Annotated in this window: 58 protein-coding genes (1 of these 58 only partly in view); 28 read left to right on the top strand and 30 right to left on the bottom strand. The window is 67.8% G+C overall.

Annotation, left to right across the window (positions count from 1 at the left end; all coding sequences use genetic code 11):
- The 5 genes from A37U_RS46710 to A37U_RS0133465 all read right to left on the bottom strand — a co-directional run.
- Positions 1–1,623, bottom strand: partial view of a recombinase family protein gene (locus tag A37U_RS46710; protein WP_020501033.1) — the 5' portion only. 408 nt of this gene lie to the left of the window's left edge; the window shows 1,623 of its 2,031 coding nt (coding positions 1–1,623); it begins with the start codon at positions 1,621–1,623; its stop codon lies beyond the left edge, outside the window.
- Between the two features lie 93 nt (positions 1,624–1,716).
- Positions 1,717–1,965, bottom strand: coding sequence for a hypothetical protein (locus A37U_RS0133480; protein WP_020501032.1), 249 nt, complete (start codon positions 1,963–1,965; stop codon positions 1,717–1,719).
- Between the two features lie 435 nt (positions 1,966–2,400).
- A complete protein-coding gene (locus A37U_RS50515; RefSeq protein ID WP_083934145.1) occupies positions 2,401–3,459 on the bottom strand; it encodes a DNA-methyltransferase in 1,059 nt (352 codons plus the stop codon).
- Entirely contained in the window at positions 3,456–4,232 is a 777-nt protein-coding gene (locus tag A37U_RS0133470; protein WP_020501030.1) for a TRM11 family methyltransferase, read from the bottom strand. The genes A37U_RS50515 and A37U_RS0133470 overlap by 4 nt, the downstream gene beginning before the upstream one ends.
- Positions 4,225–4,947, bottom strand: coding sequence for a hypothetical protein (locus tag A37U_RS0133465; RefSeq protein ID WP_020501029.1), 723 nt, complete (start codon positions 4,945–4,947; stop codon positions 4,225–4,227). Before A37U_RS0133465 ends, A37U_RS0133470 begins: the two co-directional genes overlap by 8 nt.
- Positions 4,948–5,582: 635 nt before the next feature.
- On the opposite strand from A37U_RS0133465, the gene A37U_RS0133455 reads away from it, so the two are divergent.
- The 10 genes from A37U_RS0133455 to A37U_RS0133405 all read left to right on the top strand — a co-directional run bounded on the left by A37U_RS0133455 (position 5,583) and on the right by A37U_RS0133405 (position 17,881).
- Positions 5,583–6,476 carry a hypothetical protein gene (locus tag A37U_RS0133455; RefSeq protein WP_020501027.1) on the top strand — a complete coding sequence of 298 codons (894 nt, stop codon included), beginning with the start codon at positions 5,583–5,585 and terminating at the stop codon, positions 6,474–6,476.
- A gap of 53 nt (positions 6,477–6,529) precedes the next feature.
- Positions 6,530–6,919 carry a pilin gene (locus A37U_RS0133450; RefSeq protein WP_240437765.1) on the top strand — a complete coding sequence of 130 codons (390 nt, stop codon included), beginning with the start codon at positions 6,530–6,532 and terminating at the stop codon, positions 6,917–6,919.
- 4 nt (positions 6,920–6,923) lie between these two features.
- On the top strand, positions 6,924–8,075 hold the full coding sequence (locus A37U_RS54160; RefSeq protein ID WP_240437764.1) for a TrbL/VirB6 family protein: 1,152 nt from the start codon (positions 6,924–6,926) through the stop codon (positions 8,073–8,075).
- Positions 8,076–9,004: 929 nt separating this feature from the next.
- Positions 9,005–10,051 carry a PrgI family protein gene (locus tag A37U_RS0133435; protein WP_020501023.1) on the top strand — a complete coding sequence of 349 codons (1,047 nt, stop codon included), beginning with the start codon at positions 9,005–9,007 and terminating at the stop codon, positions 10,049–10,051.
- Positions 10,051–11,883: a VirB4 family type IV secretion system protein gene (locus A37U_RS0133430; RefSeq protein WP_051111798.1), complete on the top strand. Its 1,833-nt coding sequence runs from the start codon at positions 10,051–10,053 to the stop codon at positions 11,881–11,883. Before A37U_RS0133435 ends, A37U_RS0133430 begins: the two co-directional genes overlap by 1 nt.
- Positions 11,884–11,907: 24 nt before the next feature.
- On the top strand, positions 11,908–12,294 hold the full coding sequence (locus A37U_RS0133425; RefSeq protein ID WP_157183189.1) for a hypothetical protein: 387 nt from the start codon (positions 11,908–11,910) through the stop codon (positions 12,292–12,294).
- A 113-nt stretch (positions 12,295–12,407) separates the two neighbouring features.
- The gene (locus A37U_RS0133420) at positions 12,408–13,229 is read left to right on the top strand and encodes a GP88 family protein (protein WP_169526981.1); all 822 of its coding nucleotides are present in this window, start codon (positions 12,408–12,410) and stop codon (positions 13,227–13,229) included.
- Positions 13,230–13,377: 148 nt separating this feature from the next.
- Positions 13,378–15,768: a type IV secretory system conjugative DNA transfer family protein gene (locus A37U_RS0133415; protein ID WP_020501019.1), complete on the top strand. Its 2,391-nt coding sequence runs from the start codon at positions 13,378–13,380 to the stop codon at positions 15,766–15,768.
- A 111-nt stretch (positions 15,769–15,879) separates the two neighbouring features.
- Positions 15,880–16,917 carry a replication-relaxation family protein gene (locus A37U_RS0133410; RefSeq protein WP_020501018.1) on the top strand — a complete coding sequence of 346 codons (1,038 nt, stop codon included), beginning with the start codon at positions 15,880–15,882 and terminating at the stop codon, positions 16,915–16,917.
- A 7-nt stretch (positions 16,918–16,924) separates the two neighbouring features.
- Positions 16,925–17,881 (top strand): C40 family peptidase, encoded by a 957-nt coding sequence (locus A37U_RS0133405; RefSeq protein WP_020501017.1) that lies wholly within the window; start codon positions 16,925–16,927, stop codon positions 17,879–17,881.
- A 31-nt stretch (positions 17,882–17,912) separates the two neighbouring features.
- Here A37U_RS0133405 and A37U_RS0133400 read toward each other — a convergent pair whose 3' ends face one another.
- The 8 genes from A37U_RS0133400 to A37U_RS0133365 form a co-directional block, all read right to left on the bottom strand.
- Positions 17,913–18,464: a hypothetical protein gene (locus A37U_RS0133400; protein WP_157183188.1), complete on the bottom strand. Its 552-nt coding sequence runs from the start codon at positions 18,462–18,464 to the stop codon at positions 17,913–17,915.
- A gap of 179 nt (positions 18,465–18,643) precedes the next feature.
- Positions 18,644–19,558 (bottom strand): N-6 DNA methylase, encoded by a 915-nt coding sequence (locus A37U_RS46705; protein ID WP_020501015.1) that lies wholly within the window; start codon positions 19,556–19,558, stop codon positions 18,644–18,646.
- A 148-nt stretch (positions 19,559–19,706) separates the two neighbouring features.
- Positions 19,707–20,474 (bottom strand): hypothetical protein, encoded by a 768-nt coding sequence (locus A37U_RS0133390; RefSeq protein WP_020501014.1) that lies wholly within the window; start codon positions 20,472–20,474, stop codon positions 19,707–19,709.
- A gap of 62 nt (positions 20,475–20,536) precedes the next feature.
- On the bottom strand, positions 20,537–20,806 hold the full coding sequence (locus A37U_RS0133385; protein WP_020501013.1) for a hypothetical protein: 270 nt from the start codon (positions 20,804–20,806) through the stop codon (positions 20,537–20,539).
- Positions 20,807–21,100: 294 nt separating this feature from the next.
- The gene (locus A37U_RS0133380) at positions 21,101–22,087 is read right to left on the bottom strand and encodes a hypothetical protein (protein ID WP_026197877.1); all 987 of its coding nucleotides are present in this window, start codon (positions 22,085–22,087) and stop codon (positions 21,101–21,103) included.
- Positions 22,088–22,191: 104 nt separating this feature from the next.
- Positions 22,192–23,433: a DNA polymerase III subunit beta gene (locus tag A37U_RS0133375; protein ID WP_020501012.1), complete on the bottom strand. Its 1,242-nt coding sequence runs from the start codon at positions 23,431–23,433 to the stop codon at positions 22,192–22,194.
- Between the two features lie 84 nt (positions 23,434–23,517).
- Positions 23,518–24,012 (bottom strand): hypothetical protein, encoded by a 495-nt coding sequence (locus A37U_RS46700; protein WP_020501011.1) that lies wholly within the window; start codon positions 24,010–24,012, stop codon positions 23,518–23,520.
- A gap of 100 nt (positions 24,013–24,112) precedes the next feature.
- A complete protein-coding gene (locus A37U_RS0133365) occupies positions 24,113–24,715 on the bottom strand; it encodes a hypothetical protein (RefSeq protein ID WP_020501010.1) in 603 nt (200 codons plus the stop codon).
- 785 nt (positions 24,716–25,500) lie between these two features.
- On the opposite strand from A37U_RS0133365, the gene A37U_RS52165 reads away from it, so the two are divergent.
- Positions 25,501–25,806 carry a hypothetical protein gene (locus A37U_RS52165; protein ID WP_020501008.1) on the top strand — a complete coding sequence of 102 codons (306 nt, stop codon included), beginning with the start codon at positions 25,501–25,503 and terminating at the stop codon, positions 25,804–25,806.
- A 178-nt stretch (positions 25,807–25,984) separates the two neighbouring features.
- Here the strand turns inward: A37U_RS52165 and A37U_RS0133350 are convergent, their stop codons facing one another.
- The 7 genes from A37U_RS0133350 to queC all read right to left on the bottom strand — a co-directional run bounded on the left by A37U_RS0133350 (position 25,985) and on the right by queC (position 31,314).
- Positions 25,985–26,578: a phosphoribosyltransferase gene (locus tag A37U_RS0133350; RefSeq protein WP_020501007.1), complete on the bottom strand. Its 594-nt coding sequence runs from the start codon at positions 26,576–26,578 to the stop codon at positions 25,985–25,987.
- On the bottom strand, positions 26,575–27,552 hold the full coding sequence (locus A37U_RS0133345; protein WP_020501006.1) for a radical SAM protein: 978 nt from the start codon (positions 27,550–27,552) through the stop codon (positions 26,575–26,577). Before A37U_RS0133345 ends, A37U_RS0133350 begins: the two co-directional genes overlap by 4 nt.
- On the bottom strand, positions 27,549–28,565 hold the full coding sequence (locus A37U_RS0133340; protein ID WP_020501005.1) for a glycosyltransferase family 2 protein: 1,017 nt from the start codon (positions 28,563–28,565) through the stop codon (positions 27,549–27,551). The genes A37U_RS0133345 and A37U_RS0133340 overlap by 4 nt, the downstream gene beginning before the upstream one ends.
- Positions 28,562–29,017 carry a DUF6884 domain-containing protein gene (locus tag A37U_RS46695; RefSeq protein WP_040589440.1) on the bottom strand — a complete coding sequence of 152 codons (456 nt, stop codon included), beginning with the start codon at positions 29,015–29,017 and terminating at the stop codon, positions 28,562–28,564. Before A37U_RS46695 ends, A37U_RS0133340 begins: the two co-directional genes overlap by 4 nt.
- Entirely contained in the window at positions 29,014–29,562 is a 549-nt protein-coding gene (locus A37U_RS0133330) for a formylglycine-generating enzyme family protein (RefSeq protein WP_020501003.1), read from the bottom strand. The genes A37U_RS46695 and A37U_RS0133330 overlap by 4 nt, the downstream gene beginning before the upstream one ends.
- A gap of 4 nt (positions 29,563–29,566) precedes the next feature.
- Positions 29,567–30,136: a reverse transcriptase domain-containing protein gene (locus A37U_RS0133325; RefSeq protein WP_240437763.1), complete on the bottom strand. Its 570-nt coding sequence runs from the start codon at positions 30,134–30,136 to the stop codon at positions 29,567–29,569.
- A 410-nt stretch (positions 30,137–30,546) separates the two neighbouring features.
- Positions 30,547–31,314: a 7-cyano-7-deazaguanine synthase QueC gene (gene queC, locus A37U_RS0133320; protein ID WP_020501001.1), complete on the bottom strand. Its 768-nt coding sequence runs from the start codon at positions 31,312–31,314 to the stop codon at positions 30,547–30,549.
- A gap of 774 nt (positions 31,315–32,088) precedes the next feature.
- Between queC and A37U_RS0133315 the strand changes: the two genes are divergently transcribed.
- The 5 genes from A37U_RS0133315 to A37U_RS46690 all read left to right on the top strand — a co-directional run bounded on the left by A37U_RS0133315 (position 32,089) and on the right by A37U_RS46690 (position 36,937).
- On the top strand, positions 32,089–33,411 hold the full coding sequence (locus A37U_RS0133315) for a helix-turn-helix domain-containing protein (RefSeq protein WP_083934164.1): 1,323 nt from the start codon (positions 32,089–32,091) through the stop codon (positions 33,409–33,411).
- Positions 33,412–33,424: 13 nt separating this feature from the next.
- Positions 33,425–34,312, top strand: coding sequence for a phosphotransferase family protein (locus tag A37U_RS0133310; protein WP_026197874.1), 888 nt, complete (start codon positions 33,425–33,427; stop codon positions 34,310–34,312).
- Between the two features lie 93 nt (positions 34,313–34,405).
- A complete protein-coding gene (locus A37U_RS0133305) occupies positions 34,406–35,584 on the top strand; it encodes a helix-turn-helix domain-containing protein (protein WP_026197873.1) in 1,179 nt (392 codons plus the stop codon).
- A gap of 16 nt (positions 35,585–35,600) precedes the next feature.
- Positions 35,601–36,332 carry a 5-formyltetrahydrofolate cyclo-ligase gene (locus tag A37U_RS0133300; RefSeq protein WP_026197872.1) on the top strand — a complete coding sequence of 244 codons (732 nt, stop codon included), beginning with the start codon at positions 35,601–35,603 and terminating at the stop codon, positions 36,330–36,332.
- Between the two features lie 8 nt (positions 36,333–36,340).
- Positions 36,341–36,937, top strand: a complete 597-nt coding sequence (locus A37U_RS46690) for an AAA family ATPase (RefSeq protein ID WP_020500996.1) — start codon at positions 36,341–36,343, stop codon at positions 36,935–36,937.
- Between the two features lie 461 nt (positions 36,938–37,398).
- Here A37U_RS46690 and A37U_RS0133290 read toward each other — a convergent pair whose 3' ends face one another.
- Entirely contained in the window at positions 37,399–37,605 is a 207-nt protein-coding gene (locus tag A37U_RS0133290; RefSeq protein WP_020500995.1) for a hypothetical protein, read from the bottom strand.
- A gap of 177 nt (positions 37,606–37,782) precedes the next feature.
- Positions 37,783–38,265 carry a hypothetical protein gene (locus tag A37U_RS52160; protein WP_157183187.1) on the bottom strand — a complete coding sequence of 161 codons (483 nt, stop codon included), beginning with the start codon at positions 38,263–38,265 and terminating at the stop codon, positions 37,783–37,785.
- 1,042 nt (positions 38,266–39,307) lie between these two features.
- Between A37U_RS52160 and A37U_RS0133275 the strand changes: the two genes are divergently transcribed.
- Genes A37U_RS0133275 through A37U_RS0133260 form a run of 4 tightly spaced genes read left to right on the top strand, consistent with a single transcriptional unit; the run spans position 39,308 to position 42,220 of the window.
- Positions 39,308–40,183, top strand: coding sequence for a helix-turn-helix domain-containing protein (locus A37U_RS0133275; RefSeq protein ID WP_020500993.1), 876 nt, complete (start codon positions 39,308–39,310; stop codon positions 40,181–40,183).
- Positions 40,180–40,575, top strand: coding sequence for a DUF397 domain-containing protein (locus A37U_RS0133270; protein WP_020500992.1), 396 nt, complete (start codon positions 40,180–40,182; stop codon positions 40,573–40,575). The genes A37U_RS0133275 and A37U_RS0133270 overlap by 4 nt, the downstream gene beginning before the upstream one ends.
- A 17-nt stretch (positions 40,576–40,592) precedes the next feature.
- Positions 40,593–41,378 (top strand): AAA family ATPase, encoded by a 786-nt coding sequence (locus tag A37U_RS0133265; RefSeq protein ID WP_020500991.1) that lies wholly within the window; start codon positions 40,593–40,595, stop codon positions 41,376–41,378.
- Positions 41,375–42,220 carry a hypothetical protein gene (locus tag A37U_RS0133260; protein WP_020500990.1) on the top strand — a complete coding sequence of 282 codons (846 nt, stop codon included), beginning with the start codon at positions 41,375–41,377 and terminating at the stop codon, positions 42,218–42,220. Before A37U_RS0133265 ends, A37U_RS0133260 begins: the two co-directional genes overlap by 4 nt.
- Here the strand turns inward: A37U_RS0133260 and A37U_RS46680 are convergent.
- The gene (locus tag A37U_RS46680) at positions 42,195–43,118 is read right to left on the bottom strand and encodes a radical SAM/SPASM domain-containing protein (protein WP_205623085.1); all 924 of its coding nucleotides are present in this window, start codon (positions 43,116–43,118) and stop codon (positions 42,195–42,197) included. The two genes, A37U_RS0133260 and A37U_RS46680, sit on opposite strands and share 26 nt — an antisense overlap.
- Positions 43,119–43,304: 186 nt before the next feature.
- Here A37U_RS46680 and A37U_RS52155 point away from each other — a divergent pair, with 186 nt between their 5' ends.
- A complete protein-coding gene (locus tag A37U_RS52155) occupies positions 43,305–43,481 on the top strand; it encodes a hypothetical protein (protein WP_157183186.1) in 177 nt (58 codons plus the stop codon).
- Between the two features lies 1 nt (position 43,482).
- Here A37U_RS52155 and A37U_RS52150 read toward each other — a convergent pair whose 3' ends face one another.
- Positions 43,483–43,650, bottom strand: coding sequence for a hypothetical protein (locus A37U_RS52150; protein ID WP_020500987.1), 168 nt, complete (start codon positions 43,648–43,650; stop codon positions 43,483–43,485).
- Between the two features lie 94 nt (positions 43,651–43,744).
- Positions 43,745–44,584: a helix-turn-helix domain-containing GNAT family N-acetyltransferase gene (locus tag A37U_RS0133240; protein ID WP_026197871.1), complete on the bottom strand. Its 840-nt coding sequence runs from the start codon at positions 44,582–44,584 to the stop codon at positions 43,745–43,747.
- Between the two features lie 101 nt (positions 44,585–44,685).
- Here A37U_RS0133240 and A37U_RS0133235 point away from each other — a divergent pair, with 101 nt between their 5' ends.
- From A37U_RS0133235 to A37U_RS48795, 4 genes are all read left to right on the top strand, one after another.
- A complete protein-coding gene (locus A37U_RS0133235; protein WP_026197870.1) occupies positions 44,686–46,020 on the top strand; it encodes an NAD(P)-binding domain-containing protein in 1,335 nt (444 codons plus the stop codon).
- 13 nt (positions 46,021–46,033) lie between these two features.
- Positions 46,034–47,248 (top strand): MFS transporter, encoded by a 1,215-nt coding sequence (locus tag A37U_RS0133230; protein ID WP_020500984.1) that lies wholly within the window; start codon positions 46,034–46,036, stop codon positions 47,246–47,248.
- Positions 47,245–48,294, top strand: coding sequence for a flavin-containing monooxygenase (locus A37U_RS0133225; protein ID WP_020500983.1), 1,050 nt, complete (start codon positions 47,245–47,247; stop codon positions 48,292–48,294). The genes A37U_RS0133230 and A37U_RS0133225 overlap by 4 nt, the downstream gene beginning before the upstream one ends.
- 49 nt (positions 48,295–48,343) lie before the next feature.
- Positions 48,344–48,826: a hypothetical protein gene (locus tag A37U_RS48795; RefSeq protein WP_020500982.1), complete on the top strand. Its 483-nt coding sequence runs from the start codon at positions 48,344–48,346 to the stop codon at positions 48,824–48,826.
- An 86-nt stretch (positions 48,827–48,912) separates the two neighbouring features.
- On the opposite strand, the gene A37U_RS0133215 is transcribed toward A37U_RS48795, so the two are convergent.
- The 5 genes from A37U_RS0133215 to arsD form a co-directional block, all read right to left on the bottom strand.
- Positions 48,913–49,983, bottom strand: coding sequence for an ArsO family NAD(P)H-dependent flavin-containing monooxygenase (locus A37U_RS0133215; RefSeq protein WP_020500981.1), 1,071 nt, complete (start codon positions 49,981–49,983; stop codon positions 48,913–48,915).
- 46 nt (positions 49,984–50,029) lie between these two features.
- Positions 50,030–50,278: a DUF2180 family protein gene (locus tag A37U_RS46670; RefSeq protein WP_020500980.1), complete on the bottom strand. Its 249-nt coding sequence runs from the start codon at positions 50,276–50,278 to the stop codon at positions 50,030–50,032.
- Between the two features lie 55 nt (positions 50,279–50,333).
- Positions 50,334–51,797: an arsenic transporter gene (locus A37U_RS0133205; protein WP_020500979.1), complete on the bottom strand. Its 1,464-nt coding sequence runs from the start codon at positions 51,795–51,797 to the stop codon at positions 50,334–50,336.
- Between the two features lie 69 nt (positions 51,798–51,866).
- On the bottom strand, positions 51,867–53,666 hold the full coding sequence (arsA, locus tag A37U_RS0133200; RefSeq protein ID WP_276143260.1) for an arsenical pump-driving ATPase: 1,800 nt from the start codon (positions 53,664–53,666) through the stop codon (positions 51,867–51,869).
- 2 nt (positions 53,667–53,668) lie between these two features.
- Positions 53,669–54,046, bottom strand: coding sequence for an arsenite efflux transporter metallochaperone ArsD (gene arsD / locus A37U_RS0133195; protein WP_026197868.1), 378 nt, complete (start codon positions 54,044–54,046; stop codon positions 53,669–53,671).
- Between the two features lie 256 nt (positions 54,047–54,302).
- Between arsD and A37U_RS0133190 the strand changes: the two genes are divergently transcribed.
- The 3 genes from A37U_RS0133190 to A37U_RS54150 form a co-directional block, all read left to right on the top strand.
- Positions 54,303–54,617, top strand: coding sequence for an ArsR/SmtB family transcription factor (locus tag A37U_RS0133190; protein WP_026197867.1), 315 nt, complete (start codon positions 54,303–54,305; stop codon positions 54,615–54,617).
- Between the two features lie 102 nt (positions 54,618–54,719).
- Positions 54,720–55,394, top strand: coding sequence for an arsenate reductase ArsC (locus tag A37U_RS54155; protein WP_020500975.1), 675 nt, complete (start codon positions 54,720–54,722; stop codon positions 55,392–55,394).
- Positions 55,391–55,865, top strand: a 475-nt coding sequence (locus A37U_RS54150) for an NAD(P)/FAD-dependent oxidoreductase (protein WP_040589439.1), incomplete at its 3' end; no start/stop codon positions are given. The genes A37U_RS54155 and A37U_RS54150, both read left to right, overlap by 4 nt.

Raw genomic sequence — 55,865 nt, 5'->3', positions numbered from 1 at the left:
TTTTGTGTTGTAGTAAGTTCCCCCAAGGTCCACCAAATTAGTCATTGTGCGAACCGCTCCTTTCGAGGCCGTTTCCGCTGGTGAGGCGGAAGCGGCCTCTTCGTTGTGCCGGGGCTGGGGGATGCGGAAGACCGGGACGAGCCGGTCTGGCCCGGTGATCTTGACCTGGGGTACTAGGGCTTCGATGAGGGCCTTGCGTTGGTTCGCGGTGCCGCCGTCGATGATCTCGTTGATGTGGTCGGCGACCTCGGTCAGCGTGGTGATGTCGGGGGCGGCGGGCTGATCGTCGATCGCGGCGGCGAGTTCCGTACGGCGGGCACGGAGCTGCTTGGTCTGCTCGCGCAGGGCGGGGAGCCGGTCGGCGACCATGTCCTCATCGAGGGTGCCGCGCTCGAACGCGGAGAGGTAGCGGTCAATCGCGGCGTTGACCTTGTTCAGTTCGGTGTCGACCGCGGCGAGTTCGGCGTGGCGGTCGGCGTGGCCTGCTTCGTGTTCTTGCTGGGCCGTGCTGATCGCATCGGTGATCAGGGTGTGTTGGTCGCGGTAGAAGCAGCCAAGTGCGTGGAGCACGGCGGCGTCGACAGCGTCGGCGTTGAGCCGTGGGGTGTCGCACTTGCTGGAGTCGTAGCGGGCGCGGGTGAAGCAGGTGTAATACCGGTAGGTTTTGCTCCGGCCGGTGGCGCGGGTGCCGAGCATGGCTTTGCTGCACTGGGGGCAGCGCATACGACCGGTGAGCATGTAGTCGTAACCGGAAGCGGCGCGGTGGGAGTGGTCTTCGCCGCGTTCGGCGAGGATGCGTTCGGCGTGCTCGAACGTTTCGCTGTCGACGAGCGGGGCGTGGCAGTCTTCGACGGTGATGCCGCGGAAGGCCAGCTCACCGATGTAGATGCGGTTGGAGAGCACCCGTAGGACTTGGTAAGCGGACCAGGTGCCGCCGTTGGTGGTGCGGTGCCCGCGTTCGTTGAGCAGGGTGGCGATGGAGCTGGAGCCGAGCCGGTCGCGGGTGTAGCTGCGGAAGATGAGTCGGACGACCGCGACTTCGTCGGCATGGGGGACGAGGCGGTGGGTGCCACTGTCGACGGTGTAGCCGAAGGGACGGCGTCCGCCCTTCCACAAACCCTTGGCGGCCTTGCGTTCCATGCCAGCGATGACGCGCTCGATGATGCTGTCGCGCTCGAACTGAGCGAACATGCCCAGCATCTGCACCAGCATCCGGCCCATCGGAGTGGAGGTGTCGAACGGCTCGGTTGCGCTGCGGAACACCACTCCGAGCTGGTCCAGCTCGTCGAGCAAGGTGACCGTGTCGCGCAGGTTCCGGGAAAACCGGTCGACCCGGTAGACCAACAGCACATCGATGAGGCCCGCGCGAGCCGCCTGCAGCGCCCGTTGTAGGTCGGGGCGGTTGGTGCTGCCACCGGAGGCGTCGTCGGAAAACCTCATCGCCACTTGCCATCCGGGCTGGGAGCCGACGTAGGAGTCCAGCCGCTCGTCTTGCACTTCGATCGAGTACGGCTGGTTCTCGTCGTCGGTGGAGCGCCGGGTGTAGATGCCCACCCGGACGGTGTCGAGGTCGTCGAGGCTGCCGGCTCTCTTCGTACGTTGTGCAGTGGCGGATCGCGCCATCGACAAACTCCCTTGTTGGACTGCGATGTGTAGCTTTCGCAACCGCCGAGGCCGGAAGGCTCGGCCTCGGCGGTTCGAGGCCGGGGCCTCGCGTCACGCAGCGTCGTCGGCTTCGTCCGGACTGTGCTGCTGTGCGTGTTTCCATTGGTTGATCAGCTCGGCCAGCGCGGTGACAGCGAGCCGGTACTGCTCGTCGGTCATGTGCGTGGTCTCGATGTGATCGATGTGAACCGTAACGCCGGCGCTGTCGGCATCGCGGGTGAACGGGACCACGGTGTTCGGTTGCTGGTCTGGGTCGTCCTTGGTTTCGTCGTGGTCGATGGGGGGTCCGTCAGCGCACATGGGCGCACCTCCGAGCCCGCGAGCCCGCTGATGAGCGGGAGGTCGCGGGTGCTGGTCGGCGGGCGTGGGCAACCGTCGACGCAGCGGACACGACCCCAGCCGGGGCACCCGCGCCTGTACCCGGCGGGGCTTGATGGGGTGCGGGCACGCGCCATGACGCGCGCTGTGGTGGCTGGGGGTGTCGGCGCGGGCGATCGGTAGGGCTTCGACTCCCCGACTGCACTGGGGCACCCGTCGGGGCCAGCGATCCACCGACCGACTGGACCCCTGGTGTCCCGGCGCAGCTAGCGCGGGGACGGTCGACGCGGGGTCCAGATTCAAGAGCTGAGAATCGTGATCCTTCGGCGAAGGTCAGTTCAGTGTCATCGATCAGCTCACGGGTCACCGCCTTTCGCGATGGCTGGATGGATTCGATGGGAGGAGGCGGCGCTCGGGTCAGGCCGCTTCGGGCAGGTCGATGCCGGCGGGCTGGCTGTCGGCCAGTCGGCGCAAGGCGATGTCGTGGTAGTCACGACGCAGGTCGATGCCTTGGTAGAAGCGTCCGAGCTGGCGGGCGGCGAGCCCGGTCGTGCCGGCACCGGAGAACGGGTCGAGGACGCGGCCGTCCTCGGGGCATCCGGCAGCGATGCAGCGCCAGGGAAGGTCGATGGGAAACGGCGCGCAGTGCGCCTCCGGCAATGGCCGAGTCGACATTGACCACACATCGCCCGGGTTCTTTCCTCGGGCTTGTGGGCGCCACGGGGATTTGACCGTGTGCGGCTTATTACCCCCGCGATGGTCTTTGCGATGAGCGGGACGTTCCTGCGAGAGAGGTTCAAGGACCCGGCTCGCGTCCACGTGGTAATCCGGCTGCTTGACCAAGAGGAAGACCATCTCATAACGCGAAGAGAACCTGTCCGTCGCGGGGTCGGGAATGCTGTTGGGCTTGTGCCAGACAATCGCGTTACGAATAATCCACCCTTGCATTTGCAGATGTAAGGCGACGCGCCACGGAATGCCCATCAAGCTCTTGTGGCGAACGACCTGACCAGACTCCTCGGGGCCGATTTCTCGGGTGCTTCCGGTGCCATTGTTGTGATAACTGTAGCCATCCCGGATATTAAGCCAGAACGTTCCTTTTGCGGTGAGGAGCCGCGCTATTTCGGCGCTTGCCTCGCCGAGCTTGTGAACGTATTCATCGATCGTTGACTCAAGGCCGTATTGCTTGTCGAGTGAAGTCGCACCGCAGCGTCGACAATGCTTCTCGGCACGGGCGCGATGACCACCAATCCCGGTTTTCTTCACAGACCGTCGCTGATGCGGTGTCGTGCCGAGCGTGTGTCGGCACCGCGGGTTTCCACCGAACCATTCGGCAGTTCCGTAATCGCGCAGACCCCACTGCGGCGGCGAGGTCACCACGCAATCCACCGATGCGCTCGGCAGCGCGGCCATCACGTCAATGGCATCGCCGACGTGCAATTCCGTCCCCGGGTCGCGGTAGTAGAGACTGCTCACTGCCCACCGCCTTTCACGGGGTGGCGCGTGGCTGGCGGAAGCTGGAAGACCAGGACATCGAGGTGCGTCGGCTGGGTGGCGCGGCAACCGTGCAGGTCGGTGCCCTCCGGGTCGTCTCCCACGCCGGTGCTCTGCCGCGGCCGGAGCTGATGACGGTGCATCGGGGCGGTCAGGGCGATGCAGTGATCGGTGGGCACCAGCCCGACCGCGTCCGCGGCCTCGTGGGTCTGTCCCGGCAAGTCCACGAGGCGTCCACGGCGCCGCCAGGGGCGGCAGGTGATCACGACGTGCCCGCCGGGCCAGACCCAGTCGGCGATCGCGTCGAGGTCTTCATACAGCCCAACCAGGACCCGGCTGGGGTCGCTTGCCAGGGTGTGGCGCAGGCCGGTCAGCACGAGGTCGACCGCGCCGGGCAGGTTGGCGGCGCGCGGGTCGTCGATGCTGTTCAGAAGGGTGGTGTAACCGGTGCTGCCGGCGAGTCGCGCGAGGTCGAGGTTGGCTTCCAGTGCGGACTCCCAGCGGGGCTGGGTAGGCAGGGCCAGGGCGTAGCGGCCGGCGCGGACAGCCTCGGCAAGCACCAGACCGGGGCCGGGGTTGGGATCGCAGACGATCTCGCCGGGGTCGGTGTAGGTCTCGATGATCCAGCGAGCGATGGCCGGGGTCAGCGCGGTGTCGGAGCGCGTGGCGCCGATGTGCCGGCCGACGATCTGCTGGCGAGGTGAGCGGTTCCCAGCGGCCCACACGCTGGCCGGGCGCACGAGGTTCTTAGGCATGACGGGGCTCCAGCGACGGGATCGAGGGGCGGAACACGCAGGCGGTGGCGTGGATGCGGCGATGAGCGCCGAGGGCGACGGCGCGCTGGCTGTGCCGGGTCGTCGGCGGCGCGGTACTCGGGGCGTCGTGCGCCAGGATCAGCCGGTCGGTCAACGTCAGGCCGACCAGTGCCGCGGCCCGCACGATGGTCCCGGGGTGCGCCGCCCGCGCCTCCAGCTTGTGATTACTGTGCGTGAGAACGATGAGGGCGCCGTCAGGAGCAAGCAGTGGCGCCCAGTCGGCCATCAGACCGGGATCGGTCGGCTGGGGCACGCAGCCGCAGACGATCACAGCGAACCGGTCCGGGTTCCGCTCGTGGGCGCGGCGGGCGGACGGGGACACGGTCGGTTCCGCGACCGACGGCTGCTCGGGTCCGGGTCCGGACTCGGACCCAGGTACGGCTCCAGTCGGGGCCTCGCCGCGGTCGAGAAGGTGATCACCGAGTGCCGGTCGGGGCAGCTCGGTGACCGCGCCGCGGGCGAGTCGCAGGACCGTCTCCGCAAGGCGGTCGCGGTGCTCGCCGCTCGCGGGTGATCCAGGCTCGGCGGCGTCGGCGAGCGCGACCCGGTCGCCGGGGTTGCTGTAGGCGGTGACGACGACGCGGACGGCGGTGGCGATCCTCTCCTCATGACCGGCGTCGGCGGCGAGGCGGCAGAACCGGACGCTTGCCGGCACGGCATCCGCAGGGCCGCGACGGCGCCCTGAGGCGTGCCGGTGAGGGCGCGCTTGCGGCGGGGACGACGCGGGCTGGATGGGCTCGTGCGAGTCGGGGGCGCTCGGGATCGGCGGTGGCGACATGACAGGCGCTCCATGATCGTCGCGGTCGGGCAAGGACATCCCTGAAGTCCGCGAAACCGGGCGCGATTGGACACGAACCCAGAGAACATCGAAGTGATTCAAGTCACAGAATCCATGACGGTCGGTAACGGCTTGGCTTGTCCGGCCGGGGCCGCTTGTTGATCTTTTCCGCCCTGGTTGCTGATCGACTTCGCGTCCGTTTGCGGGCCGGATTCGTGATCACGAACGGGGCCGTTCAAGATCGCCCCGGAAACTCGTCGAGATCAACTCTCTTGTTTCGGCGGGAACAGTCTGTCGGGTGACAGCAACGGAACAAGAGATGACTAACGCGGCAGCGCACAGCTTTGCTGGCGCCCATATTCGCGATCTCGGGTCGAGCGACTTGTTGATCTTCTTGTTCCGAGACAAGGAGATCGTTTTAAGCAGTTCTTAGTACGGAACCGTGCGCTGCGCTGTTCCGCGCCTGGCCCTCTCGGCGGCGTCGTTGACCGCCGTTCGAGAGGAGCCACGAGATGGCACGCCCCTCGGTTTCTGAGCACGCAGAGAGGCCCGCTAACCCCCTGGATGCCGCCCGCGCCGCGTTCGCGTGGCTGACCGCCGGGGACCACCCGGTGGCGGTGGACGGGCGGAAGTTCGACCACCTGCCCAACCGCGAGATCCCCGTCGACGAACTCCGCGATCTGCTGCTGCGCCGGTCCTGCCCGCGCCGAGTGTGGGACCAGGTCTGGCGGCACGTGATCACACGCGCCCGCAGCGAGGGCGGTACGTGGACGATCGTGGCCGTCGGGCTCGCCCTGCCGATGTTGACCCCCATGGCGGCCCGGCTGACCGACCGGTACGCCGGCGACCCAGCCGACATCCACTCCGAGATCGTGCAGGGCTTCCTCGACGCCCTGCAGACGATCGACCTCACCAAGCCGCGGATCACGATCCGCCTGCGGTGGGCCGCCTACCGCTCCGGGCACCGGGCGCTCACCGCAGCGCTGGACGGGCCCACGCCGAAGGCGCCCGGGTTCTTCTCCGCCGAGCCGAAGCCACCGTCGGGCCACCCGGACTTGGTCCTCGCCCGCGCGGTTCAGGTCGGAGTCCTGACCCCGACCGAGGCCGAGGTGATCTCGGAGACCCGGCTCGGCGACACCCTGCTGCACGACTGGGCCGCCCACCACAAGATCGAGTTCTGGGCCGCCTACAAGACCCGCAAGCGGGCCGAGTACCGACTCGCCGCCTGGCTGACCGAGTCCGCCGACGGCTCCGCCGAGAGCGACCCCACGGGCGAGGCGGCCACGTCGCAGACCTCGCCCGGCGCTCCGTCGGACACCCCAGGGCAGTCACAGAGCGTAGCGAAAAAAGTCGACGAGGGCCTGTCCAATGAGCCCCCGAAATCCGGACTTCAGGGCCGCGGGTGATCCCTGCCCGCTTCTCGCGCTCTTCGCCCGCTGGAAAGCCCTGGAGGTCCACGATGCGCTCGATCGCGCCCTCTGCTCGCCCCGCCGCCGGCGGTCGCACGCCGCGTCGCCGGGCCGGCCGGGTCCTTGCCGTGGCTGTGCTCGTCGCCGCCGGCTTGGTGGTCACCGCCGCCTCGGCCTCGGCCGAGACCACGCACGTGGTCGCGCTGGCCCGCTCGGTCGACGAAGTCCTGAACAACATCCGCAACTGGCTCATGGGCATTCTCGCCCTGCTCGCCACGGTCTTCCTCACGATCGGCGGGGTCCGCTACGTGCTGGCAGGCGGCGACCCCAGTGAGGTCGAGAAGGCCAAACAGTCCTTCAAGTCGGCGGGCTTCGGCTACGGCCTGGCCGCGCTGGCGCCCCTGGTGGTCGAGATCCTCAAAGGGATCGTGGGGGCCTGATCGCATGCCGGCCACCGCAACCCCCACTCCTGGGGCCGGCCACCGGTTCGGCCGCGCGTTCGCCGCGGTGGCCGCCCTGCTTGCCCTCAGCGTTCTGGCCGGCATCGCCGGCGCAGGCATGGCCTTGGCCCAGCCCGCACCCGCACCCGCACCCGCACCCACACCCTCGGCATCGGCGCCCTCACTACCGGCGCCGGTGCCGCCCCCGGCTCTGCCGTCGCCGACCCTCGACGGCTGTGCCCCGGATTCGCCGATTCCGGCGTGCCACATGACCCCGCCGGCTCCAGGACAGCCGAGCCCGACGGCACCGCAGCAGCCAGCCGCGCAGCCGCCGTGCCAGGGGCCGGGGTGCATTCCGCAGCCCATTACGCCGGCACCACCACCGCCGTCTGGTCACCAGCCGGGCCAACCTGGCGGCCAGGATTCCCAGCAGGAATCCTCGTGCGGAATCACCGACATCCCGGCCTGTGTGTCGGATGCGATCGAGTCGTTCTTCCGCGATCTGGTCACGCCCGGTTTGAACAGCCTGCTGGACCTGCTCGCGAAGTCATTGCTGGTCACGCCTCAGTTGGACCAACTGCCGGTCATGGGACAGATATGGGGCAATTCGCAGCAGATCGTCATCGCGGTCTACGCGACGCTCATCCTGGTGGCGGGCATCATCGTCATGGCCCACGAGACCTTGCAGACCCGGCACTCGATCAAGGAAATCCTTCCCCGGGTGATCGTTGGGTTCCTCGCCGCCAACCTGTCGTTGTTCTTCGGCGGCAAGGTGATCGAAATCGGTAACGCACTCTCGCGCGCAGTCCTTGGCGATCAGTTAGATCCCGAGACTGCGGCTCGCGCGATGACCGACACATTGATGCATGATCTCGACGGAGGCGGGCTTTTCGTCATCTTCATCGCGCTTGCACTCGTCGTCATGCTCGTCGCGGTTTTGCTCACCTACATCGTCCGCGTCACTCTGACCATCATTTTGCTTGCGGCTGCCCCGATCTTGCTGATGTGTCACGCGCTTCCGCAAACCGAAGGTATCGCGTTCTGGTGGTGGAAAGCATTCGCCGGGGTGATGGCCATTCAAGTTGGTCAATCGCTTGCCTTGGTTGCGGCGATCAAGCTCTTCTTTTGGCCCGGCGGCATCACTCTGTTCAACTAACAACAAGGGGGAAGTGCTGTGATTCAGTTTCTGGTCGCACTCGCCTTGTGCTACGTCCTCATCAAGATTCCGTTCTGGATTCTCGGGTCTCTGCGCGGCGGCGGAGGCCGCTCTTTGGCCGGCAGCCTCGTCCGGGGATTCATCGCCTACAAGACCTTCGGTCTCCTCGGAGGGCTGGGAAGTGGCGGCGGAAAGGCCACTCGTTCCCGTGGCGGTCAGAAATCGCCCGAGTCGCCGGACCCGTATGCCAAAACGCGGGCCACTGCCAACGGGCAGTACATGTTGCCGCTGAACGTCAAGAGAGTGCGGAAACCGACCGGGCAGCGACCGACGCCGCAACCGTCCTCACGTTCACGCTCCGCCGGGCAGGGCAAGCAGTTAGAGCTTCCGCTGGACGGCGAGTGGCCGGAGAACAAACCGCGGCTCGGCCGGGACGGGCAATACCAGCTCCCGCTGAACGTGCAGCGGCAACCCAAGCCGAAGTCGGCTCCGGAGCCTCCCCCGGAGCGGAAGCCCTCGACGGGACCGCGTGGCCGGCAGATGAAATTCCCGCTCGACGGGGAATGGCCGGAGAACAAACCACGAGTCGGCCGCGATGGGCAATACCGGCTGCCGATCGAGGCGCAGCGCGTGCGGCGACCCGCGCCACCCCCGGAGCCGCCGAAACCGACCCGGCCAGCAACGCGGGGCCGACAGACGAAGCTGCCCGCCGATGGCGAGTGGCCGGAGAACAAGCCCCGGGTGGGCCGGGACGGGCAGTACCAGCTCCCGCTGAACGTGCAGCGCACGCGGAAGCCACCCCGCAGNCAGCCNCAGGCACCGCCGCCTCCNCCGCAGCGGCCGGGGCCGCGTCAGCAGGAGTTGCCGCTGNACCTGCCGAAACTCCACCCGCNTCGACCCACNACNCGCAAGAACGGAGGTGACCACAGGTGAGCGTCCGGATTCCCGCCGACGTCGATCGCGAAGACCGCATTCTGGCAGGNTTCACCGCCCGTCAGGTCGCGGTGATGGCGGTGACCGGCCTGGTGCTCTACGGCGGCTGGCAAGCCACCCGCGCCGTGATCCCGGTGATCGCCTACGTCGCGGTCGCGCTCCCGATCGGGGTCGCGGTGTCCGTGCTGGTCGTGGTGCGGCGCGACGGCGTGACCCTGGATCGGCTGCTGCTGGCCGCGCTCCGGCAGCGTCTCCAGCCGCGGCGCCGGATCGCGTCCGGGCAGCAGTCCGCCGAGGTGCCTGAGTGGCTGTCCGGGGTGGCCCACGGGCACGAAGACGTCGCCGCGGGCGGGCTCGACCTGCCCGCCCAAGGGGTCGCCGAAGCCGGCATCGTCGATCTCGGCGACGACGGCGTGGCACTGGTGGCCGCGTGTTCGACAGTGAACTTCGCGTTGCGCACCCCGGCCGAGCAGGAAGCGTTGACCGCGGCCTTCGGCCGGTATCTGCACAGCCTCGCCGGGAGTGTGCAGATCCTAGTCCGAGCCCAGCGGCTGGACCTCTCTGGCCAGATCGTCGAGCTGCGCGAGCGTGCGGCCAGCTTGCCGCACCCGGCGTTGGAGACCGCGGCTCTCGATCATGCCGACTACCTCGCCGAGTTGGGTCGGCACGCCGAGCTGCTGCGTCGGCAGATCCTGCTGGTGATCCGGGAGCCGGTGCGCAGCGTACCGGCGGATTCGGTGATCGGCCGCGGGCCACTGCGTCGACGTCATGCAGGCGGCGAGGAGGACGTCGAGCCCACGGAGGGAGCGCGACGGGCGGCGGCCTCTCGGTTGCTCCGGCGCATGCACGAGGCCAGCGAGCTGCTGTCCCCGGCTGGCATCGAGGTCACTGCGCTGGATGCCGCGCAGGCCACCGCTGTGCTGTCGGCCGCCGCGAACCCAGACAGCCCGCTGCCGCCCTCGCCGGAGATGGCCGGCGCCGACGAAGTGATCACTACCCCGGCCGGGGCGGGCTGGGACCCCGACGAGGAGGACGACCTGTGATGTTCACCCGGAACCGCCGGACCTCCCCGCCGACATCGGCTGCCTTCACGCCCGATGCCGTTGAGGTGCACCCGCGCCACCTGCGGATCGGCGACGAATGGGTCGCCAGCTTCGCGGTCGCGGGCTATCCGCGGGAGGTCCACGCGGGTTGGCTGCAACCCCTGTTGACCCATCCGGCCCGGCTGGACGTGTCGCTGCACATCGAACCGATCGACCCGCAGGTGGCCGCCGAGCGGTTGAGGAAGCAGCTGGGGCGCCTGGAGTCCGGCAGACGGCACACCGCCGCGCACGGGAGGCTGGCCGACCCGCAGGTCGAGGCGGCCACCGAGGACGCCCACGATTTGTCCGACCGGCTCGCCCGCGGTGAGGGTCGTTTGTTCCGGGTCGGCCTGTATCTCACGGTCCATGCGAACTCGGAGCACGAGCTCGTCGAGGAGGTCAGCGCGCTACGGGCGTTGACGGCGAGCCTGCTCATGGATGCCAAGCCCACTACGTACCGGAGCTTGCAGGGCTGGGTCACGGTGTTGCCGATGGGCCTGGATCAGGTCCGGATGACGCGATCGTTCGATACCGCAGCGCTGTCGGCAGCCTTCCCGTTTACCAGCCCTGATCTGCCGCCGCCGGACCCGACCTCGGCGTCGGCCGCTCGCGGCGTGCTTTACGGCTGGAATCTCGGCAGTCAGGGCTTGGTGCATTGGGACCGATTCGCCTGCGAGAACTTCAACTCCGTCATTCTCGGCCGCAGCGGGGCCGGCAAGAGCTATTTGGTCAAGCTCGAAGCGATCCGGAGCTTGTACCAGGGCACCGAGATCGCGATCCTCGACCCCGAGGATGAGTATGCCCGTCTCGCTGGGGCCGTCGGCGGCACGTACTTCCCGCTTGGTAGCGAGGGAGTGCGGCTCAACCCCCTGGACTTGCCGATCCACACCCGGCCCGATGGGCGCCGCTCGGCCCCGTCCGATGCGCTCACTCGACGTTCGCTCTTCATCCACACCCTCCTATCTGTCCTTTTCGGACAATCGCTGAGTGCGGACGAGCGGGCGGTGTTGGATCAGGCAGTCACCGCTACCTACCGTGCCGCGGGTATTACCGAGGACGCCCGCACCTGGACACGACAGGCGCCACTGCTGGCGGATCTCCGGGCAGTGCTCAGCCAGTCCGACGACGAGACCTCCCGGGATCTTGCCAGTCGGCTGCACCCGTTCACCCACGGCGCGTTCTCCGGTCTTTTCGCCGGGCCGACCACGAACCCGCCTGAAGGACACTTACTCGTGTTCAGCCTGCGGAATCTCCCGGACGAGCTGAAGCCCGCCGGCACGCTGCTGACGCTGGATGGGGTCTGGCGCCGGATCTCCAACCCCAGCACGCGCCGACCAAGGCTGTGCGTGGTTGACGAGGCGTGGCTGCTGATGCAGCAGCGCTCTGGTGCGGAGTTCCTGTGGCGCCTGGCCAAGTCTGCCCGCAAACACTGGTGTGGCTTGACGGTGGCCACGCAGGACGTGGGCGACGTGCTCGGCTACGACCTGGGTAAAGCGATCATCAGCAACGCGGCAACCCAGATCTTGCTCAGGCAGGCGCCGCAGGCGATCGACGACATAGTGCGCACCTTCGCCCTGTCGGAAGGAGAGCGACAGTTCCTGCTCTCGGCGGGCACGGGACAGGGGCTCTTGTCCACCGGAACGCAGCGGGTAGCCATGCAGGCCATTGCCTCCGACGCCGAGCACAAGCTGATCACCACAGATCCGGCCGAACTCGCCGCCATGAGCGCCGAGCCCGCCGACGACGAGGAATACGCCGCCGGCGCCAGCCATGACCTCGTTCTCGACGACTGACCCATCAGGAGGGAGGAAATGCCCGTGTCCACCCCGGTCGCCGCTGTTCAACATAGCGCAGACCCCACCGCCTGGCACACACTTCTGCACGATGTGCTGCCCGCCTTGGCGCTGACCTTCGGGCTGATGGCAGTGATCTGGCTCGCCTGCGCTGTTGTGACGTGCTGCGGTGCTTACCTGGGCACTCTGGCGTTCGTCGGCGCACGCGCCCTGATCCGTGCGTGCGCCCGACATGTGCGGCGCCGCCGGAACGCCGAGTACGCCCAGGTCGTCACGGTCCACCCCGACGGCGTCACCACCAAGATCATCAACCTGGATCACTACCGCCGCCGCCACGAGCAGCGTTCCGACCGTTCAGCCTCGACCGACCGCCCGGACGACGGCGAGCCAGGCCCCGACGAGTCGGCCTGACATCCGGCGCCTCATGCGCCAATCCAGCCGTGCTGACCCGCGGCTGACCTCCCGCTCGTCGAGCCCGCGCGATTGGCCGCAACCTCGCATCCCAATTCTTCGGGAGTACACCTATGTCTTCGTCCGCACCCAAGTCCGGGTCACTACCCGCACGCCCGCGACGCCTGCTCACCCAGAACCGCGAGATGAGACAGATCGGCGTCTACAACTGGACCTTGCCCGCGTGGGCCGGCAGATTGCCCGACGGGCGCACCTACAACACCTGCCCCTCGGCCGGCATCTGCCGCCAGGTCTGCTACGCCCGGCACGGCACCTACCTGTGGCCGGCTGTGCGCGCCAAGCACCACACCAACCTGCAATTCGTGCTCGACGACCCGGACGGCTGGCAGCAGGCCATGCTCGCCGAACTTGCCGCCCCCAAGTTCGCCGGCCGTTGGATCAGGATTCACGACAGCGGCGACTTCTTCTCCGACGACTACACCAGCCGCTGGTTGCGCATCATGCGACACCGGCCCGAGGTGAACTTCTATTGCTACACCAAGGAAATCGACCGGTTCCGCCGACTCGTGGAACCCGACCCGCCCGAAAACCTGTTGTGGGTCTATAGCTACGGCGGCACGCAGGATCACTTGATCCATCCGCAGACGGACCGGGTCGCCGACGTGTTCCCGGACGAGGAGTCCATCGCCGCGGCCGGCTGGTCCTCGCAGGAAGCCTCGGATCTCCTGGCTGTGCTGGGACCGCGACTAGTGGGTGTGCCCGCGAACCGTATCCCGCATTTCCTGCGGCGTCTGGACGGCCGCCGTTTCTCCGAGTGGCAGGCCGAAGTCGACGCCGAGCGGCACACCCACCGGGGCACCGCGGCCGTTCGCGCGATCACCAGCGCACCCTCCGTCCGCCGCCGAGACCACACCGATAGCCGACGGGTCGCGTAACCCGTCAGGCGCTCGGGACGAGTTCAGGAGGTTCATTCCTGTGATTCTGTTGCAAGCATCCATTGTGGATAGTCCGCTGGGCGGGCTGCTCACTGATCCCTGGGGAGCGATCCGGGGAGTTCTAAACACTGCCTGGTCGTGGATACAGATGTGGGGACCCATCGTCGGCCCTGTCGCACTGACTGCGATCAGCGGCCTGATCAGCCTGCGGCGCTGGTGGAACGATCGCTGCCAGGAGCGGTTGCACGACCAAGCTCGCGTCGTGACGATCCTGGCACCACCGACCGTGGACCCCGACGGCGCGGAAGCAGCGTGGTCGAACCTCGTGGGCTTGCTGCGCCCGATGTGGGCTCGTTTAGTGGGTGGTCAGCCGCACCTGGCGTGGGAGTACGTGTTCGGCCACGACGGCGTGCAGATCCGGCTGTGGGTTCCGGGAACGGTGCCACCGGGGATGGTCGAGCGCGCGGTCGAGGCGGCGTGGCCGGGCGCGCACACCCGTACCGAGCAGGCCGGCCCACCGCTGGCGGTGGAGGCAGATCAGGGCCGTCGCCAGGTGGTCACCGGGGGCGTGCTCCGGCTGGCGCGCTCCGAGGCGCTGCCCATTCGCAGTGACTTCGATGCCGACCCGATCCGTGCGCTGCTGGGCGCGCCCACCGGACTCGGTGTGCACGAGCAAGCATGCGTCCAGGTGTTGGCTCGCCCGGTGACCGGACGGCGGGTCAAGCAGGCCCGGCGCGCCGCCCGTCACCTGCACGCCGGTCGCTCGACCCGCCCGGTCGGCCGACTGCTGGACTTGATCACACCCGGCACGACGCCGAAACCCACCTCCCAGACGGGCGGCCAGCCGAAGCTGGACCCGCAAACGTCGCTGGAGTACCAGGCGCAGAACCGCGCCATCGTGGCCAAACAGCGCGGCAGCCAATGGGAAACCGTGATCCGCTATGCGGTGGCAACCACCGTGCCGGCACAGACACCGTCGGAACAGGTCGCACGCGTGCGCGATCAGCTCCGGGGCCGCGCCCACGCGATCGCCAGCGCGTTTTCCGGGTTCACCGAGCACAACCACTACCGCCGCCATCGACTGCGCGCCCCCGAGCAGACATTGGCCCGGCGGCGGCTGCGTCGTGGGGACTTGCTGTCGGTGCCGGAACTGGCCGGCATCTGCCACCTGCCCACCGACGAGGCCCTGCCGGGGTTGAGCCGGGCGGGCGCCAAGGCCGTGCCGCCCCCGCCGAACACGCCCACGGAGGGCGAATTGGTTCGCCCGGTCGGCGTCTCCGACACCGGGCACGCCCGTCCCGTAGGGCTGCAGGTCAGCGATGCCCGCCACCACCTGCACGTGCTCGGCGCTACCGGGTCGGGGAAGTCGACGATCTTGGCACGGATGATCCTCGCCGACGCCGAGCACCACCGCGGCGCGGTGGTCATCGATCCCAAGGGGGACTTGATCACCGACGTGCTCAAGCGCCTTCCCGAGCAGGCCGCCGAGCGCGTGGTGCTCTTCGACGCCGACGCACCCGGCACGACCCCGTGCCTGAACCCGCTGGAAGGGCCGAAGGAAGCGGCCGTGGACAACCTCGTGTCGGTGTTCTCCCGGGTTTTCTCCTCAGCGTGGGGGCCGCGCACCGAGGACATCCTGCGCGCCGCCTGTCTGACCCTGCGGGCCGCATCGGACACCCCGAAACTTTCTGCGTTGCCGCAGCTGCTCACCGATGCGGCCACCCGTGAACGTCATCGTCAGAAGGTCGAGAACGATGCGACCCTGCGTGGTTTCTGGGACTGGTACGAGCAGCTGAGTGACGCCGCGCGGGCACAGGCGATCGCGCCGCTGCTGAACAAGCTGCGTGCGTTCCTGTTGCGGTCGTTCGTGGTCAAGGCTGTCTCGGCTGGAGAGTCCACGGTGGACCTTTCGGCGGCGTTGGACGGTGGATTGTGTTTCGTGCGCATCCCCAAGGGGAGCTTGGGCGAGGACACCACCCGGTTGCTCGGTTCGCTAATCGTGGCTCGGGTCTGGCAGGCCGCTACCGCCCGCGCCGCATTGCCGGAGCGCGAACGCCTCGACGCGTCGCTGTACGTGGATGAGGCACACAACTTCTTGAACTTGCCGTATGCCATGGAGGACATGCTCGCCGAAGCACGTGGCTACCGGTTGTCCATGACACTGGCCCACCAGCATCTCGGCCAGCTCGGCAAGGACCTCAAGGAGGGTATCTCGACCAACGCCCGGTCGAAGATCTTCTTCAACGCCAGCCCCGAGGATGCCCGGGAACTGGCACGCCACACCGCACCTCGGGTCAGCGAGCACGATCTTGCCCACCTCGGCGTGTATCACGCCGCCGCCCGGCTCGTGGTCAATGGGGAGGAACCCCAGCCGTTCACCCTGGCCACGCAGCCGTTGCCCGCGGCGATCCGCGGCCGAGCACGCATCGTGCGCAAAGCCGCCGCTCGTCACACCCAGCCGCTGTCGAACGCGGCCGAAGAAGGACGCGACCAAGCCGCACCGGAGTCCACCGGAACCGATCCTCGTCGCGCCGCCTAACACCCAACGCTTCGCAGCAGGGGCAGGCCACACCCGCCACCAGGGCGTGACCTGCCCCTTTCTCTGCGCTTTGCCGTCCTGCTCATCCGCATTGCCCGAAAGGAGCCATTAGTGCTCGACCCCAGTACGCCCCAACGCGACCTGCGCACACCGATCCCCGCCCGCGCCAGCTCCCGCGTGGCCACTTCCACCGAGCACCAGGCCACCGTCGCTGCCCACCTCACCGAACGCGACCGGTGGATCGCCCGCATGTGCGCCGAGCACCGCACCCTGACCTCCACCCAGATCGCCGAAGTTGCCTTCCCCACCCGGCGCGCGGCCAACTACCGGCTCCAGCGCCTCTACCAGTGGCGCGTCCTGGACCGCTTCCAGCCCTACATCGGACGCGGCCGGGCGCCCATGTTCTACGTGCTCGACACGGCTGGCGCGCACCTGCTTGCGCACGAAGACGGGATCGACCCACGCGAGCTGGGATTCCGTGCCGAGCGGTCGATCGGCATCGCCTACTCCCTGCGTCTGGCGCACCTGCATGGTCTCAACAGTCTGTTCACCAGGCTCATCGCCGGCGCCGTCTCGCACGACGACCGCGCGGTCACCGCGTGGTGGTCCGAAGCTCGCTGTGCTCGGCATTTCGGCGACATTGTGCGGCCCGACGGTTACGGCCGCTGGCGCGAAGCCGACCGCGAGATCGAATGGTTCATCGAGTGGGACACGGGCAGGTACCACCTGTCCCGGTTCGTCGCCAAGATCCCCGACTACCTCGAACTCGCCGCCACCACGGCAATCGTGACGCCGCTGTTGGCCGTGTTCTCCACCGCTGGCCGGGAAGCCCACGCCCGCCGGTTGCTGACCGAGCACCTGCGCAGCCAGCCGCGCCCGCAGGACCTGCCGATCGCGACCACCACGACCGAGGAACTGGACCGCACCGGGACCGCCTCAGCCGGGGTCTGGTTGCCGCTGGCCGATCGCGACGGAGGCCGGTTTCGGCTGGCCGACCTGCACACCGCCTGGCCTCACGTGGGCGAGCCCACCAGCGGCTCCCAGGCCACTCCCAGTGCACGAGAGACCAGTCCGGTGTCTCGGCTCAGCGCGCCGACCCCAATGCCGCCCTTCGCGCACCACGACCTGACTTGGAAACCCTTGGGGTGATTCGTGCATGCTCAAGCTCGCCACCACGGTCCTCGGTGCCGCTGTCGCCTTGATCGTGCTGGTCGGAGCCGCCGTGTCCGGGGTCGTCTCCGCCATCTTCGGTGGGGGCGACTCCGCGAGCGCGAGCCAACCTAGTCAAGCCGCCCTCGCCGATATTCCGGGCGCCTATCTGACCCTGTACCGACACGCCGCCCCCACCTGCCCGGGGCTGGACTGGACCATCCTGGCTGGTATCGGAAAGATCGAGACCAACCACGGCCGATCGGACCTCCCCGGTGTCCATAGTGGAGCGAACTCTGCAGGTGCGGGTGGACCGATGCAGTTCCTCCAGTCCACATTCAACTCCGTAGTGGCGCGCCACCCCATACCTCCTGGCGGCAGCACGCCGCCCTCGCGGTACAACCCGCACGACGCCGTCTATGCTGCTGCTGGCTACCTGTGCGAATCCGGCGCTCGCGATGGTCGCGACATCTACGGCGCGATCTTCTCCTACAACCATGCCGACTGGTACGTCAGCCAAGTCCTCAACCAGGCAGCCCAATACAGGCAGGCGGAAGCCAACTCTGGAGGGGACGCACAGCCCTCGCCACGAGCCCAGCAAGCTGTGAACTACGCCCAAGGTCAACTCGGGCTGCCGTATGTCTGGGGCGGGAATGGACCTGACCGCGGCGACAAGGGGTTCGACTGCTCTGGCCTGACGATGGCCGCGTACCAAGCAGCGGGGATGAACCTCCCGAGAACTGCGCAAGAGCAGTACAACGCTGGACCGCAGGTGCCGAACGGCGCCCCGTTGGCACCCGGCGACCTGGTCTTTTACGGCACGCCCGGCGACATCCACCATGTGGGGATCTACATCGGAGCCGGAAAGATGATCAATGCCCCGGACTTCGGGCAACCAGTCAAAGTGGACGATTACCGATGGAAGGGCGACGACTACGCAGGAGCCAGTCGTCCCCGCTCATGAATGTTTCAATGCGGCGCATTGACGACCGCGGTTAGAACGGCTCACCGGGGATCAGAGGCTCCTCGTCGGCGTAGCAACCGTCAGGAGCTTCTACACAACGATCCAATTCAGCGGTATCGAAGACATGCGCCTCGACTTCTGCCAGAGCAGCGAACAGTTCCGGAGCGCCTTCGTCGGTCAGCGCGTAGGTCCGGGGCTGGGGCGGCCGGTGGCGCTCGCATATCTGGTCATCGAGGGGATCGGGGCCGGCGAAGTAGACCTTGAATTGACCGCCTCCGAATGTGATCGCGGCGGGTTCGGTCTCGGGATCTGCCAGCTTACCGACCAGAGTTTGCGGATAAGACCACCAGGGTTCAAGCGGAAGGTATGCGTGCCACGCTGCGCTGTCTTCGTTGTCGTCGTATACCCAGCCGCGATCGATCAGTGCTCGATGCACGGCGGCAAGAGGATGGTCGCGAACCTCAGCTGCTGCCGTTGCTGGCAGTGTTACGGGAGCACGAGTCTGCGATAGCTCAGCCTTCGCCGAGTGGAGCCGGTCGGTCGTCTCTCGCCGCTGCTTCTTCACACGATTGCCCTTGCCCATCCGGAAATCCTTGACCTGTCGCCTGCCGACCGCGGGGACACGCGCCGACCTCAAAGGGGTAATCACGCGAACGAGCGACATACCAATTCGGTGTCTCGCGCCCATCGTGGGATTCATCAAGGTCGGCTCCGTGCTCGACCGGCCTGGGGGTCACCGGGAGCACGGAGCCACCACCGACGCTACTCCTGATCACCGCGTTGGTCATCGGTGTCGGGGTCGTCGTCGGCGGCCATCTCGGTGAGCCTCTGGGCGGTGCGGACGGCGTTGATCATCAGCTTGTCCCGGCGGATCGCCGCGGTAAGCTGCAGGATTTCGGCTCGCTGAGCTTCGGCACGACGTGCCCAGTCGCCTTCGGTCAGCGTGTTGGCCACGCACAGCAGCATGCGCGGGCCGAGTCGCCACAGCAGGCTGTTGACGGCGCACGCGGCGATCGCCAGGTCGTCGATGTCGGCGCCGTACCACGACACGGTGGCGGGGTCTCGGCCGTGCTCGCGCATCGCTTGCGCGGCGGAGCGTAGGAGCCCACCGGTGCCCACGGCGGGATCGCATACCGAGCTGCCTTCCTCGGGCACGGTCATGCGCGCCATCATGTCCGCGACCGGCGTGGGGGTGTAGATCTGCGCGTTCGCTTTGCCGGCCGAGTCGGACTTGAGCAGGCTGAGCACGACGCCGAGTAGATCGGTGTCGTAGCGGTTGTCCGTGCCGGTGAGTTCGAGCTGGCCTTCCTGCAGCGCGGCGTCGGCGGTGTGCTTCGCGGCGCGCTGCATCGCGGGTTGCGGCTCGTCAAAGACCCAGTGCATTAGCGGATAGACGAGGTGGGTCAGGTCCGGACGGGCGTTGACCAGCGCGGTGAAAATCTCGCGCAGTGTGTCGGCGAAGTCCTCGGCGTTCTGGGCGTGCACCTGCTCGGCAAGGTCGGGGCCGTGCGGGTCGCGCTGGCCGAGTAGAGACAACGCGGCAACAACCGACAGGGCCACGTCTCGGCGGCCCGAGTGGTTGGACTTGTTCCATGCGGTGTCGACGGCTTCAGCGATGGCGACGGCGTGCTGGCCGGGGTCGCGGTGGGCGTGCTGGTGCTTGATGGATTGGCTCACGTGTCCGCCCTCCTCGGTGTGCGGCGGTCGTGCCCGGCGCTTTCCTGTGTCGGGCACACGTGTGCCCGACACAGGAAAGCGTTGTGAGCGAAGGAATCAGAATTCAGAAACGGAGAACTCGGAGAGTTGTGGCGGTAGAGGAATTGCTTTATTCATCATCCAGCCGGTCAGCTACGACTACCATTTCGCCTGGTTGCATTCCGTCGACAAGGTCGACGCAGGGGGCGCACCAGTCGAAGCGCCGGTCTTCTGGGGCGCAGGGATTGGACCAGTTGCAGGACTCGGCGATCGACTCCAACTCGGCCGAGATAACGCCCAGTTCGTCGGGCTGTCCGTTATGGACCACGAGATGAATGACCGGTTCCCCGGTCGCAGCGCCCGTGTCGACGTAGGCGGAGAGAACCAGATCCGGGCGGTCCAGTCGGGTCGTGGCCGCGCCCATGATCCAAGCCGCAAGCGGAGCCAGGTCCAGCCCTTTGGTCCGGGCATAGTCGGCGCCGTAGACGCGTGCGACAGGCTGCTCGGTCACGGTGCCGTCGTCAGCGAGGGTCAGGCGGAGCCACTGCGAGTGGTCCGTGGAGATCCAGTGGAACCACTGGCCATCGTCGAAGGCGTAGATGTCGCAACGGTTTTTGTGCGGCACCCAATCGGCGTGATGGATCGTGGCCTCGGGGACCGCAGCGTTCCCGAATGTCCGGGCGAACGTGTCGAATCCCGCCACGTCCCAGGCCAGCGCGAACCGCGCGAAACGGTCGCGAACCTCATCCGGCGTGGTGGAGGCCAGCAGTTGCCGTCCGATGGGAAAGCGCGCCACGTCATCGGGGGTCACGAAGCCGCCGAACGCGCCGAGCGGTTGGGCGAATGCGCCGCGGCCAAGGGCGAACAGGGTGTGCGCGCGTGTGACGTCGGTGTCCATGGATATCGGCCTTCCTGCGCGTGGCTGCGCGCGTCGTGGTCGGTGCTTGGGCTTCGTCGGGATCAGTCGTTGCGGGGAGAGGAGTGGTTGTCCGGGGCGCGGGCGTCGGACGGATCGTGCCCCTGGTGTGCTTCGGCGCGGGGCGAGACCACCTGCCAGGTGCGGGGAGCATCGAGGCCGGCGCGCATGCGCGCGTCCAGGTCGAACACGGCATGGGCCAGTTCGGTAGCCAGTCGGCGCACATGCCGTTCCGTGGCTTGTTCGGGCAGCTGACGCACCGCTCCGGCGGTGGCGAGCAGGATTCGGTACGGGCGTTCGCAACTGGTTTTCATCAGTGGCCTCCCAACGGAGTGAAAGAAGCTCGGCAGCAAAGGAGGGATACGAACAGCGGACTCGGCTTGGCCGGTCGCGGAGTTCGGTCGCAGCGGCGACGCGAGCGGCGCGGGGAGGCCGGAAAAGAAGAGGGCCGACGGACCCACCCCGAAGGGTGTTCGCACGGTCCGCCGGCCTGCCGAAACCCTGTGAAAGGGCTGCCGTCCCCGAAGGGAGGCACGGCCAGGGTAGCTCACTGCGCCACCGCACAGCCCCGTACCGCTCGCACTGTGTAGTTGTCGTTCCGGTGCTGGTCAGACTGGGTGCGAGATGTGCGGGGCCACCACCTCCCAAAGCCGTTGGTGGTGGCTGGTGTCGCCGAGCTGAGCATCCAGGTCCCCGGACGCGTGCGGCACGTCGCCCAGGGCGAGACCGGTCATGCTCGGGTAACCGGCTCCGATGCCTGCGGCGACCGCGTCGACCACGTCGGTGTCGACGGTCTCCCCGATGACGTGCACGTGGACGTGCGGGGTGACGTGGCATGCGGCGGCGACCACGCTCCGCGTGGCCTGCGTCGTCACCGAGCGGGCGCGAACGGGAATGATGATCAGGTCGACACCGCCGAGCACGGCCACCGTGTCGGCCTGGCGCGGGTCGAGATGGGCCAGCGTCACCGCGTGCCGGCGGGCGAGATCGGTCATGGCTTCCCGCACCGCGTCATGCCAGGGCGGCTGCTGCTCGGTGACGAACAGCGTGCGCAGGCTGCCCGAACCGGCGGCGGGCGCGTCGTGCCGCGCGCGCAGGAGTGCCCGGTGCAGGCCGAGCCGGGTGGGCCGCGCGTCGATCAGGCCGAGGTGTTCGCCGGCTGCCGTACCGGCCAGGGCGAGGCTGGCGGTACTCGCTGTGCCGACCTCACCCGACGGCTCGGGATCAAGCACCGCGACCACCACGGCCGGGTGCTCCGCGAGCCTCGACATTTGCTTTCGCAACACTCCGGAGCCGTCCGGGACCGTGACCAGGTGGGCGGCGCCGAGAGCGAGGGCGTGTCGGTACACGTCGGGCTCGTCCCCATCCTCGGGATCGGCAAGCAGCATCACCGCGTCACGGGCAGCGAGTTCGTGCGGGCGGGCGCGCAGGATCGGCGCGGCCTGCGCGTCGATCAGCACCAACGCGGCACGATTCCACTCCTCTCCAGTGAGCTGGTTCGGCGCGCGTGCCACCAGACGCACCCCTCGTGCGTACTGCTCGATCTCGCGGCACATCGTGGTCAGATCGGTGATCAGGAGAACGAAGCAGGACATGCAGTGTCCCTCCAATGAGGACAGTGGGTATGGTCAACAGCGGTCTAGCTGGGGCGGTGGCTCCGGGCATGGAGGGAGTCACGACCGGGGCCACCGCCGTAGGCTCAGGACTTCGGCTGGCGGACGGGCATCAACAGGTGCCGGTATGCATGTCCGCCGGCTCCAGTGAGCAGCACCGGATGCGTCGGGGTGGCGAGCTGGAACAGCACGGTGTCCCCGTCGAGCACGGTGAGCGCGTCGCGCAGGTACGGCGCGGAGAACAGCACGCGCATCGGTTCGCCGGCGCCGCCGACCACGGCCGGGTGGGCGGGTGCGGTCACCGCGTCGGCGTGCTCGCCGAGCACGGGCGCGATCGACACCGTGCCGGCGGGATCGACGGTCAGCGCCACCTGCGCCGCCGTCCGGTGCCCGTGCTTGTCCCTGCTGGTGTGCTTCTTGGCCTCCAGCGCGGCAGCAGCGCGTGCCGTCGCCTGCGTGAGCGCGTCGCGGTCAGCGCGCGCGGTGGCGGTCACCTCGGGGAACAGCCGCTCATAGGCGGGGAACTGCGCCTCGACCGGGCGCGTGATCACGGTCAGGGCGCCACAGACCAGCGACACCCACTCGCCGGCGCCCCCGTCGTTCCCGATACCGACGCGCACGCGCTCAGCGGTCGCGTGTTTGAGCGCGGCGGACAGGACCGGCGTCGGGAAGAACACCGCGCGTTCGTCGGTCGTGGTGGTCGCGGCCAGCTCGGCGACGGCCAACCGGTAGCGGTCGGTCCCGGCGAGGGTGAGCGTGCCGGACGTGAGGTGCATCTGCACGCCCATAGCCATCGGCAGGGTGTCGTCGGTGCCCGTCGCGACCAGCACGCGCCGCGCGTCGGTGGTGAACCGCTCGCGGTCGACCTCGGCGACGGTGGGCGGGGTCGCCGGCAGCGTCGGGAAGTCCTCCGCCGCATAGGTGGTCACGGGCATGGTGTAGCCGCCCAGTTCGAGGACGGCCGTCCCGTCGTCGGTGGTGCGCACGGTGACCGGCGCGGCGTCGGCGTCGCGCTTGCGACGGCCCTTGACCAGCGCGCCGAGCAGCTTGGTCGCCTCGGTGTGATCGATCAGGACCCGGCCCGGGGTGGGCGCGGCAGCCGGCACACGCACGGTTGCCACGGTTTCCAGGTCGGTCGCGGTCAGGGTCAGGTCTCCGTCGCGCCCGTCCAACAGGACTCCGCCCAGCATCGGCAGAGCGGGCCGCCGCGCCAGTCCCACACCGACCGTGGTCAAGGCGTGCGCCAGCGTGGCGCGGTCGGTTCGGAACAGCACGGGCGCCCCGGACGGGGCGGCGGTCACGGTCGTGGTGTGGGTCGCGGTGGTCATCGCGCATGCCTCCCATAGAAAGGTGTTGCGAGGTAAGGAAGTCCGGAGGGGGCGCCCGGGTACGTCACGGGCGCCCCTGCTGGGTCAGCCGACCCAGTAGGTTCCGGTGTGGGCGGTGGTCAGCTCGGCGTGAGGCAGGGGCTCACCCGGGTACGGGGTGTGCATGATCAGCCGACCGCCGTTGTCGGGCGCGTCATCGGGAATGCGGCGCACGGTGATGGCGAACGCGCCGCGCGGGTCGCCGACCGACACTGTGACCGTGATCGAATCCTCGTCCGGGTCTGTGTGAATCGCGGCAGAGTTGGCCCAGGACAGCGGCACGCGCTGCGGGCGGTGCGGCCCCTCGTGGAACTCCGGCGCGGACTCCACGTCGTCAATGTCGGGGTCCTCGTACGGGTCGTAGGCGTCGCAGATGAGCGAGCCGGATTCGTCGGCGTAGCCGTCCGGTTCCTCGGACAGGGACTCGCCGCACGCCTGGCACCGCCATTCGGTGTCCTCGGCGTTCTCGAACCTGATCACCGAAGAGTCGTCGTCGTAGTCGGTAGAGATCATCTCGCCGTTGGCGGACAGCACGAACACAACGCACCTCGCAGAAAGGAAGATCAAAACGGAAGGGAAGGCGGGAGGTACGGCCAGCCGCCGCGCGCGGCACCAGCGGCGCGGCCGGCCGCACGGAGGTTCAGAATCGGCAGGCGAACCGCACAGCTTTGCTGCAGGTCGGGCACGCCACGTAAGCGCGGGACCGGTCGTCGAACGGCACACGGACCAGGTCAGGCACGCGATAGGTGGTCATGTCCGCGCCGTCCCACGCATGCAGGCGCACCGTGTCGTGGGTTTCCCAGCGATGCCCGTTCACGCATTCACCCGTTGCGTCGGAGTAGTCGGCCCACTCCTCCAGCGCGTCCACAGTGGAGCGATAGACGGTCGGGGCGACGTACAAGCCGAGGCGATCGCTCACCGTGATCATCAAATCGCCGTATCCGGCCGAGGACAGCACCACGAACCCGAGATCATCGATCAGGTGATCGGAGAAGTTGACCAGGTTGTGATGCCACAGGCCCCCGTCGCCGTGCAGACCGGCCGGAGGCTCACCCGTGCGATCGGTGATCCACTTCGCGATCACGTCATCGTGCGGCCACTCGTGGCCGTTCGCGTCCATCCACTCGCGCAAGCCGTCGGTCAGATCATCCGCGTACTCGCCGCGATCGTTGATCCATTCCTGCGTGTCCACGGTCAGATACCCGTCACCGTGCGACCACGCTTCAACAGACACACTGGTCATGAGAATTCCTCTCACTGATTTCGGCTGCGGGTATAGCGGGGTGCGAATCCCTACCCGCAATATTTCTTTCTTCTCGGAACTTCCTGGGTTCTCTTCCCTGTGTTCCGATGGCTCTAGCCTAACGCCGGCGCCGCACGCGACACAACATCGCATCATAGTTTTTCTGGCGGTTTTCTTTGACGTTCCGAGTCGCTTTGCGCGAGCCTGGCCAGCACTGATATGCGTGAATCGAGTGGACGTCGCGAGCGCTGAACTGATGCCGTTCGAGACTCTTCTTGCCACGAATTCGGAAGGTCCTTTGGAAAGTAAGAATAGGTCGAAAAATGCAGTTTAGAGAAACTGCACCACCCTACGCGCGCGTCCACCGCCCCAGTCCACTCCGGTTGCCAGCCCCTTCCCTCTCAGTCGTCAACCGGTTCCCGTGGGGTACCGAGGCTTGGTGCACTCAGGAAGGGCCAGCGACGCGCTGACCTGCGACAACGCACCGCTGGCGGGCTTCCTGCTTAATAGGAAGATGAGCAGGCAGATGAGTGGGAAGATGAGCAGGCAGATGAGCAGGGCGATCACGTGGGGTCACACTGCGTAGATCAACTGCTGCTCTGATCGGGTGGAGTTGACCACTCAATAGGTCCGGATAGCGCGCTTGAGCGGCGTACCTGCCTGCATCGGAGTGACCATGGACGGTCCGGGGGTGCTACCGACGCCGACCGCGTGGGTGAGCAGACAAGGGAGTCGCCCTCGCCTCACGAGGGTACCGAGGAGCATACGGGGAAAGGAAGCCGGGCATGGGGATTAGCGCCGACGAGGTGCTGAACTGGTTCGATGCCGTGAATTGGCAGCAGGGGGAATGGGTTCCGGAGATTGTCGTTGTGCTCTGGGACGGCCAAAAGCGCTTCCTGGATCTGTTGAAGGAAATTCAGGATAGTAGCATCCAGCACCGGTGGTCAAACAAAACGAAACCGCTCACCCGGCAGAGCTTGTCGCGGACGCTGACCCGTATGGAGCGGGAGGAGCTGGTACTACGACACGAGGACAACTCCTCGGTGCCGCGTGCGGTCTGGTATGAGGTGTCGCCGGTTCTCCGCGAGTAACCGGATGACGTCGGGGTCGGGTTCTGCTTGCTCGGCTGCGGTGAGGGTGATCGCGCGGTGGCCGAGCTGGCGCAGGCCCTTCGCCAAGGCCGCAGTAGCGCGTTCCATACCGGCTGGGGCGTCGGGTGTGTAGGAGGCGAGCAGGAACGCCACGGTCAGCGGAGGCTGTTCGGGTGCTTCAGTCACGCATGATCACCTGCTTCGGGGAGGGGAGCGGCGTGGTCGGGTGACCTGCGGGAACGTTCTCCCAGGGGAAGACAACCCAGTCGCCGACGTCCCAGCAGTAGAGGTCAGGGGGCATGGGCGCGCCGCGGTTGCGGCACAACGCGCAGGTGAGGAAATGGGCGTCGGGCTCGGCCCAGGGCCGGATCGCATCGAGGACCGCGGTGAAGGTGGCGCCGGTTCCGCAGATGTCATCGACCACCAGCACAGTTCCCGTGAGCTGGGTGGGCGCGCTGGGCTGCCAGGAGCTGAGGTCACAGGTCACGGCGCCGGTCGCCGGGCTGTACGGCGCGTCAGTAGCGTTGTGGCTGGCCTGGATGCTGTGAGCTGGCAACCCCAGTAGCCCGGCGATGTGCTGGGCCGGAGTGGACCCACCGTGCGCGATCCCGATGACGGCGCCGATCTCGTCCAGATGTGTGCTGGACGTGAGCTGGCGAGCTGCGGCAGCCAGCAGACCGCACGCCTGCAGCATCGGGGAGCTGTGCAGTTGCCACAGGCGGTGATGCTCGAAGACGCGGTCTGGCACGGACGAGGCGATGCTGATGCTCATGCGGAACCATCCCTGCCGGTCAGTGCTAGGTCGGAGGGGCTGTTCAAGGTATGCAGGGTGGTGATGCCGTCGGCGGTAGAGTCGTTGCGCCACACGCGCCCGTCGGCTCGAATGACCGTGAAACCTCCTGCGTCGTCGCGAGTGCGCAGTCGGACGGTGACGGCCTCGGGGACGTCGAGGTCGGCGACGGTGGTGTGGGCTTGCTCGTCGGTGAGTTGTTCGGCTCCGGCCAGCGCAGCACCCTCGCCGATCGGGAGCATCTGCAGGAAGGTCACGCTGTCGACACCGAGCTGTGCAGCGACGTCGACCATGCGCTGCGCGTTGCCGCGGGTGGAGTCCATCAGGACGGTTTGCAGTTGCGTGGGGATAGCGTGGGCGACGGCGGCTCGGACGCCAGCCACGGCTCGGCGGAAACTCCCTGGCCCGCGCCAGCGGTCATGGGATTCGGCGTCGGGACCGTCGAGGCTGACCCGCACGGCGTCGACCTGTTCGGCCAGTGCTTCGGCACGCCGCTGCAGATGCCAGCCGTTGGTGGTCACGCTGACCACGCATCCGGCGCTGGTGAGCGTGGCCATGAGGTCGCCGAGATCGCGCAGCAGCAAGGGCTCGCCTCCGGAGAGGTCCACGGCCAGAACACCGGACTCACCAAGCAGGGCGGCGATCCGCTGACGTTCCTTTCGGGCGAGTTCGGGCACCGCCTTGTCGTCCAGACAATGAGGGCAGGCGAGGTTGCAGCGCACCAGTGGGGACCAGCAGACACTGACCGGAACCTCGCGGTCCAGCTCGCCGGGGTGGATGGTGGGCCAGCTAGCCACCGAACTGCTGGGTAAGCGGGCTCGCCCGAGGGCGATCAAGTCCTCGGTGCGATGCGTCAGCCCGCTCAGGGGGTCATGGACGAAGCGGGTGTTATCACACGCACCGGTGGCAAAGACGCGGTTTGTGGTGGTGGTCGCGCTGGAATGAAAGGTTGTCATCGCAAGACCTCGCAGGAGTGCAACAGGGAGTTCATCGCGGTAGTGAGCGCAGCGCGCCGCCCGGAACGGGCGGGTTCGCTGAGCAGGGCTCGGTAGCGCGCCAGGGTGGCTGGCCAGGTGCTGAGCTTGCGCTGCCATTGCTGGGCTGCGTCGGGCGGATCGAGATGAAGTCCGACTGCTTGGCGCAGTGGAATAACCAGGAGCCCAGCGGCGATAAGGCAGGCGCCGAGATAGGTGTCCTCCATACCCCAGCCGATGCGCCCGAACTCGGCGTCGAATCCACCGACGTCGAGGACTACGGCGCGGGGCACGGCGAGCAGTGCGGTGACGACCATGCGCGGCAAGTCCCAGTCGTAGTACATCCGCCCGTGCCCCAGATCGCGAAAGTCGCGGGTGTGCTCCAGTGGCCGGCCAACGACGGGTTCTCGCAGGGTGATGCCGCTGTAGAGCAAGGGAGTATTCACTGGTGGTCGCCAGGTGACGCGATGGTCGGCGGTCAGTTCGGGGCCGTTGTCGGGCCAGGAAGTGTCCGGCGGCAGGTTGTGCCGGAATCCGGTGAGCACGGCGTGGTCGGTGGCCCGCGCCGCCAGGTCCGCCACGGTTGAGGGCGGCAGGAGCATGTCGGCGTCGGCGTAGAGCACGGTCTCGCCTTGCGCGATGTAGGTGCCGAGGTTGCGCGCGGTGGCCGCGCCACAGCGTGTGCGAAGCCGCAGTCCTGCTGTGACGGCCGGATGCGTAGCGATGATCTCCGCGGTGGCATCGGTCGAGGCGTCGTCGATGACGATCACCTCGAAGCCGCGCCCGTACGCCTGCGCCCGCAGCGCGTCGAGCACCTTCGGCAGGCAGTAAGCGACGTTGTGTGCGGGAAGAACCACCGACAGGCGCCGACCGCCGACCCAGCCGGCGGGAACCGGCTGGTGCCATGCGACTCCAGCGCTTCGCTCGAACTCCAGGGTGTAGGTCGTGTGGTCGTTTTCGCGCAGTGCCAAGGTGCCCGTGAGCGACGTAGTCATGTCCACCCCCAGGTGTCGAGGACCGTTGCGGCGCGCTGCCAATCCCGTGGGGCAGCGATCCAATACAGGCGGATCGAGTCGAGGCGCTGCACCACCGGCTCCAGGGCGAGTAGGTACAGGGGCTCGACGACTGCCAATACGTGCGTCACGGCAGCCAACTCACCGTCGAGATGCGGAGCTACGCGCTGGCGCAAGACATCGGCGTCGGCGACATCGGTCAGGCGGCGGTCGTAGGGCATGATCGGTGAGTCCGCGTGGAGCAAGCCGTAGAGCGCCGAGACGATCCGAATCCGCTGGCGCAACTGAACGTTGTCTCCCAGCCGATCCCGAAGTCCGGGTATGCACCCGCCCTCGTAGAGATCCAAGGCCGGGATCGGTGCCGGGGCCGGCTTCTTCCGACGAGAGCAGCCAGCGACGATCAAGCCGTGCTCGGCGGAAACAGGTGGAGTCATGGCTCACGCACCACCCTGAACCCGATGCCGGGAGAATGGAGTTCGGCAGGTGCCGAGTTGAGAAACGTGCATCGGGCGTACAAGGGCGGCGAGGCATAGGAGCCGCCGCGGATCACGAAGCTATCGCCCATGGTGGAGCTGGCGGTCCACTCCCAGACATTCCCTGCCACGTCGAGCATCCCGTCCGGCGTGGCACCGTCCGGGTGGGCCGTCACGTCAGTCCTGGCCTCATAGCCTGAGTCCCGGAGATTGGCCAATTCGGGACTCCAGTGCGCGTTTCCCCATGGCCACACCCGTCGTTCGGGTCCAGACGCCATCCATTCCCACTCCACCGAGCGGGGCAGCCTTCCCCCGAACTGGCAAGCAATGCGGTCAGCCGTGGGCTGATCAACATTGGTGGCCGGATGGTGCTCACGTGGGTCGTAGCCCAGCTGTGCTTGGGTGATCGGCGTGCGTGTCCACAGCAGTGTGGGCACCGTGATGGGACGAGCTTGATCCCCGAACATGCAGGTGCCGCCCGGGACCTCGATCCAATCGACGCTCATTGCGCTATCCATCGATCAGGAAGAGGTCTTCGGCATTGGTCTTGCGTCGTACACGGCTCTTGGCCGCGTTCGGTTCCAGGCGCACAGCGGCCATGGCGTCGCTGATGCACCAGAACGCTTCCTCGGCGTCCGCTGTCGTCTCGGTGAAAGCGCAGTAGTTGTCGGCGAACCGCACGACACGAGCACCTGACAGCAACCTGTCTACTTGCGACAGACGAAGGTTGATCAGGAGTGGTGCGAGTCCTGACCCCGGCACCACGGGACTGGGCAATCCTGCGAGCAGGGTGCGGAGCAGACGGAGGAATGTTCCGTCATGGACATACTCGGCGAACCAGTCCACCGCTTCGTCGACACCGACGCCCTCGGAGACCCTGGCGGCGTCGACATCGGCGACGCATCGGTATCCGGCGGACAAGTGGCCATCCGCGTGGCGAAGCGCGGTGTTGCGGTTCCGCCGGGGTCGGTAGCCGGAGGCCCAGTCGGTGAACGCTCGTGCCTCCAGGATCGGCTCCACCGCATTCCGCACCGCTCGGTGCACGAGACGATCCACCACGGTGGGGATCGCGGTCGGCATAGACTTCCCGGTATAGGTGGGAATCGTCAGCTGGCGAAGCGGGCCGGGGCGCCACGTGCTGGCAGCGAGCTGTGCGGCGAGATTCGGAAGCACTACTCCGGCATGCTGGCGTAGATCCGCCCAGGTCATCCGATCAGCTCCAGGGCTGGAAGACCGCCGCCCGCATTGGCGTAGCGCTCGGCGGAGATGCTTCTCGTGCAGCAACGGCATCAACGAGTGCGACTGTGGAATGGCAGACTTTCCCGCTGGTGCTGCGGGCTCCACATGCGCTAGAGTCGACATTGCCTGAGTGGCAGGAACGATCCCAGCACCCCGCAAGAAGGACGCGCACCCCAGCACACGCGCGTCGGGACGGGAAAGACGGCCCCACTCAGGTTTTCCTGTGCCGTTCGGCTGGGTATCGGCCGTCATCACGTGCGCTCCACGGCGTAGGTCGTCGGGTCGGTCACGCCTGCGTCATGGAACGCTTCTCGGCGCTCCGTGCACGTGCCGCACGTGCCGCAGTGCCGCGCATCGCCGCGGTAGCAGGACCACGTCTGCTCGAACGGAACGCCAAGAGCGGCGCCCAGCCGCACGATGTCGGTCTTGGAGCTGGCCAGAAATGGCACCACCAGCTGGAAGTCGCTGGGGAGAAATCCTTCGTTCGCCACGTGCGCCGTCTGGGCGAAGCTCGTCGTAAACCTCTCCCGGCAGTCCGGGTAGATCGGGTGGTCGCCGGCGTGAGCACCGAATGCGACTGCGTCGGCCTGCGTGACGACCGCCAGAGCCACCGCGATGTCGAGCATGATGGCGTTGCGGTTGGGAACCACGGTGGCCCGCATCGTCTCGTCGGTGTAGTGGCCGTCCGGAACCCCTACGCCGGAGTCGGTCAACGCCGATCCGTGGAGCACGCGCCCCAACGCGGAAAGGTCGACCACCTCATGCGGCATCGCCAGGGCCGACGCAGTTGCCGCCGCGTAGCGCAGTTCGACTCGATGGCGCTGGCCGTAGTCGAAGGACAGCAGGGTCAGCTGAGTTCCGCGGGCGTGGAGCCAGTAGGCAAGCACGGTCGAGTCAAGGCCGCCGGAAGCGATCACGACCGCATGGCGAGGATGACGGTGAATGCCGGGCTTGCCCGGAGCAGTCACCGTCTCGATGTGGTGTGAGTGCGAGGAAGCAGTGTCAATTCTGGTGCTCATTCTCCGGATTCCTTGGTCGTTGGTACGCGGTGGAGGTGAAGGTCGGGGTGCGCTTCACCTCCACCGCGGCCTGTGTGCGCTGCGGCTGCGAAGCCGAGGCAGCGGCGGTTCGGGAGAGCTATGAGGTGAAGCGACCTCGCCGGGTGCGCGTTGCCGCTTCGGACGGTGCGACGGCTGACCGGAGCGCTCGACGCAGACGCTCAACATCGAGCGGTTGCACGGAAATGGGGCCGTGCGGGGGGAATTCGATCCGCACATCCCCGCTCGGCAGCTCGCGGACTGCGATGCAAGCGCGTCGTCCACGCTCATCCCGATATGGGACGCGGTCACGCACATCTGCGTTCTCGCGACGCAAGAGCGAGCGACAGCGGGTCGCCAACGATCGTCTCATCAGCACCGGCTCCTCCCGCTCGCGCTATTCGCGGAGGGCGGCGATATGGCGCCGGTCGGACGATGCGAGATGGCTCGCGGTGCGAGCCGCCGGTTTACGCAACGGGATCGTGGTGCGCTTTCGCCCACGAATCGCTGAGGGAGCGTCACGATGTCTCCTCGTAAGCAGCGAGCCCCTTATTCACAGGTCAGAGCACCGCGTGATCACCGGGCGGTCGTTATCCGCTTCGGTGGGGCGCTCACCTGGAAGTCAACAGGCGGGGTGCACGATGAACCAGAGCAGAATTGCTGCACCGATGCTGCACAGTTGATGCACGCAACATCGTGACCTGCAAAGATGCTGTCGAGATCAGAGAGATTCGGTCGACTGCGAGGGGTGAAGACATGCCAGGTAAGCGCGATCGGCTCGCGCGCCAACGCCATGCCATGGGCATGACCCAGGAACAGCTCGCCGTCCAGCTCGGTGTCGAACGCTCGACGGTATATCGGTGGGAGTCCGGGGAAGTCGCACCGAGGCCGAACATGCAGCCCAAGCTGGCACGCGCGCTCAGCGTGACCCCGGCGGAGTTGACAAACCTCCTCGTGATCGACTCCGACCCCAGCGGCGCGCCAGCGACAACGCGGGGCCGTCTGGCCCTGACGTCAGTAACAAGCGGAAATCCCCGCTTTCGGCAGCCGTTGACCGAGGCGACGGTTCCCAGGCGCGCCCACGACTATCAGGGCCGTATCGACATCGGAGGAAGCCCGCGTGACTTCTTGGCCGGCACCGTCGTCGAGACCCCGTTACCTTCGCGGCTCGGTTGGACCGAGGTGGAGCACGTCCGCGCGACCACTCGTGCCGTGGCGATGTCGGAAAACCTGTTCGGCGGTGGACTCTCGTGCGAGGCGGCGGCAGCGCAACTGCGCTGGGCCGGACAGCTGCTGGAGGTTCAGGCCCCCAACGAAGTGCACCGCTGCGTCGCTGAAGCAGTCGGCAACCTCGCCAGCGTCGTTGCCTTTTCCGCGTTCGACATCGCCAACTACGCCGCTGCCGACCGGTGCTTCGAGTTCGCGCTCTGGTGTGCCGACTATGCCGGCTCGTGGGCGCTGCGGGCGAACACGCTGGCGGAGATGGCACGCAAGGCCGCCTACCTGGGCGATCTCGACGACGCCTTGGAGCTGATCGAGTTCGCCCAGGTCCGTTCCGATCGGATCACCGCGACGGCTCGGGCAATGCTGACCACGATCCGAGCCCGGCTGCTGGCACTGACTGGCCGGTACGTCGAAGCCCAAGCGGACGTCGACCGCGCGGACGCCCACTTCGCCGACCATGAGCCCGAAGCGGACCCGCCGTGGCTGTGCTACTACGACGCTGCCGAGCACCAAGGAAGCACCGGGAAGGCGTTGATCCCCCTCGCACAGGCCCGCAGCAACCCTGAGCTGGCGGCCGGTCGGCTGGACGCAGCGATCCGTCTGCAAGCGGCCGAGTATCCCCGCTCACGGACGTTCTCCCGGGTCCGGCTGGCCTCATTGATGATGGCGACTGGGTACCCGCGGGAAGCCGTGCCGATTGGCCGCCAGGCCGTGATCGACACCGCCACACTACGGTCGAAACGGCTGATGACCGAACTCCACGGCCTTGCCCGGACTGCCACCCCTCACGTGCAGCTCGGCGACGTCGCCGAGCTGCGGCACGACATCGCCACTTTGGGGCGGGCAGCGACCTGACACCATCAGCAGTGTGACGGCACCTCTGGAGACGGCAGACGACGTACTCGCCACCGCGGCCCAATTGGCGGGTGTTGATGCCACGAACGCGGCGATGATCCGCGATGGCTCCAACGTGATGTACCGGCTGCCCGACGGCATCGTTGCCAGGATTGGGCCTGAGCACACCCACAACAACGCCATGCGGCAGGTCGAGGTCGCTCGCTGGCTTAGCGGCGCCGGCCTGGCTGTCGTCAGGGCGCTCGACGACGTCCCTCAGCCGACCATGGTGGGTACGCGCCCGGTGACCTGGTGGGAACAGCTACCGGAGCATCGCCCGGCCACGACGGAAGAACTCGGCGCGGTCCTGCGCTCGTTGCACGCTCTTAGCCCTCCAACCCACCCGGAGCTGCCTCATTTCGACCCCTTCGCCGGCCTGGACGAGCGCATTGCCGCAGCTCGGTACGTGCCCGAGGATGATCGAAACTGGCTGGCCCGACGCGTCGAGCATCTGCGGGAACAGCTGGACAACCTGCGGCTCGACCAAGCTCCCGGCGTCGTTCACGGCGATGCCTGGCAAGGCAATGTCGCGGTTCCCGAGACCGGCGCCCCGGTCTTGCTGGACCTCGAACACGTTTCCCGTGGTCACCCTGACTGGGACCTGATCCCCGTCGCGGTGGACTATGCCGACTTCGCCCGCCTGACCAGCAGCGACTACCACGACTTCGTCGCCGCTTATGGCGGCCACGATGTCACGACCACCAGCGCCTTCCGCGACCTCGCCGACATCCAAGAGCTACGCTGGGTGGTCTTCGTCCTCGGCAAGGCCGCCAGCAGCTCCCGCGCGGCCAACGAAACCCGCCACCGCATCGCATGTCTCCGGGGCGAGATCCCCCGGCCATGGACGTGGACCGCGTTCTGAGTACTGCGTTGCCGTGTCGCCAGACCGATTCTTGACCTGCGAAAACTAGGTCGGGATCATGGAACTAAACTTGGTCGATTGGGGGGCGCGTGTATGGCTGGCAAGCGGGTGCGCCTTGCACAACGACGCCGTGCGATGGGGATGACCCAAGAGCAGCTTGCTGCGGCAGTAGGCATGGGCACCGATCGATCGAACGTTTATCGGTGGGAATCGGGAGAGATCACCCCGCCTCCGCACAAGCAGCCCCGGCTCGCCCGCGTGCTCGGTGTCTCACCGACCGAACTGATCGATCTCCTCGCGCCAGCAGTTGGCCGGCATGAGCCGAGGACCAATGACGAACGGCTCGGGTACGTCCTTCAGCGCCCAACCAGCACGGACCCGGCAACCGTGGAGAGCTTGTGGCGGGAAGTCCAGGGCCTGGACGAGCGATACGACCGGCTGCCCTCCACCTCCCTGTTGGCCGATACGGGCCAAGCCGTCGGTCAGATCGGCTTCCTAGCCCGCCACGGCGGGGACGGTGCCCTGCAGCGGGACCTCCTCGCGCTCGAAGCCACCGCGGCAACGCTGATGGGGCAGCTGGTGTGGGACGCCTCCCAGCGGCGCGACCACCGCACCGCGCGGCAGTACTTCACCCAAGCCACCAACGCCGCCCGCGAGATCGACAGCCCGGTCGCCGAGGGGCACGCGCTGCTGCGCACGAGCTACCTCGCCCTCTACGGCGAGCGCGATCCCGTTGCTGGACTGCGCTTGACGGAGCGCACAGCCGAGGTCACGCGCTCGGCCAGCAACGTCCTGACTGGGCTGGCGCAACTGCACTCGGCCGAGGCCCACGCCATGGTCGGCGACGCGCGGCAGTGCGAGTCAGCCCTGGCTGCCGCCGAATGCAGCTTCAACAACGTCCGGGCCACCGACAACGCCGCCCATCTGTTCTCGGAAACCCAGTTCGACCGGCTGGCCGGCTCCTGCTACCTGTTTCTCGGCGACCACCGTCGCGCCCAGCGCATCCTCGACACAGCGGCCCACGCCATGGTCGCACAGAGTAAGTCGCGCGCGATTGTGCTCGGCAACCTCAGCCTCGCCCACCTGCATCAGCATGATCTCGACGTGGCTGCGGCGCGCCTGCACGACGCCATCGATGTCCTGGAGGCCACCCGCGGCGGCGGTGGGTTGAACATCGTCTCCAACGCCGTGCGCAAGCTCCGCCGTTGGCGTGGCGAACCTGTCGTCCACGACATCTACGATCGGATGCTCTCCCTGATGACCACGGCGTGACGAGGAGCCGCACACAGTGACCAGGACTGAGGTGGACGCGCGCAAGGACTCCATCCGTCGGCAGGTGTGGAACCTGCTGGACCAGCGGGGTGCCGTGGGGGGCGAAGCCAGTGCGCGTGGGCGCATCCCGAACTTCATCGGCGCTGAGGCCGCGGCCGATCAACTTGCCGCGCTGTCGGCCTGGAAGGGCGCTAGCGTCGTCAAGGCCGTGCCGGACAAAGCCCAGCTCCCAGCCCGTGCCCGCGCCTTGCGCGAGGGCAAGGTGGTCTACATGGCCGCGCCCAAGCTCGCGCCACCGCAGCCGTTCTACCTGCTCGACCCCGCTGAACTGACCGTTCCCGCCGAGGACGCCGCCTCCAGCCGCACCGCGCCATCGGTCGCACGCAACGTCGGCCTGGATGAGCTGCGACCGGTCGACCTGATCGTATGCGGCAGTGTCGCCGTGAACCGCAATGGCGTGCGCATCGGCAAGGGCGCCGGCTACTCAGACATCGAAGTCGCTCTTCTCGCGCAGGCCGGCCTGATCGGTCCCACGACCACGATCGTCACCACCGTGCATCCGCTCCAGGTGATCGAGGACGACATCCCCGAGACAAACCACGACTTCAGCGTCGACGTAATCGTAACGACCGACGAGGTCATTGCCTGCGCGCCACCGCGCCGCCCCAGCGGACTCCACTGGGAAGATTTGAGCGCAGACCAGATCGCGGCAATGCCTGTCCTGCAGTCATTGCAGAACCACCGCTGAAGGAAACCATGATCGACGGTCACGGATCGGCGTCGTCGGCAACGAGCCCAACCGGAACCGAGAACTCACGGCTCGTTGTGCTCCGCGGTCCCTCCGGCTCGGGAAAGTCATCGACCGCACACCGGTTGCGTGCGCATCTTGGTCGCAATGTCGCGCTGATCGAACAGGACTACTTTCGCCGGATCGTGCTCAAGGAACGCGATGTTCCCGGCGGGGCGAACATCGAGCTGATCTCCACGGCTGTGCGATTCGCACTCGACCGCGGGTGGCACGTGGTCTGCGAGGGCATCATGCACGCGACACGGTACCGGGACATGCTGGACCAGCTACGCCGTGACCATGTCGGAAGCACGATGTTCTATTACTTCGATGTCTCCTGGGATGAGACCTTACGACGCCACGAAACACGGCCGCAGGTCGCCGAGTTTGGCTATGACGAGATGCGGAGATGGTATCGAGCAGCGGATCAGCTTGGGTTCGTCGAAGAGCGCGTCATTCCTCAAGAATCCACGCTGGACGGCACCGTGCGCCGTGTCCTGCGCGAGGCGTTTAGCGAGAGTTGCACGCCGTGGACGAAACGCAATGGTGCGTCCGGAGCGCAGTAGCTACCTGACGCGGGTCTTTTGGGATGTCGCACGCAGACCTCCTTACAAATTCCACTTCTTGCGCATTAGTTCGAGAACATGCGCTAGCTCGTCCCCCGTCATAGGTGGTTGCCACTGACCCGGTCCTTGCTGTGGCGCTCGTCCCGATTGTGGTCGCTGGATTGCGACGTCGGCAGCGCGCTGTCTTTCGGCCTTGACGTTGGGGTCGTCCATGTCGACTGTCGGCCACTCCGGGCAGGCGTCGAGAACTGTCGGAAGTTCTTCGGTCGGAGTGACCAAGAGTGCTCGCTCGAAGGCAAAGAACGACACGGTTGTTGCCTCCATCGTTTCCGCGCTATGACGTCCACTGTGGTCAGAGGTAGATGTGCGCGTGACTGGGTTTCCCGTGCTGTCGCGGAGTTCGTGACGTCCCACAGCAGTCCGGCATCCATCGGAGCGTGACGTCGATCAGGCCAGTGTGCTTACACGCCGCCGAAGCGAAGTGCGGTCTTCGTGCAGGGCCGCAAGCCGACCCCGGCATTCCGCAACACCGGCTCGGCTGGCTCGATCTCGTCGGAGCGCGGCGGGAGCAGGTACTCACTGGCACACAGCGACGGCATGACGGTCTGATGCCGACCGAGCGGCCCGGTAATGAGGTAGGGCATCGTGACGGGCTTGCCGGACGCCATCCGTGGGAAGTGCCTCGTCCGCGCGCGAAGCACGCCGGGGCAGGGCGTTGCAGCGGTGACTTCGTCCTGGGGTATACGCACAACGGACCTTTTCGGCGACGATGGCCGGGCACGTGGTGCTACTGCCGTGTTCGGTAGGCAGGGCGATTCCGCACCCGGAAATGGGTGTACAGCTGGTCAATGCCGCGCCTGGAGAACCTTGCGGGCGATCGCCACGACCGCATTCCAGGGCGGCAGCGTCCGGTCCTGCTGCGGGCGCTGCCGCCAGCGCTCGGCATCTGCTGGGTGCGGCACGACAACATGACCGCCGCGCGGGACGGCACGCACCTTGGCCGTTCGCAGCTCGGCGGGCAGCTCCAGATTGGCCCGCTGGCACGGCGCCGTCAGGAAAGTCCACCACCGGTGGTCGCTGTCGGTGCTAACGGGGCCGTTCATCAGGCTCGTGCTCACCTCGGTGGCGACCGGGCTGGCCAAGTGTGCGGGAAGGATCAACGCGTCGAGCGCATCGCCGGTATGCAGCACGAGCCGACGCCGACGGGCGTCGAGGCTGCTTGGCCAACCCAAGCGGCGGTAGAACTCCACGCCAGCGGCGAGGTCAAGTTCGGCGGCCGGTGCGGTCGGGGTCGATGTCGGGCCATCGCGGTACATCGTGCTTGCCATGGCGATACTCCGATTCTTCGTCTGGGGCGGGAAGAGACGGGCGAGGGGAACTCCACGCGCGCTGTGGGTGTGCGACGTTGTCCGACGCGGATAACGCTGCGGCGCGAGGCGTGCCGGCGCGGCGGGGCGCGGACGGCTCCAAGACACGAGCGGCGCACGGGTAAGCAGTGCGTCACGCAGGGCTGCTCGGAGTTGCGCCGCTTCGGGAGCGGTGAGCGTGAGCCGCCTCGACGAGGACGTGGCGATCGTGGCCCCGTCCGTGGACACCCCAACCCGCAGCTGTGCCCTGCGGCCTCCGTCGTCGCGACAGCGCACGATCCGGTCGGCCGATGCCATCCACCTGGCGTGCTCCAGCAGCGCGAGCACAGTGTTCGCGATCCTTCGCCGCCTCATGAGCCCCCTGCCACTGTCGAACCCGGTGGGCAGGTGGAGGTCGGGGTCAACGCCCGCCCACCGGGAGTTATGACCACGGCGGCCCCGTCGGAGTTCGGGGCCTCGGCGAAGCCACCGTGGTCGAGCCCTGACCGATCCGTTCGGGGGACCGCCGCGCAGGCAGCGGATCGGGCAGGACGATCGGGGCGCGGTAGCCGCGCCATCGGGAGAAGGCGGCGGGCAGCGCACGGAGTCGTCGCGTGCAGGAAGGCGACTCGACGCAGCGCCACCCGCCGCCGGCGGCTCGGCCCGTCAGCACGATGGGGCGACACGGCCGAGCGTGTTTGGACCAGCGGACCGTCAAGTTCGGCGGCACCGGCGCGGCGTGCTCGGGTCATCCGGCGCTGCTCGCTGCCCCGGCTCGTCCGCGGCAGGCCAATGGGCGGTGCCTTCTCAGGCACCAGCGGGAACGAGCCCATTGAGATCACCTCTACCGCACGTCAGCTACTCAGTCCGTTACTCGGCTTGGTCAACACAAGCTCATGAGTACTATCACGCTAAAATGAGAGTACTCATGACGGTATGCTCCAATCGTGTGTACTTGCTGGTTCCAGGCTGTGATACTGAGACCAGGGCACTGCGTACTCAGGACAGGTGGGGAGCGCCGCTGATGGGAAACGCGCCGGTATCGAGCACGGTGCAAGCACTCGAACTGGGCCTACGGCTACGCGAGCGCCGCGAACAGCTGGGCTTGACGCTGAACGCGGTGGGCAAGCAGACCGGTATCGGCGGCAACAATCTGTCGTCGATCGAGATCGCCAAGCGCAAGCTCACCGCGACCAAGCTGGAAGAGCTGGCCCGGGTCTACGAACTGTCCGACGACCAGCTCAGCGAGTTGGCGACCCTACGCAGCCAGACTGAGCAACGGGAGTGGTGGGACGACTACGCCCGGCTTTACTCCGAGGAATTCCTGCGGTTCATCGGATTGGAGGCTGGCGCCCGCGCCTTCCGTCAGTACGCGGCCGAGACCATCCCGGGCCTGCTACAGACCGCCGACTACGCGCGAGCGATGATCCGTGGCGGCTCGCCCTACATCAAACCTGTCGATGTCGGCCCGCGGATCGAGTCCCGACTCGCCCGGCAGACGCGGCTCGACGAGCCCGACCCGATCGACCTCACCGTGGCCATCGGGCAGACGGCCCTCCGGCAGGAAGTCGGCAGCCGCGAGACCATGATTCACCAGCTCGCCCGCCTGGCAAAGCTCAGCGAGGAGCGCCGCGAGCACATCAAGATCCACGTGATGCCCTACAGCGCCGGCGCCCACCCGGTCATCGGTGGCGGCTTGACCATCCTGTCCTTCCACTCGCAGCTCCTGCCGGACATGGTCTGGCAGGAATCGGTCACCACTGGCTCGTTGATCGACAAGCCCCATGTCGTCCGCGAGTTGAGCGCCAGCCTCGATGAGGCCATCGACCGTGCGCTCGACCTCGACGCCTCGCTTGAGATCATTCACGAGGTCCGCAAAGAGATGGAGACGCAGACGTGAGCAACGCCCACGCCCACAGCCCGGCAACAGGCTGGTTCAAAAGCTCGTTCAGCAACCCGTCACAGGAATGCGTTGAGGTCAACTTCGACGGTGACTTCATCCACATCCGTGACACCAAGGACGACGGAGCCGGGCCAATGATCACGATCGGCGCTGAGGACTGGCCCGCTGTGCTCGCCGAAGCACTCGGGCACGCCGATACCGGCAGCAATCGTGTAATGCGGATCGAGGCCGGTGCCGACGGCGGCGTCCAGCTTCACGCCCTCGACAGCAGCGTCGCCCTCGCCTACACCAGGTCTGAGTGGGCAGCGTTTGTCGCTGGCGCCGCGGACGGCGAGTTCGACCGTCCGGGAACCGCGACATCGCTCGCACGCAGCAGCCAGGCCGCCTAGTAGAAGGGAAGCCTGCGATGAGCCGCACCGGCGCGCGCGCAGGCTCCGGTTTGTTCCTACGCCACGTTCGCTTGGAGACCGGCGCCGACACCGGGCGCTACCCGTTCACCCTCCCGGTGGTGACGTGGCTACGGGATTCCGGGGGGTTGGACTTGTCCGCGCCGGTGACGTTCCTGGTCGGCGAGAACGGCACCGGCAAGTCCACCCTGGTGGAGGCGACCGCGGTCGCGGCCGGGTTCAACCCCGAGGGTGGGTCTCAATCCTTCCGGTTCACCACTCGCGCGTCCGAGTCCAGCCTCGGCGAGCATCTGGTGCTGCGGTGGGGCCGCAAACCCCGCACCGGGTTCTTCCTGCGTGCGGAGTCCTACTACAACGTCGCCAGTGAGATCGAACGTCTCGACCAAGACCCCGGCTCGCCGCCGCTGCTGCCGGCCTATGGCGGTACCTCGCCGCACGAGCGTTCCCACGGGGAAAGTTTCCTCGACCTGGTCACCCATCGGTTCGGTCCCGGCGGGCTGTACCTGCTGGATGAGCCCGAAGCCGCGTTGTCAGTGCGCGGTTGCCTCGCCCTGTTGGCGCGCCTGTCCGAACTTGCCGCACTGGGCAGCCAGATCCTCGTGGCCACCCACTCGCCGATCCTGCTCGCGTTGCCCGGCGCGCGGATCGTCGAAATCGACGAGGACGGCACCGCCGAGACCGTCGACTACGACCAGGCTCTACCCGTGCGACTCACCCGCGACTTCCTCGCTGCTCCGGAGAAGTTCCTGCACCATCTGCTCGACGAGGACGGTGACGAACCGTGACGTTGGCGATGGAAGACTCCGATGAGGTCTTCACTGCCTGGCAACGGGCCAACCTTGCCAACGCCGCGCGTCGGTTCGGGGTGCTGCTGGCTGGTCCGGCGGTGTTCGGATGGCGGCTGCGATCCATCGGCGCCCCGGTCACCACGCCAGACGGGACGCAACGATGGCTGCGGGTGGTCTCCGAATACCCCGACTACGCCACCGGTGAAGGGTGGACCGGCAACGCCGACGCCAACACCTTCACAGCCCTTGCGAAACCGTACGTGCTGGACATCGACGAGTGGGACGACGACGGACGGCGGCAACGCGCCGAGCTGGCCACTCGGCTGCCGGGCACTCCGGTGTCTGGTTCCGAGGTCGTCCGTGATGACGTGGTTCTGTCTGAGGAATGGTGGGTCGAGCTGCGCCGCACCCTGCAGGCGCTGCGCACTGCACCGACAGAGCGGGTGCACCTCGACCAGGACCGCCTTACCAATCGCACGCAGGCCAGCCTCGGCGTCGAGCTGCCGGTGCGACGGTGGGAGACCGTGCACGGCGATGTGCACTGGGCCAACCTCCACGCTGGCCCCTTCGGGCTTCTCGACTGGGAGCTGTGGGGCCGCGGCCCGGCCGGGTTGGACGCGGCCAGCCTGTACTGCCACAGCCTGCTCGTCCCGGAGTTGGCCCGGCGGGTGTGGGAGGTCTTCGCCGACCTCCTGGGTAGCCCCGACGGGCGCACCGCCCAGCTTGCCGCTGGTGCACGGATGTTGCGGCGGATCACCATCAGCGGCGACTATCCGGACCTTGAGACCCCATTGCGGCGCCACCTCGCCGGGCTCACCGACGAGAATGCTCCGCGCTGACCGGGGCCACGGCGTGTTGGTAGTTCTGCCGGCACCCGCCGCGCGGACCACACGGATGGCGCGTGCCCTGCGGACTGCACGCCGGACCGCAGTTTGGCCCGCACTGGGGATCACACATCCTCGGCACGCACGGCATCTCAACTGGCTCGAAGTGCGCGGACAGCTGCCCACGCACCCGTGCTAACTCTGGGCCGGTGAGGATGTCGCCCAACGGGCCAGTACGCACATTGCCCACCGGCAGCCACCGCGCGAAGACGCAGGGCCACACCTCCCCGGTGGGTGTGATGGCCAGCACCCCGGACGCACAGTTGCCGCACAGCTGGTCCGTGCTCGCCTGCTCATCACGGAGGCCGCGGCCGACCTGCCGCAGCCGATCCGAGCCCACCTCGCTCACCCCGAGGGATTCCAGCTCGGCGACGGCCTGCTGGCTGCGCTGCTCGTCGGCGAGGTCGACCACGCCCACCCGCAGGGGGATCGCCCTGCGCACCGCCTCGGCGATGTTCGCCCTCGTGCGCTCCAGGCTGGGCCGCTTGGTGATCGCGGCGTGCTGGCCGGGGTCGTCGGAGTAGTACGAACACGCCAACCGCACCCCGGGCAGGGCGAAGACCTCCCAAAACCGTGGTGGCACATGCACCAGGTTGGAAAACACCTCCACCGCGAGGCCGCGGCTGCTCGCGTACTCGACCAGCTCGGAAAGATCCGGATGTAGTGTGGGCTCCCCGCCGATGAACTGCACCATCCCCACGTCCAACTCGGCGGCCTCGTCCAGCACCCGCAGCCAGTCCGCCCGCGTCATCACCCCGTGCGAGCCCGCCGGGCCGGACTCGGCGTAGCAGTGCACGCACTCAAGCTGGCATTTCCCCGTTATCTCCAGCCACAGAAACGATGTTCCCGACACACCAGCCTCCAGCTCGCCGAATACTCAACGACGGATAGTGTGACTGGGGACACCGACACGATCACTCAATCCAGAAGTTGGAGCGGGCAGCGGTGCCGGACCGCACGCGCACAACCAACTGTCCGAGGGGCCGGCACCCCATCGCGAGTCCGGCGCTCATTCCACCGCCGCCAGAACCGCTCCGGGTTGGCGTTGCTGGCGGCGGTGGTGGGTGAGGGCGCGGGCTCGTTTCGATCCGATGCTGAGCTTGCGGCGGAGGGTGTCGGCGGAGATCGGACGCTGGTACAGGTTCCGGTGTTCGGCGTCGAGCCGGTATGCCTTTGCGCGCAGCGGATCAGCATCCTCACCGTGCGGCACTCCTGAGTCAGCGTCGGCGCTGTTGGTGTGCCCGGGTCTGCCCGTGGGTGTCGCGGATCGGGACGTCGCGCTCGTACAGGCGTTGGCGGACGGTGCCGGCGGCGACGTCCATGCGTGCGGCGATCCGGGGCAGTGGCCAGCCCTGGTTGTAGAGCCGGACGGCGTCGTCGGGCATGAGTGCTTCTTGAACTGTGCACCGATCGCTACTTCATGCGAACCACGTTTGTGATGCTGGTGGCGGGCCGTCGACGTCGCGGTGGGATTTTGGGTCAGTTGACGGGTGAGCGGCGTTCGAGGAAGACGGTGTCGTGCCAGGTTCCGTCGCGTTGGGCGATGCGTTCGCGGATGCCGATGGTGCGGTAGCCGGCGGCGTGGTGGAGGGCGATGCTGGCGCGGTTGTCGGTGAAGACCGCGGTCTGCAGGGTCCAGAGTCCGGCGGCGTCGGCCTCGGTGACTTGCTTGTACAGCAGGGCTTTTCCAATTCCTCGTCCGCGGTAGCCGTCGGCGACGTAGACGGCGGTCTCGGCGACGCCGGCGTAGCACTCGCGGGGTGAGACCGGGCTGGCCGCGGTCCAGCCGACAACCTCACCGTCGAGTTCGGCGACCCAGCGATGGTCGGGCAGCCACTTGGCGTCGAGGCTCGCCTTGCTGGGCACGGTCGTCTCGAAGGTGGCGATGCCGGTGTCGATGCCCTCGGCGTAGATGCGGCGCACCGCGGTCCAGTCATCGGCGCTCAGTGCTCGGACGGTGACGTCGGTCGGGAGGTTGTCCGGGCAGCAGGGCTGCGGGCCGAGTAGCCCCATGACCGCGTCGGCGGCGTGGGGCAGGCCGGTGCAGCAGGCTTCGTTGATCGTGACGATCGTGGCGGTGCCTTCCTTGCTCAGGCGGACGAAGCCGACGTCGGCGAGCTTGCGCACGTGGAATGAGCAGGTCGACTGACTGGTGCCCAGGATCTTTGTCAACGCACCCACGGTGATGCCCTTCGGGCTGGTGGCCACGGCGTGCAGCAGTCGCACCCGCACGGGTTCGCCGAGGCAGGCGAACCAGTCGGCGTAGGTGGCCGCATCGGAGGTGGGCAGGACCTGTGCTTGCCGGAGTGCGATGGCCATGCCGCCAGTGTATCGATTGAAATCGATGGTTGCATCCATCGAGAACGCTCGATACATTCAGCTCAACTCAATCGAGATACATCGATAGAAGGGAGTGAGCGATGAGCGAGACGCCTGTAGTGGTGGTCGGTGCTGGTCCGGTCGGGTTGGCGGCGGCTGCCGAGCTGGTCGAGCAGGGGGTGGAACCGCTGGTGCTGGAGCGCGCCGATCAAGCAGGGGCCGCGGTCGTGGAGTGGCATCACGTGCGCCTGTTCTCCCGCTGGGCCGAGCTGATCGACCCGGCCGCGCGCCGCCTGCTGGACGCAACGGGCTGGCAGGTCCCTGACGAGGCCAGCTACCCGACGGGCAGGGAGTGGGCCGAGTACTACCTGCGCCCGTTGGCCGACGCACTGGGCGCGCGGGTGCGGTTCGGCGCCGAGGTCGTGGGCGTGGCTCGACGTGGCCGGGACCGGGTCGTCGACGCCGGGCGCGACACCGAGCCGTTGACCGTGCACCTGCGCACCGCTGCGGGCACTGAGGAACGGGTGACCGCGCAGGCGGTGATCGATGCCTCGGGTACCTGGAGCAATCCGAATCCGCTCGGTGGCGACGGATTGCCCGCCGTGGGTGAGCACGCTGTGGCTGGGCAGATCGTGTACCAGGTGCCGGATCTGACCGATGCGGTGGTCCGCCAGCGGTATGCGGGGCGGCACGTCGTGGTGGCGGGAAGCGGGCATTCAGCGTTGACGGCCCTGGTCGCCTTCGATGAGCTGGCCGCCCAGCATCCGGACACGCGGATCACGTGGTTGCTGCGCCGCGGCGAGGTCGGCGACACCTTCGGAGGCGGCCAAGCCGATCAGTTGCCCGCCCGAGGCGCGCTCGGCCAGCGGGCCAAGACCGCCGTCGAGGCCGGGCGAATCGAGGTCGTCACCGGCTTCCGCACCGCTGCGATCGAACGCGACGCACACCGACTTGGCCTGGTATCCGATGCGGGAGCGCGGGTCGAGTCGGTCGACGAGATCGTGGTCCTGACCGGGTTCCGCCCCGACCTGTCGTGGCTGTCCGAGATCCGGCTGAACCTGGATGCGACGTTGCAGGCACCGGTGGCGCTGGCGCCGTTGATCGACCCGAACGTGCACTCCTGCGGCACGGTCTACCCGCACGGGGTCACCGAGCTGTCCCACCCGGAGCCCGGGATGTTCCTGGCGGGGATGAAAAGCTACGGCCGCGCGCCGACGTTCTTGGCGATGACTGGCTACGAGCAGGTGCGCTCGATCGCCGCCGCGCTGGCCGGCGACCGTGAGTCCGCCGAGCGGGTCGAGTTGGTGTTGCCGGAAACCGGGGTGTGCGGCGGTGCTGGAGTCTTCGACGCTCCTGCCGAGGAGCAGGCTGGCGGCTGCTGCGGCGCACCGGCTGAGCCGGAGGCGCTGACCGTGTCTGCGCCGTCCACGAGCTGAGCTGGGCACGCCGGTGTCCTCCGGAGCGCTCGCGCAGTCGGATGTGGTGAGCCGGGCGGGGTTGCGGCGGGTGCTGGTGACCTTGTGCGTCACCGAGATCACCAGTTGGGGCGTGCTCTACTACGCCTTTCCTGTCCTGGCCGGGGACATCTCCGCGACGACGGGCTGGCCGACCGCAGCGATCACCGCGGCGTTGTCGGCTAGCCAGCTCATCGCCGCCCTGGTCGGCATCCCGGTCGGCCGATGGCTGGATCGCCGGGGGCCGCGCGGGGTGATGACCGCAGGCTCGGTGCTGGCCGTGCCCGCCCTCGTGGCGGTGGCCACCGCGCAGAACCTGGCGTGGTTCCTCTCCGCGTGGCTGCTGGTCGGGGTGGCGATGGGAGCGGTGCTGTATCCGCCTGCGTTCGCCGCGTTGACTCGCTGGCACGGACGCGACCGGGTCCGGGCGTTGACCATCCTGACCTTGGCCGCCGGGCTGGCCAGCACCGTCTTCGCCCCGCTGACCGCCGCACTCGCCGCCGTTCTGGACTGGCGGGCGACCTATCTCGTGCTGGCCGGCATCCTCGCGGCGGTCACGATTCCCGGGCACTGGTTCGGTCTCGGACTGCCGTGGCCGGAACGCCCGGCGGCCGAATCCCGGCACNAGGAGGCTGACCCNNGGCAGGTCGCNCGGAGCCCGNCGTTCGTCGTGCTCACCGNCGCGTTGAGCNTNGCCGCGTTCGCCACCTTCGCCGTCGTGATCAATCTGGTGCCGTTGCTGGCCGAACGCGGCATCGGCACCGCTACCGCCTCGGTCGCGNTGGGGCTCGGCGGNGCCGGNCAGGTCCTNGGNCGGCTNGGCTACACCNCCCTGACNCGGCGCACCACCGTGCNGGCACGCACCGCGCTGATCCTGCTGGCGATGGCGNTNACCACNGCNNTGCTCGGNGTGCTCACCTCNGNNGCCGCGTTGATCGNCGCCGCGATCCTGGCGGGCATGGCGCGGGGAGTGTTCACGCTGCTGCAGGCCACCGCCGTGACCGACCGGTGGGGAGCCCGGTACTACGGGCAGCTCACCGGTCTGCTGTCCGCACCGTTGACGATCACGATGGCGCTGGCCCCGTTCGCCGGCGCCGCACTCGCCAGCCTGCTCGGCGGCTATGCCACCACCTTCCTCGTCCTGGGCGCGGTCACCACCGCCGCAGCCCTGCTCTCCCTTGCTACGAAACCCGAAAGGAACGTCCCGTGACCGATGTCGATGCTCTCGTGATCGGCGGTGGGCAGTCCGGCCTCGCTGCCGCCCACGCCCTCCGCCGAGCCGGCCGAGTGCCGGTGCTGCTCGAAGCCGGACCGGAACCGGTGGGGTCGTGGCCGTCGTACTACGACAGCCTCACCCTGTTCTCCCCGGCCCGCTACAGCGCCCTGCCCGGGATGGCCTTNCCCGGCAACCCGGACCACTACCCGCATCGCGACGAGGTGATCGACTACCTGCGCCGCTACGCCAAGAACCTCGACGCCGACATCCGCACCGACCACCGCGTCGAGCGCATTCGCCGCGACGGCGGCCGATTCGTGGCCGAAGTCCACAATGGTGAGACAGTAACGGCGCCCCTCGTAATCGCGGCGAGCGGAGCGTTCGGGCGCCCCTATCGGCCGAATCTGCCCGACCTGGATTCGTTCACCGGTGCCGTGCTGCACGCTGCCGACTACCGTGAACCCACCGGGTTCACCGGGCAGCGGATCGTCGTGGTGGGTGCGGCGAACTCCGCGGTGCAGATCGGAACCGAACTCGCTGCCCATGCCCGGGTCACGCTGGCCACCCGGTACCCGATCAAGTTCGCACCGCAGCTCATCCTGGGTCGGGACGTGCACTTCTGGTCCGTGGCCAGCGGATTCGACCACCTGCCGATCGGTCACCTGGTGCGCAATCCGCCGCCGATGCCGGTCAACGACGACGGCCGCTACCGCCAGGCGATCGACGCGGGGAACCCCGACCAGCGGCGGATGTTCACCGCCATCGACGGTTCCCAGATCACCTGGCCGGACGGCACCCGCGAACACGTCGACACGCTCATCCTTGCCACCGGCTACCGCCCCGAGCTGACCTATCTCGACGGAACCGGCGCGCTGACCGACGACGGCCTTCCACCCCAGAAGCGCGGGCTGTCGAGCACCGTGGCGGGACTGGGCTATGTCGGGCTGGAATGGCAGCGCAGCTTCGCCTCCGCCACCCTGCGCGGCGTCGGCCGCGACGCCCGCTACGTCACCGCACGACTCCTCCGCGCCCGCACCTGATCAGCCTGGGGGCGTGTTGACGTGACCGATCTCGGAAGGGGCTCTGGCGATGTCCTGGCTTCGTGCGTTCACAGCGGCCTTGCAGAGATTTCGCCCGCGGGCGAAACGGGCTCCGCTGCTGGTGCTGGCGGACGCCCTCGCCGTCTTCGGGCACGATCCCGACGCCGCCTGCAACGAGAAGGACAGCAAGCCAGATGTGGTTTCTCTCGCCAGAATCGTGGGAACGGTCGCACGCCCGCACGACTTCGATCGCACTTTCCGGCCGTTGAGCCCGGCGGTCTGGGCACGTCGCGACAGGCTTGCCCGGAGGCATAGCGACGGGCAGGGATGGAATCCCATACGCCTGATCCACCTGGGCGAGCTGTATTTCGTCGAAGACGGGCACCACCGCATCTCTTTGGCGCACCAACGATCCCAGCACAGGGTGGACGCCATTGTCCGTCGCATGTGTACGGTGCCGTGGGCATCCGCGACGTTCACTCATCACGACGTGAGCGGCGTGGCGAGCACCAGACCGTCTTGCTGCGAGTAGAACCAGGTCCATCCGGTGCTGGGAGACAGCTCGCGGTCCAGGAGATCGGATCTGTTGGGTTGACGCAGTGCGAGGCCGGTCTAGCGTCACTCCGCCGTTTTGTGCGAGCGCAGGCGATCGGCGATCTCGGCGACGGTCGACTTCGCGGTGCGGCCGGCTCCGATCAGGGTGGCCGAAGCGAAACCTGTCCAGTCCCCGTACCCCAGCAGGTTCAGGCGCGACTCGTCGACCGACCGCGTGCCTACGGCTTTCGGCACTCCATTCTCGTAGCTCAATCCCAACGGTTCGAGATGGCGCAAGGTGGGGTGGAACCCGGTGCACCAGATGATCACGTCACAGGACTGTTCGGTGCCATCGTTCCAGGCCACGCCGTTGCGAGTGAGGCGGTCGAACATCGGGAGGGCGTGCAGCACGCCGCGATCACGTGCCTCGCGCACGCTGGGCACCATCACGATGTCGCCGAGTCCGGAGACACCGTTGCTGTCCGTGCCGGCCCGGCGGGCGGCTTCGCGCCGGGTGGCCACGTCGAACAGGACGCGGCCGTCCACGTCGTCGGGCATGAACCGGGGTGGACGCTGGGTGACCCAGGTCGTGTCGGCGACGGTGGAGACCTCGGTCAGGATCTGTGCTGCGGAATTGCCGCCTCCTACGACCACCACGCTCTGGCCGCGGAACCGCTCCGGCGAGCGGTAGGTGACGGTGTGCAGTTGTTCTCCCGTGAACTCGTCGCTGCCCGGGTAGACGGGCAGGTACGGCGTGTCCCAGGTGCCGGTTGCGCTGATGACGATCGAGGTGCGCCAGGTCCCGTGGTCGGTATCGATGGCCAGCCACGCCCCCGCATCGTGAACACCGCGCACGTGGACGGGGCGGTGCACGGGCAACTCGTAGCGCCGCTCGTAGTCGCGGAGGTAGCCGACGACGTGGTCGGCGGTGGGGAAGGTTTCGCCGTCTTGGCGGGGCATCCACCAGCCGGGCAGCGGGCTGTACTCGGCCGGGGAGAACAGCCGCAGCGAGTCCCAGCCGTGTCGCCACGCCCCTCCCGGCTGGTCTTGTGCGTCCAGGATGGCGAAGTTCAGGCGGGCTCGGCGCAGGAAGTAGCCGGCGGCCAAACCGGCTTGACCACCGCCGATCACGACCACGTCCGCGACCTCGGCCATGTCTACCTCCGCCTGCTCACAGTTCCCTCGAACGACCTGGCGATCATTAGCAGTTCCGGCCGCCCTGTTTTTCGCAGGCCGCGACGGTGGTGCGGACCTGGGAGCAGGACGCGCAGCGCAGGATACGAGCTGCCACGCGCGCCGGTTGGTTCACGACGGTCAGACCGACCACACGGCAGGTGACGGAGCGTCGTTCGGGGCGGGCGTGTTTGGCGCACACGCCCGCCCCGCAGTCCATACAGGTCCCCACGGCAGGCCGTTCGACGTTGTGCTCTGCGCAGTCGAAGCAGTGCATGACGGTTCTCCTTCCGTGGTTCCTATGATGACCCTGCCGGCCCGATACTCCGGGTTTAGGTGCCGATGACGGTGAGCCACCCGGCCAGTGCGGCGAGTGTGACGAGCAGGACGGGGATGGTGAGGACGATGCCGGTGCGGAAGTAGCGGCCCCAGCCGATGTGCATTCCCTTGCGGTCGAGCACGTGCAGCCACAACAGGGTGGCGAGGCTGCCGATCGGGGTGATCTTGGGGCCGAGATCGGAGCCGATGACGTTGGCGTAGACCATCGCCTCGTGGGTGAGCCCGGTCGCCCCGACGGCGCCGATGGCCAGCGCGGCGATGAGCACCGTGGGCATGTTGTTCATGATCGACGACAGCACCGCCACCACGACACCGGTGCCGAGTGCGGCGGCGAGGACACCGTGGTCGGCGAAGAACCCGAACAGCTTGGCCAACTCGCCGGTGAGCCCCTGGTTGCGCAGGCCGTAGACGACCAGGTACATGCCGATGGAAAACAGCACGATCTGCCAGGGCGCTTCCCGGATGACCTTGCCGACCGGAATGCGTCGCGGCCCGGCGGGACGCTCGTCGGGTGTGGCCGGGGCTGCTGCGAGATCGCCCGCGTCGGCGGTGTTGCGCGGATCGCCCACCGTGTGCTGCTCGCTGGTCCCCGCGCTTCCTGCGCCCACGGTCGCGGGTAGCGGCTGACGCACGGACTGGGGGAAGGCGAAGGCGGGCTTGCGGGCGGCGACCGCGATGAGGCTCAGCGCGCCGGCTCCGGCCACGACCGACAGCGGCACGCCGATGGGGTCGGCGCCGAAGTAGCCGATCAGCAGCAGGACGAGCACGCCCCACCCGGCGCGGAAGGTCACCTGGTCGCTGATTGCCTCCGCTGGCTGGCGCAGGGCGGTGACGTCGTAGGTCTTCGGGATCGAGCGGCGGAAGTACAGCAGTAGTACGCCCAGGCTGGCGGTCACGGAGACGAGGCCGACCGGGACCATGACCGCGGCGAAGCGGGCGAAGTCGATGTGGAAGAAGTCGGCGGAGACGATGTTGACCAGGTTGGACACGACCAGCGGCAGGCTGCCGGTGTCGGCGATGAACCCGGTGGCCATGACGAAGCCCAGNGATGCCTTCGGGGAGAANCGCAGCGCGAGCATGATCTGCATGACGATCGGGGTCAGGATCAGCGCGGCGCCGTCGTTGGCGAACACCGCGGCGATCGCGGCCCCGAGCAGCACGATCAACACGAACAGTGCTCGGCCGTGTCCGCGTCCCCACCGGGCGACGTGGAGTGCGGCCCACTCGAAGAAGCCGCACTCGTCGAGGATCAGCGAAATGATGATCACGGCGACAAAGGCCAGGGTCGCGTTCCAGACGATGCCGACCACGGTGGGCACGTCGGAGAGGTGGACCACCGTGGTCGCCAGGGCCACCACTGCGCCGCCGAGCGCGCTCCAGCCGATGCCCAGGCCCTTGGGTTGCCAGATCACCAAGGTGAGCGTGGCGAGGAAGATCAGAATGGCTGCCACAGTCATGGCGTCGTCGTCTCTCCTGTCGAGCGTGAGTCGGAGTCGGTGGCGGCCGGCTACCGGCCACCAGTCGGGTTAGTGCTCGCCGTTCGCGAGAAGCGCCAGTTGTTCGGCACCGACCGGTGTCGCCGCGCGCCACGGCAGCACGGCGGTGCGCTCGGCGTGGTCGGTGGCGACCTCGGCGAGGTAGCGCCGTTCGGAGGCGGCGCGGGCCACCAGCAGCGGGTCGACGGGGGAGGCCGCGGTCAAGCTCTGGTTGATCACCCAGGCGAACGGCTTGATGCCTGCCCGAGCGAGATCCCCCTGTAGCGCGGCGGCCTCATGCACTGGGGTGGCCTCCGGCAGGGTCACCAGCACGACGCGGGTGTAATCCGGGTCGGTCAGCCGGTCGAGCAATTCCACGGCCTCGGGCGGTGGCACCTGTCCGGACTGCTGGGCCAACTGGCGCTGGTAGCTGCGCGAGGCATCCAGCAGCAACAGCGTGTGCCCGGTCGGGGCGGTGTCGACCACGACGATCCGGTCCTGGGCGGCGGCCACGGTTCGGGCGAAGGCGTGGAAGACGGCGATCTCCTCGGTGCACGGTGACCGAAGGTCTTCCACCAGCAAAGCCCGGCCCTGCTCATCCAGGTTCGCGCCGGCCTCGGCGAGCACCGCCTCGGTATACGCCGCCGTCTCGGCCACCGGGTCGATGCGCGTGACCTCCAGGCCACCAAGGCCATCGCCCAGAGAGGTGTCCAGGTGCGCGGCCGGGTCGGTCGTGGTCAGCGTGACCGGAAGCCCCCGCCGAGCGAGCCCCACAGCGACCGAGGAGGCGACCGTGGTCTTGCCGACGCCGCCCTTGCCGAGCGTCATCACCAGACCGCGGCCATTGGCGCCGACCTCGTCGACCAGATCCCGCACGTGGGTCGCCACCCCGGCGGGCAACACGGCATCCGCTGTTGAGACCGTCCTCGCTGGCAGCACGGGGCGGAGCATGGCGCGTAGGCCAGGCACGCCCAGCGGCAGCTCCGGCAGCAAGGGCACGGACTCGATCTCGGTGACCTCCGCCAACGACGCGGGCATCTGCTCCAGCGCGTCCTGAGCGCGCTGCTGCCACGCCTGCGCCAGAGGGTCGTCGTCGCGGGTGGCGGTGAACACGCCGTTGACGATCAACCGCTGGTTGCCGACCCCGAGTTCCCGCAGTTCGGCCGACGCTCTCCCGGCCTCCGCGAGCGCCCCTTGCTCGGGGCGGGTCACCAGGACCAGCGTGGTCTGATCAGCGTCGGCCAGGGCGTGCATCGCCTCGGCGTAGCGCTGCTGCTGCGCGCCCATCTCCGCCAGCGGGCCGATACACGAAGCGCCGCCGGGGTTGGTGGCCAGGAAATCCGACCACGCGCTGGGCAGGCTCAGCAGGCGCAGCGTGTGTCCGGTGGGCGCGGTATCGAAGACCACGTGGTCGAACCGCTCGCGGATCTCCGGGTCGGTCAGCAACGCGACGAACTCGTTGAATGCTGCGATCTCGACCGTGCAGGCGCCGGAGAGCTGTTCTTCGATCTGTTCCACCGCCGAGGCGGGCAGGCTGTCCCGGTACGGGCCGAGGACCTTCTCCCGGTACTGGGCCGCCGCCACGTTCGGATCGAGGTTCATCACGAACAACCCGGCCACCCCGGGGACCGGCCGCGGGTCCCGTCCCGCGGTGGTCTCCAGGACCTCGTCGAGGTTCGAGGCGGGGTCGGTGCTGACCACCAGCACGCTGCGCCCGGCATCGGCCAGTCCGATCGCCGTCGCCGACGCCGTCGACGTCTTGCCCACGCCCCCCTTGCCGGTGAAGAACACGAACGGCGTGCGCACCCGGAGCAGACCGCCGAGGACCTGCTCGGCGGGCACCGTGCCCACGCTCAGCACTCCCCACCGCCACAGCAACCACTGCCGGGCTCGGCCTGCTCGATCACCGGCAGGCCAGGGCGCTCAGTGGCCACACCCGTCCACTCGGCCAGTTCCACGCGGGTCGGGTACCGCCCGGAGGTGCGCAGTGCACCATCGACGAACACGGCAGGCAGGGCTTCTTCGCCCTTGTCCTTCAGCAGCGCGCCGACCTCGCCGTTCGCCACGAACTTGCCGGGCTCGGAGGACAACCCGAACCGCTGGACCTCCACGCCCGCGGAGCCCAGCCACTCCACGTCAGCGGCGAACTGCGTCAACGCCGGGTCCACCGATGGCCCACACACCCCGGTCGAACAGCACATCGCCGGGTCATAAATCTCCACAGACGCCATCACGGACCCCTTCCCGCTGGGAGTACTACCCAGCCGACGCTACATCGACCGAAGCTGATGAATCAAACCAAGCTGATGTGACCACGGTCTCTCGGGCTTCTGTGCTGTGAAGGGAAGCGATTAAAAGGGCAGCTCATAGCTGTCGCAGCCCCCTCGTGCCCATTGCTTGACGGGACACCTCGCGCGGTGCTTTCATCGAATCATGTTGATGTCACCCGTTGCTGGGGCTGGCGTAGAAGAGGCTCCCGGGCCGGCTATGGAGGCGCAACCCGACCTTGCCGAGGCTGTGGTGAAGCTCTTCGGGGACCCGCTCCGCGCGGAGATCGTGCGCCTGCTCGCCCGCGAGCAGATGTGCACCTGCCACCTGGTGGACGACACCGGAGCACGGCAATCCACCATCAGCCACCACCTGCGTGTTCTCCGTGAAGCTGGCTTCGTCACCGCCGAGCCGCGCGGGCGGTACACCTACTATCGGCTGCGCCCGGACGCGCTGAGCCTGCTCACCGTCGGCATCGCGAACCTCACCGCGCAGGCACACCATGCCCAGGCCATCCGCCGCCCCTGTGCCTGAGCTGAGTGCGACGTCCCATCAACAGCACTCGATAGGAGACCTGACCCCAGCCAAGCAATCGCCGAGCCATGACTCGCCCTACCGAACTCCAGGCGGCTGACCATGTCCACGTCACCCCACCACCACGATGCCGAGGAATACCGGCTGACCGACCCACACGTCACCGAACTCCTCGACCGCGCCACCGCCGACCTGCAACCCCAGTTTCAGGGGATCTTCGGCCCGGAGACCATCCGCGCGGTACTGGACGAGACCTACACGCAACTCAACGCCACCGCCCGGGTGCACACCCACCTCGCGACCCTCGCGACGCGCTTCGCCCGCGAACGCCTCACCTCGATCGCCAAGAACCAAGGAGTCCTCGTGTCCTCGACCCCCGAAGTGCTGTTCGTCTGCGTGCACAATGCAGGCCGATCCCAGATGGCCGCCGCACTGCTGCACCACCGCGCCCAAGGTCGGGTCACCGTCCGTTCCGCCGGCTCCGCCCCGGCCGAGACGATCAACCCGGCGGTGGTGCTCGCGATGGCCGAACTCGACCTCGACCTGTCCCAGGAGTTCCCCAAGCCCCTGACGACCGAGGCGGTCGAGGCCGCCGACGTCGTGATCACGATGGGCTGCGGGGATGCCTGCCCGGTTTTCCCCGGCAAGCGCTACCTCGACTGGGAACTCGACGACCCCGCCGGGAAGTCGGTCGAGGAAGTCCGCGCCATCCGCGACGAGATCGACCGCCGCGTCACCAGCCTGCTCGCCGAACTGGCACCGGAGGCCGCGCGGTGACGAGCGAGATCCGAAACCTGATCATCGTCGGCTCCGGCCCCGCCGGATATACCGCCGCCGTGTATGCCGCTCGGGCCGAACTCGACCCCCTCGTCTTCGAGGGCACCCAGTTCGGTGGCGCGCTGATGACCACCACCGAGGTCGAGAACTATCCGGGCTTCCGCGACGGCATCATGGGTCCCGAACTCATGGAGCAGATGCGCAACCAAGCCCAGCGCTTCGGTGCCGAACTGAGAACCGAGGACGTCGAGAACATCGACCTCAGTGGTGAGACGAAAACGGTCCTCGCCAATGGCGTCGAGTACCGGGCCAAGGCCATCATCCTCGCGATGGGCGCCGCCGCCCGCTACGTCGGAGTGCCCGGCGAGGAACGCCTGCTCGGGCGCGGTGTGTCGTCCTGCGCCACCTGCGACGGGTTCTTCTTCCGCGACCAGGACATCGCCGTCGTCGGCGGCGGGGACTCGGCGATGG

Origin of the sequence: Sciscionella marina DSM 45152, from assembly GCF_000379465.1 — a bacterium.
GTDB classification, from domain to species: Bacteria; Actinomycetota; Actinomycetes; order Mycobacteriales; family Pseudonocardiaceae; genus Sciscionella; species Sciscionella marina.
The sequence above is the reverse complement of the archived record's forward strand: the minus strand, read 5'-3'. Positions and strand labels throughout refer to the sequence as shown.

Excerpts from the sequence above, each read along its gene's own strand:
- A37U_RS0133480 (WP_020501032.1), bottom strand. The coding sequence starts at position 1,965 with ATGTGCGCTGACGGACCCCCCATCGACCACGACGAAACCAAGGACGAC.
- A37U_RS0133470 (WP_020501030.1), bottom strand. The coding sequence starts at position 4,232 with ATGCCTAAGAACCTCGTGCGCCCGGCCAGCGTGTGGGCCGCTGGGAAC.
- A37U_RS0133455 (WP_020501027.1), top strand. The coding sequence starts at position 5,583 with ATGGCACGCCCCTCGGTTTCTGAGCACGCAGAGAGGCCCGCTAACCCC.
- A37U_RS0133450 (WP_240437765.1), top strand. The coding sequence starts at position 6,530 with ATGCGCTCGATCGCGCCCTCTGCTCGCCCCGCCGCCGGCGGTCGCACG.
- A37U_RS54160 (WP_240437764.1), top strand. The coding sequence starts at position 6,924 with ATGCCGGCCACCGCAACCCCCACTCCTGGGGCCGGCCACCGGTTCGGC.
- A37U_RS0133430 (WP_051111798.1), top strand. The coding sequence starts at position 10,051 with ATGTTCACCCGGAACCGCCGGACCTCCCCGCCGACATCGGCTGCCTTC.
- A37U_RS0133420 (WP_169526981.1), top strand. The coding sequence starts at position 12,408 with ATGTCTTCGTCCGCACCCAAGTCCGGGTCACTACCCGCACGCCCGCGA.
- A37U_RS0133415 (WP_020501019.1), top strand. The coding sequence starts at position 13,378 with ATGTGGGGACCCATCGTCGGCCCTGTCGCACTGACTGCGATCAGCGGC.
- A37U_RS0133405 (WP_020501017.1), top strand. The coding sequence starts at position 16,925 with ATGCTCAAGCTCGCCACCACGGTCCTCGGTGCCGCTGTCGCCTTGATC.
- A37U_RS0133400 (WP_157183188.1), bottom strand. The coding sequence starts at position 18,464 with ATGGGCAAGGGCAATCGTGTGAAGAAGCAGCGGCGAGAGACGACCGAC.
- A37U_RS0133390 (WP_020501014.1), bottom strand. The coding sequence starts at position 20,474 with ATGGACACCGACGTCACACGCGCGCACACCCTGTTCGCCCTTGGCCGC.
- A37U_RS0133385 (WP_020501013.1), bottom strand. The coding sequence starts at position 20,806 with ATGAAAACCAGTTGCGAACGCCCGTACCGAATCCTGCTCGCCACCGCC.
- A37U_RS0133380 (WP_026197877.1), bottom strand. The coding sequence starts at position 22,087 with ATGTCCTGCTTCGTTCTCCTGATCACCGATCTGACCACGATGTGCCGC.
- A37U_RS0133375 (WP_020501012.1), bottom strand. The coding sequence starts at position 23,433 with ATGACCACCGCGACCCACACCACGACCGTGACCGCCGCCCCGTCCGGG.
- A37U_RS0133365 (WP_020501010.1), bottom strand. The coding sequence starts at position 24,715 with ATGACCAGTGTGTCTGTTGAAGCGTGGTCGCACGGTGACGGGTATCTG.
- A37U_RS52165 (WP_020501008.1), top strand. The coding sequence starts at position 25,501 with ATGGGGATTAGCGCCGACGAGGTGCTGAACTGGTTCGATGCCGTGAAT.
- A37U_RS0133350 (WP_020501007.1), bottom strand. The coding sequence starts at position 26,578 with ATGAGCATCAGCATCGCCTCGTCCGTGCCAGACCGCGTCTTCGAGCAT.
- A37U_RS0133345 (WP_020501006.1), bottom strand. The coding sequence starts at position 27,552 with ATGACAACCTTTCATTCCAGCGCGACCACCACCACAAACCGCGTCTTT.
- A37U_RS0133340 (WP_020501005.1), bottom strand. The coding sequence starts at position 28,565 with ATGACTACGTCGCTCACGGGCACCTTGGCACTGCGCGAAAACGACCAC.
- A37U_RS46695 (WP_040589440.1), bottom strand. The coding sequence starts at position 29,017 with ATGACTCCACCTGTTTCCGCCGAGCACGGCTTGATCGTCGCTGGCTGC.
- A37U_RS0133330 (WP_020501003.1), bottom strand. The coding sequence starts at position 29,562 with ATGAGCGTCGATTGGATCGAGGTCCCGGGCGGCACCTGCATGTTCGGG.
- A37U_RS0133325 (WP_240437763.1), bottom strand. The coding sequence starts at position 30,136 with ATGCCGACCGCGATCCCCACCGTGGTGGATCGTCTCGTGCACCGAGCG.
- queC (WP_020501001.1), bottom strand. The coding sequence starts at position 31,314 with ATGAGCACCAGAATTGACACTGCTTCCTCGCACTCACACCACATCGAG.
- A37U_RS0133315 (WP_083934164.1), top strand. The coding sequence starts at position 32,089 with ATGCCAGGTAAGCGCGATCGGCTCGCGCGCCAACGCCATGCCATGGGC.
- A37U_RS0133305 (WP_026197873.1), top strand. The coding sequence starts at position 34,406 with ATGGCTGGCAAGCGGGTGCGCCTTGCACAACGACGCCGTGCGATGGGG.
- A37U_RS46690 (WP_020500996.1), top strand. The coding sequence starts at position 36,341 with ATGATCGACGGTCACGGATCGGCGTCGTCGGCAACGAGCCCAACCGGA.
- A37U_RS0133290 (WP_020500995.1), bottom strand. The coding sequence starts at position 37,605 with ATGGCGTCCGGCAAGCCCGTCACGATGCCCTACCTCATTACCGGGCCG.
- A37U_RS52160 (WP_157183187.1), bottom strand. The coding sequence starts at position 38,265 with ATGGCAAGCACGATGTACCGCGATGGCCCGACATCGACCCCGACCGCA.
- A37U_RS0133275 (WP_020500993.1), top strand. The coding sequence starts at position 39,308 with ATGGGAAACGCGCCGGTATCGAGCACGGTGCAAGCACTCGAACTGGGC.
- A37U_RS0133265 (WP_020500991.1), top strand. The coding sequence starts at position 40,593 with ATGAGCCGCACCGGCGCGCGCGCAGGCTCCGGTTTGTTCCTACGCCAC.
- A37U_RS52150 (WP_020500987.1), bottom strand. The coding sequence starts at position 43,650 with ATGCCCGACGACGCCGTCCGGCTCTACAACCAGGGCTGGCCACTGCCC.
- A37U_RS0133240 (WP_026197871.1), bottom strand. The coding sequence starts at position 44,584 with ATGGCCATCGCACTCCGGCAAGCACAGGTCCTGCCCACCTCCGATGCG.
- A37U_RS0133235 (WP_026197870.1), top strand. The coding sequence starts at position 44,686 with ATGAGCGAGACGCCTGTAGTGGTGGTCGGTGCTGGTCCGGTCGGGTTG.
- A37U_RS48795 (WP_020500982.1), top strand. The coding sequence starts at position 48,344 with ATGTCCTGGCTTCGTGCGTTCACAGCGGCCTTGCAGAGATTTCGCCCG.
- A37U_RS0133215 (WP_020500981.1), bottom strand. The coding sequence starts at position 49,983 with ATGGCCGAGGTCGCGGACGTGGTCGTGATCGGCGGTGGTCAAGCCGGT.
- A37U_RS46670 (WP_020500980.1), bottom strand. The coding sequence starts at position 50,278 with ATGCACTGCTTCGACTGCGCAGAGCACAACGTCGAACGGCCTGCCGTG.
- arsD (WP_026197868.1), bottom strand. The coding sequence starts at position 54,046 with ATGGCGTCTGTGGAGATTTATGACCCGGCGATGTGCTGTTCGACCGGG.
- A37U_RS0133190 (WP_026197867.1), top strand. The coding sequence starts at position 54,303 with ATGGAGGCGCAACCCGACCTTGCCGAGGCTGTGGTGAAGCTCTTCGGG.
- A37U_RS54155 (WP_020500975.1), top strand. The coding sequence starts at position 54,720 with ATGTCCACGTCACCCCACCACCACGATGCCGAGGAATACCGGCTGACC.